Raw genomic sequence first — 55,954 nt, forward strand, 5'->3', positions numbered from 1 at the left:
CACGTGATCGTCGACCACCACATACAGTGCTGTCAGGAGGGTGTTCAGTTCTTTGGTCACACATCGATCTTGAACACCCTCCGCCCCACGTCTCCGCAGCCGCGCCGACCACACCCTTCAAGGAATCACTCATCTAGGCCTCACCGGCCGGTGCGCAGGAACAGTGCGGCTGCGGTGAGGGCGAGGCCGGCGACGGCGAGGTAGCTGCCGATGGTGGGGTCGCCGGGGGTGACGACGTTCGCGCCGGGCACGCCGGCGAGCAGGGTGCCGGCGACCGCGATCCCCGCGGCCGGCACCGTGTACCGCGGCCACCGGTCGAGCACGGCGATCGCCGCCCAGGTGACGCCGAGGCAGACCACGAGCACCACCGCGCCGGCGAGCGACAGGGCCGCGTACCGTTCGACGTCGCGCAGCCCGGCCGCGAGCACGTCGTCGCGCGGCTGGGCGTCCCGGCCCCACGGCAACAGCAGCGTGGCGGACGCGAGCGCGAGCCCCACGCAGGCCAGCGTCCGCAACGTGTCGCCGCCACGCTCGGCGCGGTCGAGCCGCTCGCTCAACACCGTGACTCTGGTGGCGGCCGCCGCCATCCGCTCAAGCAGCCCAGGCACCCGGGGATCGCTACTCATGCGTTCCTCCGCGACCGGTGCCCCTGGACGATGCCGGCGCCCTCGGCGCGAAACGTGGCCGCGACCGGCGTGCCTCTCATGCGTCCGCGTCCTCGGGCAGGGTGATGCGGACGATGCCGGCGCCGCCGGCGAGGAAGACGCGGTTGCCGCGGGTGGCCACGTCGACCGCACGGCCGATGCTGTCCGTGGCGGTGGTGGTCTTCCGCACCGGGCCGGCTGTGCCGTCGCCGGCGACGAGCTCGGTGCCGCCTTCCGCGCCGACGCGCAGCAGCAGGCCGGACAGGTCCCAGCGCGGCGCGGCGTACACCGCGCCGTCGGCGGCGACGGCGAAGCCGGTCACCCAGATGTCGGGTTGCTGGCCGGGGTCGCCGGTCAGCGCGGGCACCACCTCGCTCGGCGGCGCCGGCGGGTTGCTCTGCGCGGGCAGCACCGGCTCGGTGGCCCCGCCGGCGCCGAACCGCACCACACCGTCCGAGCCATGGGCGAGCCACCTGCCGTCCTGGCCGGGCGCCAGCCGCCGGTACGAGCCCTGCCACGGCAGCTCGACGAGCTCGCCGTCGAGCAGCTCGAACGTCGCGCCGCCCGACGCGACGACCGTCTGGTCCGTGGCCGGGTCGAAGCCGGCCGCGGTCACGCCCTCGCCGCGCAGCGGCAGTCCCTTCGCGTCCGCCTCGGTCGCGCTGCCGGTCACCAGCGGCTTCGCGGTGCCGTTCCGCCGCACCCGGTAGAGCACCGTGCCGTTCGCGTCGCCCCGGTAGTCGCACCACACGAGCAGCTGGTTGCCCGCGGGCGCGATGCCGACCACGCGCGCGCCCGGCTCGGCGCGGAACACCGGGCGCTTCCGGTCGAGCAGGTGCACCGTGTCGACGTCCGCGAACGCGGTGGGTTGCTGCTGGCCGGCGGGCAACGGGACGTACGCGATGTCGCCGGACGCCAACGCGGCCAGCTGGCTGGCCGGCTCCTTGCTGACCAGGGCGATCGACGTGACCTGGTTGGTTCGTACGAGCGGCCGGCACTCGCCGCTGGCCGGCTGGCCGCGTACGCCACCGGCGAGCCGGTAGATCTCGCCGGTGCCGGCTCTGGTCACGTACGTCGCGCCTGCCGGCCCGGCGGTGACGCGGCCGGCCGCGGGGAACCCCAGGTCGAGTTCGGCCAGCTGCCCGTCCGGGCCGAGCTCGCGCAGCCGCGCCTGCGCGTCGCCGATGCCCATGCGCTCCTGCGACGACCGCTCGGTGAACAGCAGCGAGCCGTCCCGCCGCACGGTCAGGTGCGCGATCGGTCCGACGTACGAACCGACGGCGTCGGCCGCGGTGCAGCCGGGGTCCACGCTGCCACCCGCGACGGTGCTGACCGCGCCGTCCGCGTCGATCTTGCGGATCCGGTGGTTGCCGGTATCCGCGACATAGACGGTGTTGTCCGGCGTGGCCGCGATCGCCGTGGGCGCGTCGAAGCGTGCCTTCCGCGCGGCTCGGCCGTCGCCGGCGAACCCGGGCCGGCTGCTGCCGGCGTACGGCCGGAGGTCGCGCTTGGCCAGCCGGCGCGAGCCGAGCTCGTCGCGTGCTACGGCGTAGACGCGGTGGTCGTCGCCGGCGAGCAGGTAGACGGTGTCGGCGGAGACGGCGAGGTCGGTGATCCCCAGCTGGTCGGGGGTGAGGAGTCGGTGTGGCTGCCCGCCGGAGCGCTCGATGCGGTACAGCGAACCGTCCGCGAGGAACAGCAAGGCGTGGGGGAGCGCGATGAGCTGGTCGACGGACATCCCGTCGGGAAAGCGGATCGGCGTGGTCCATACCTTGCCGCGCTTGTCGACCCGCAGTAGCCGGCTCGCTTGGTCCGTAGTCGTGCGCGGCGGCTGTACGAGCAGCAGGTCGCCGCCGGCGTCGACCGCGAGCGGGGTGTTCGGCTCCAGGTGCAGTTCCGTTGCATCGCTGCCGGGGCTGGCCTGTGGTGTCGGTGGGCGGTTCGGCAGGCCCGCGACCCGCGCGACGTCGGGCTGCTGGTCGTCGCCGGACATGATCGCGGGGGCGAACGCGGCCGTCGTCACGCCGACCCCTGCGCCGACGACCAGTGCGCAGCAGCAGGCGAGGACGGTACGCAGGCCGCTCATGGCGCCCGCGAGGTCCAGAGACCGACCTTCGCGCCGGCGAAGCCGGCGGCGGCGAGCAGGCAGGATGCGGCGAGCGCCGCGTACAGGCCGACGTCCACACCGGCGACGCCGTCGACATCCGCGCCGGCGAGCTGGATCCAGGTCCACCCGGTGGCTCCGGCGAGCGCGCCGCCGGCCGCGGTGACCAGCCAGCACGTCACCACGCCCGAGCTGAGGCCGGACAGCGCGATGGCCACGACGACCACCGTGACCAGGTAGAGCACCCGGAACGCGAGCGTGTGCTCGGTGTGCAGGCCGAACGCGACGGCAGCCAGCTCGCCGCCGCCGAACCTCGCCCACGGCAGCAGCAGGGTGAGCCCGGCGAACACGGTGGTGGCCAGCACGACCCACCACACCCAGGTGCGGCGCGGCAGCGCAGCGACCCGTTGCTCGAGTGTGGTGACCTCGCGCTCCACCTGCTCGACCAGCTGGGCAAGACGGGTGACGGTCGGCTCGTCCGCCATCGGGCCACTCCCTCCGTCGTCTCAGCGTAGCCGCGGAACGGCCGAGGCAGCGTCACGTCGCCCGTTCACCCCGCGACGGATGTGCACCGCGCACCCGCTCGTCCCCGTCGCGGGCGCGCTGGTGCTGTTGTCGCCCTGCGGGACGTGGCCCGTGTACGCCGCGGGACACCGGACCGTCCGACCGCGCCGCGGTCCGGTCGAGCGCGGCCCGGTTCTCCGCTGTGCACGTGATCGCGCCGGTCTCCGACGTCACGCGCAGCCGCTCGGCGGGGTCGGCGTGCGTAACGGTGATCCCGCCCGAGGTGGTTTGGAGGAAGGCGTTGCCGTCACGCCGTGCACGGTCAGCTGACCGCGGTCGGTGTGGGCGGAGAGGGAACCGGGCACGGTTGCGAACGTGAGGTCACCACGGTGTGAGCGGACGTTCCCGGTACGGAACGCGTGCGACGTCGTCACCGTGCCGGCATGGGTGTGGATGTCGAGGTGATCCAGCTCGCCGACCAGATCGACGTGGGCGTCGCGCAGGGCGACCTGCACCGACGAGAACGGTGGGATACGGACGGCGACGGTCAGGTCGTCGCGCGTGCTCTCGCCCGCCCACGGGGACGCGCTGTGGACGTGGACGTCGAGCGAGGGGTACTCGAGCCGCCCGGGGGCGAGCTTGGCCCGTGCGAGGTCCTCCTGCCGCTCGGCACGTATCGTCAGCTCCGTCGTGGTGAGCCGCGGGTCGGCCGTGACGAACACCCGGGCGTCGGCGGGCGACCCGTCCGGCGAGCCGATCGACAGCCGCAGCGGGTCCTGGTACTTGAGGCCGATCGTGAAGCCGGGCATCGTCAGCCGACCTGGCGGCGGCCGGCGGCCAGTGGTGCGCTGGCGGCGACGAGCAGCGTCGCGAAGCCGAGGAACGCGAACGGCACCGTCCAGCCGTTCGTCAGGTCGCGCAGGGCGCCGACGACGAGGGGGCCGAGCGCGGCGATCAGGTAGCCGATGGACTGCACTGCGCCGGAGAGGCTGCCGGCCACCTCGGGCGTCCTGGCCCGCAGCAGGATGAGGGTGAGCGCGATGCTTATGCACGCGCCCTGCGCGACGCCCGCCACCACCGCCCACGCCAGGTAGTAGCCGGGGGCGAAGTAGAGGCCGGCCAGCGCACTGCCCCACAGAGTGCAGGTGGCGATCACCATCGGGACCTGGTTCGGCAGCCGTACGGCGATCGGTGGTGCGGCCAGCGAGCCGACCACCCCGATCAGGTTGAACACGCCGAGCGCGACACCCGCGCTCGTCGCGGGGATGTCGAAGTCGCGGAGGTACGCGGGCAACCAGGTGAGCACCGCGTAGTACAGCACCGACTGCATGCCCATGTATACGGCGAGCGCCCAGGTGACCGGGTTGTTGATGACCCGCACCCGGCCGGCCGGCGGCAACCGGTGTGCCCGGCGCACCTGGGGCAGCCAGACCACGGCGGCGACCAACGCGGGGACGGCCATCACGAGCAGCGCGCCGCGCCAGCCCAGGTGCGCGCCGTGCGCGAGCGGGGCACTCGCCCCAGAGGCGGCCGCGGCCCCGCCGACCAGAGCAGCCGTGTAGACGCCGGTGACCGTCGCCGACCCGCGCGGGAAGTGGTATTTGACCACCCCGGGCAGCAGCACGTTGGCCGCGGTGATGGCGGTGCCCGCGACCACGGTGCCGGCAAGCAGCCAGGACACGTGCGGGAGGAAGCGCAGCAGGCTGCCGGCGGCGATGCCCAGCATGGCCAACAGCAGGGTGCGCTCTGCGCCGATCCGCTGGCCGGCCGCGGCGATGCCGGTGGACAGCAGGCCGAAGCAGAGTACGGGCAGCGCGGTGAGCAGGCTGACGGTGCCGCGGCTGAGGTCGAGCGCTGCCCTGATGTCCGGCACGAGCGGGCCGACGGCCGCGAGTGCCGCCCGCATGTTGATCGCGAGCAGCACGACCCCGACGAGTGCGACACCCGCCCGCCACCTCGGGCTGCGGCCGGCGTCCGGCATCGCCGGTGGCTGCTCCAGCTCCTGGCACTTCGACGAGCTGCGGGCCACGGATCGTTTACCGGGCCGTGCCCCCATACCAGCTCCTCATCGAGTTCTCGTCGCTGCCAACTCCGGCTACGTTGGCACATCCCTTGCATACCGCGCCAATCGAATGCCCGGTGTGGACGCTTGGTAGGTCTTTGTCGGTATCGGCCGGCGTACGAGTCTGCGGCAACCCGCGCGCGAACCGCGTCCCTCTGCCAGGATTGACGTTGCTGCGTACGGAGGTGCGGTGAGCGGTCTGACTGCCCCAGTTCCTGGGCTCGTATCGGTGACATATCGGCAGCTTCCTGCGGACGAGGTGGTGCGGCTCGCGGCCGCCGCCGGCCTGTCGGCCATCGAGTGGGGCGGTGACGTCCACGTACCGGCAGGCAAGTTCACCGAGGCCGAGCGCGTGGCCGATCTGTGTGCCGAAGCCGGCCTGGCCGTCTGCTCGTACGGCTCGTACTACTACGCGGGCCACGACGACCTGGAAGTGGCGGACAAGGTGCTGCGTACGGCGATCAGCCTGGGCGCGCCGAACATCCGGGTGTGGGCCGGCCGGGCCGGCTCGGCCGAGTGCACCGGCGAGCAGCGGCAGCGGGTCGCCGAGGACATCGGCGGGCTCGCCGCGCTCGCCGCGGAACACGACATCCAGGTCTCGGTGGAGTGCCACCCGGACACCCTCACCGACACCCTGCCGTCGACGCTGCGGCTGCTCGACGACATCAAGATGTCCGCCGGCGTGGTGCGGCCGTACTGGCAGCCGGTGCCCGGCCAGCGGGTCGGCGAGGCCGGCAAGCACATCGACGCGCTGCTGCCGCTGCTGCGTACGGTGCACGTCTTCGCCTGGTCGGCCGACGGCGGGCGGCAGCCGCTGCGGGTGGCCGCATCGCTGTGGCAGGACGTGCTCGGCCGGCTGGCCCGTGCGACGGCGGACGACGGCACCGTGCGTTACGCGCTGCTCGAGTTCGTGCCTGGCGACGACCCTGGGGCGCTCGACGCCGAGGCGGACACCTTGTGTGGTTGGCTGACCGAGGTGTCTTGACCCAACCGAGGAGGACGGTGCGATGGCGTTCGTGGTGGCGGCGACGTGGCAGGCGAAGCCGGGCGAGGAAGAGCGGATCCGTGAGGTCATCAGGACGATGACGCCGCTGTCGCGCGCGGAGGAGAAGAACCTCGTCTACCAGGCACACGTCTCCCCGGACGACCCGACGGTGTTCTTCCTGTACGAGCAGTACGTCGACGAGCAGGGCTACGAGGACCACAAGGCGGCGGAGTACTTCCAGCAGCACGTGTTCGGGTACGCCGTGGAGTACCTGGCGAACCGCGAGGTACGCACCTTCCACACCCTCGACGACTGAGCCCTAGGGCTTCTTGTCCTTGCCCTTGCCCTTGCCCTTGTCCTCGTTCTTGTCGCCCTTCCCGGGGTCGTCGCCCTCGTCGTCCGCCTCGTCATCGGTCGCGGGCAGGGCGTCGGTGAGCCGGTCGGTGGCCGCCCCGAGCTGCCGGTAGGTCGGGTCGTCGATCTTGCCCTCGCCGGCCAGCTCGTCCAGCCGGCTGCGCAGCTCGGCGGCGTGCTTCGAGGCGTCCTCGGTTTTGCCTTCCTGGTACTCCTCGTCGACCTTGTCGAGGTCCTTGCGGAGCTTGCGGCCGTCGCCGGACTCCAGGTCACCTGCGCGTTCCTTCGCCCCGATCAGCGTCCGCAGCTGGTCGATCCTGCTGGTCGGGTCGGTGGCCGGCGGCTGCTGGGTCGGCGTCCGCGAGGTCCGGTCCGCCGGCGTCGAGGACGCGGCCGGGGCGGTCGTCTCGGCCCGGGTGTCGGGGGAGTCGTCGCCGCCGAGCAGCCACGGCACGAGGAGCAGGGCAGCGAGTACGACCGCCGCGCCGGCGAGCACGGCGGCCCAGAGGCGCCGGCGGGGCCGCCGCTGGGCCGGGAGCACGGCCGTGTCGGCGATCGGCGTGGGCGCACCGACCAGCCGCACCGTGCGGTCGGTGTCGCCGGTCACGTCCGGCAGCGCCGCCTGCACGGCGGCTGCGGACGGCGGGCGCGCGGCCGGATCCTTGGCCAGCAGCGACCCGATCAGCCGGTCGAGCTCGGCCGGGACGTCCGGGCGCTGCTCCCGCACCGGCCGCGGGGTGGCGTGAATGTGCTGGTACAGCACGTTCATCGGGTTGTCGCCGGTGAACGGGGGCGCGCCGGTGAGCGTGGCGTACATCAGGCAGCCGAGCGCGTAGAGGTCGGTGCGTTCGTCGACCGTGCCGCCGCTGGCCTGCTCCGGCGCCATGTAGGTGCTGGTGCCGATCACCGTCGCCGTGCGGGTGAGGTCGGCGGAGAGGGCGTCCCTGACCCGGGCGACCCCGAAGTCGAGCACTTTCACCGTGCCGTCCGCGGCGATGATCACGTTGCTCGGCTTGATGTCGCGGTGGATCACGCCGGCGCGGTGGGCGGCGTCGAGTGCGGCGCAGGTCTGGCCCGCGATCCGCACTGCGTCCGCGACCGGCAGTGGCCCAGTGGCCAGCAGGTCCTGCAGCGACCGGCCGTCGACCAGCTCCATCACCAGGTACGGCTGGTCGTTCTCGGTGCCGTAGTCGTAGGTGGCCACGATGTTGGGGTGGCTGATCCTGGCGGCCGCGTGCGCCTCGCGCTCGAACCGCGCCGCCGCGTCCGCCTCGCCGGACGCGTGCCGGTCCAGGATCTTCACCGCGACGGCGCGGTCCAGGCGCAGGTCGCGTGCCCGCCACACCTGCGCCATCCCGCCGCGGCCGAGCACCTCGACCAGCTCGTAACGTTCGGCGATCAGGTGAGGCTGCATGGCCCCCATCCTGCCAACGGCGGCATCACGCCGGTTTGCGGGCGGCGAGCCGCTCCACGACGCCGAGCTTGAACCTGTCGGTGTCCTCGATGGTCAGCGAAATGTTGCGTACGTGGTCCATCGGTCGCCTGGTGTAGTGCTCCCCGCCGGTCCTGATGGTGACCAGCTCGACGAGCCGCTGCAGGACGCGTACGGGCCGTGAGGTGCTGACCACGTGGTCGGCGAGCAACACCAGACCGCCCGGCCGCAGCACCCGGACCATCTCGCGTACGGCGGCGCCGGCGTCCGGGATCGCGCACAGCGAGAAGGTGCAGACGACCGTGTCGAAGGACTCGTCCTCGAACCGCAGCTGCTGGGCGTCGCCGAGGCGCAGGTCGGCTGCGTGGTCGTCGGCGACCGCTCGCTGCCTGGCCTGCGCGAGCATGCCGGGGCTGAGCTCGACCCCGGTCAGCCGGACGTCCGCGGGATACCACGGCAGGTTGAGCCCGGTGCCGATCGCGACCTCGAGCACGTCTCCGGCGGCCCGCTGGCAGATCCACTGCCTGGTGTCGCCGAAGAACCTCCGGTCTGCGAAGCTCATCTGCCTGTCGTAGGATCTCGAGCTCTTGTCCCAGTGGCGACGCAGTCGTAACAGTTCCTCGCTGGACACGCGCCTCAGCGTACGCGGAACGTAGGGCGCGCACCATACGTTCGCCCGGGACGGGCGGCCGACCGCAGGAGAGGACGGGAAAGGATGCGCCGGGGGATAGCTGCCGTGTCGGCAGTCGTCGTGGGCGCCGTCGTGCTGGGCGGTTGCAGCGGCACGACGGACGAGCCGAAGACGGACCGCAGCACGCACCCCGCCTTCCCGATGACCGTGTCGGACTGCGGCCGCAAGGTGGTGTTGCAGGAGCGGCCGTCCCGGGTGCTCACCATCGGCTCCGGTGCGTCGACGTCGATGTGGGCGGCGGGTGCCGGCGACCGGATCGCGGTGCGGGCGGCGGAGCGGGACGTGCCGCTCGGCCTCGCGAAGCGCACCCTGCGCGGCATCCCGCAGGTCTCGCCGCGCGCCCAGCCGGCGAAGCGGACGATCGTCGACCAGAAGCCCGAGCTGGTGGTCAGCGACGGGCTCACCCGGACGACGGCGAAGGAGCTGGCCGCGGCCGGCATACCGTCGATCGTCAACACCGGCTCCTGTGCCGGCATGGGCAGCCCGGGGTCCACGGCCAGGCCGGTGGTTGCCGCGGCCACCGGACTCGACGACATCATCGTCGACGTCCGCAGGTACGGCCGGATCTTCGGCACCGAGGCGGCGGCGCGGGGGAAGAGCCAGGACCTGCGGCAGCGGATCGCCGCGGTGAAGAACACCTCCGGCTTCAGCCTCGACTCCGCCGCCGCGGTGACCGTACGCGGCGACCACGTGACCGCGTACGGACAGTCGAGCGTGCCGCACTCGCAGATCGAGGCGATGGGCATGACCAACGTCTTCGGCGAAATGGAGCCGCAGCGCACGAAGATCAGGGCCGACCAGCTCGTCGCTGCGGACCCTGAAGTGATCGTCGTGATGTCGACCGGGCCAGGTCCGCCCGGGCGCAGCGCGCAGCGGGCCGAGCGCGAGCTGCGCGCGTTGCCCGGTGCGGAGAAGCTCAGCGCCGTAGAGAACAACAGGATCATCACACTCGAGTTGCCGTTCATGTCGGCGTCGCCACTTGCCGTGGACGGTCTGGAGAAAATGGCCGCTCTGGTCGAAGCGATGCAGTGAGTTCGGAGGACCGGTGATCAGCGCCAGAGCCGTCTCGTTCGGTTACGACGACAACCTGGTCCTGGACGATGTCGACCTGCGGGTTCGGCACCGCCAGGTCGTCGGGCTTGTCGGTCCCAACGGCAGCGGCAAGTCGACGCTGCTGCGAACGCTGTACGGGCGGCTCGAGCCGCGGGCCGGCATGGTGACCATGGACGGCTCGCTGGTGCACGGGCTCGGCCCGCGCGACCTGGCCGGCCGGGTCGCGGTCGTCGCGCGCGACGGCGGCGCGGACCTGCCGCTGCGCTGCTTGCAGGTGGTGCTGCTCGGCCGGTCGCCGCACCGGCCCGCATGGGAGCCCTTCTCGGCGGACGACCACCAGCTCGCCGTGGACGCGCTGGCCCAGGTCGACGCCGCACACCTCGCCGACCGCGACTTCGCCACGTTGTCCAGCGGCGAGCAGCAGCGGGTGCTGATCGCCAGGACGCTGGCGCAGCAGGCCGAGCACCTGCTGCTCGACGAGCTCGCCACCCACCTCGACGTGCGGTACCAGCACGAGCTGCTGCAGCTGGTGCGTACGCTGCCGGTCACGACGGTGCTGGTGCTGCAGGACCTCAACCTCGCCGCGCGCTACTGCGACGAGCTCGTGCTGCTCGACCGCGGCCGCCTGGTGAGCGCAGGGACGCCGGGCGAGGTCCTCCGCGCCGAGGTGCTCGAGCCGGTCTACGGCCTCCGGGTGCGCCGGATCGACGACGACGGCATCGTGCAGCTGGTGTTCACGCCCAAGCGGTCTACGCGCCCGGTTGCGCCGCCGAGGCCGACGGCCGACACTGCATCTGGTTAGCCGACGCCAGGCCGGGCGGCGCGGCGGCGAGCGCGGTCTGGATCGCGTCGACCAACGCCAGCGCGGCTTCCTCGGTGAGCTCCACCGCGACCCGGGCGGACGGGCCACGGTCCGGCGCCGTGAAGTCGATGTTCACCGTGTGGTCGTACTGCGCGTGGACGGGGTGGTCGACGTAGACGACACCCTGGCTCAGGCCGAACCAGCCGGACGCTCCCTTGCCGCTGCCTTCGATCGCGAACTTCTCGGTGAGATACGTGCACATGACCGGTGTCCCTTCACCCCTGGAGGTAGCGGCCGAACCACTCGAAGACGCGCTGCCAGCCGTCGTTGGCGGCGTGCGGCCGGTAGCTGGGCCGGTCCACCGCGAAGAACGCGTGCCCGGCGTCGTCGTAGCAGACCTTCTCGAACGTCTTGCCGTGCTTGGTGAGCTCGCTCTCCAGCACCGCGACGTCGTCCGGTGACGGGTGCTGGTCGTCGTTGCCGAACAGGCCGAGCAGCGGGCACGACAGGTCGGGCGCCTTGTCGACGATCGGTCGCACGGGAATCGGGAAGTCGGCCGGCGGCTCGCCGACCACGAACCCGCCGTAGCAGTCCACGGCCGCGTCCAGCGGCAGCGAGCAGGCGGCGAGGAACGTCTGCCGGCCACCGGAGCAGTACCCGATCGCGCCGACCTTGCCGTTCGCCGAGGAGAGCGCCTTCAACGTGCTCATGCCGCCCGCGACGTCGCCGACGAGCCGCTCGTCCGGCACGCCACCGGTCGCCCGCGACGCCGCGGCCGCGTCGTCCGGGCTCGCGCCGGGTGCCTCCCGGTAGTGCAGGTTGGGGCAGATCGCCGCGTAGCCGTTCGCCGCGAACTTCCGCACGATCTCCTTGGTCGCCGCGTCGTACCCGGGCATGTGGTGGATTACCACGACGCCGCCATGTGGGCCGGCGTCGAGCGGGCGGGCGAGATACGCCTCGATCTCGTCGCCGTTGTGCCCGAGGATCTTCACCGTCTCAGCCATCATTGCGTCGTACATAGAGCTACTTTCTCATCCGGTTAGCATGCAAGTGATGTTGCCTCCCGACAATCATGTGCACTCGGAATGGTCCTACGACGCTGTGCGTACCGGCTCGATGGAACGCACCTGCGCACGCGCCGTGTCGCTCGGCCTGCCCGCCGTGGCGTTCACCGAGCACGTCGACTTCACCGACTGGGGTGAGGGCGACCACGTGCCGGCGGACGCGCCCGAGATCACCAGGGCGAACGTGCAGCCGTTCGACGTCGAGGGCTACCAGGCCAGCGTGCAGCGGTGCCGGGAGCGGTTCGCGCAGCTGCGGGTCGTCTCGGGCATCGAGACGGGGGAGCCGCACCTGTTCGCCGGCAGCGTGGCCAGGGTGCTGAAGGCCGGGACGTTCGAGCGGGTGCTCGGCTCACTGCACTCGGTGCGCCACGACGGCCGGCTGGCCGACGCGGGGTGGCTGCTGTACGCGCTGCCGCCCGCGGAGGCGATGCGCAGGTACTTCGACGAGCTGATCCGGCTGGTCGAGCGCAGCGACGTGTTCGAGGTGCTCGCCCACGTCGACTTCCCGCGCAGGTACTGGCCGGCGTCCGCGGGGCCGTACGACGAGCGCGAGTTCGAGGCCGAGTACCGCGCCGTGTTCCGTGCGCTCGCCGGCAGCGGCCGCGCGCTCGAGGTGAACACGAAGAGCCCGCTGGCCTCGGTCGACCTGGTCTCCTGGTGGCGCGAGGGGGGCGGCCGCGCGGTGTCGTTCGGCAGCGACACGCACGACCCGAGCCGGGTCGGCGACAAGTTCGAGCTGGCCACCGACGTCGTCGAGGCGGCCGGCTTCAAGCCCGGCAGCGACCGCTACGACTTCTGGCGCCGCTAAGCGGGCGAGACGGGCTAGCGGTTCTCCCGTGCCGTGCCCGGCGGTCGGCTGCGGGCGGGCCGGTCGCGCGGCCCGGCACGGCAGCCGAGCGCGAGCGCACTCCGTCGACAGTCCAGGGCGGTCTCGGGCGTGCGGGGGCGTCCGTTCACGCCGGTTCGACCTGTACGGTGACGCCGTTGAGCACGGCGTTGCCGGAGACGGCGTCCACGTCCGCGGGGTCGGTCAGGTCGTTCGGGCTGGCGCCGCCGATGGCGGCCGCCACCTCCAGCCGGGTGCCGTCGGGGGAGTGGCCGAACCCGTGCGGGATGCTCACCACGCCCGGCATGACGTCGGTGCTTGCGCTGGCCTCCAGCTCGATCGTGTCGACCCGCGACCGCACCCTTACCCGGTCGCCGTCGGCGAGGTCGCGCGCGGCCAGGTCGTCGGGGTGGATGAGCATCAGGTGCCTGGCCTTGCCCTTCGTCAGCCGTGGCGTGTTGTGCAGCCAGGAGTTGTTGCTGCGCAGGTGGCGCCGGCCGATCAGCAGCAGCTCGCCGGGTCGCGGTGACGTCGCCAGCTCAGCGGCCGCGCGGTCGACGTCGCGCAGCAGCACCTCGGGCGCGCAGTCGATGCGGTTGTCCGCAGTCTGCAGCCGGCCGGGCAGGCACGGCCGCAGCGGACCGAGGTCGACGCCCTGCGGGGCGCGCAGCAGCCGCTTCACCGACAGCCGGTAAGGCCCGGCGCGCAGCGCGAGGTCGACCAGCCGCCGTGGCGACATGCGGGTGGTCAGGTACGTGGTGCGGTCCCCACGCAGGCCGCGCCTGCGCGGTGCGACCTTGCGGTAGCGGCGGACCAGCTCGCGGTAGATCTCCCACTCGTGCATGCTGCCGTCCGGCTTCGCCAGCACCGGCGGTGAGAACCGTGCGGTGTTGCGTACCGCGAGTGCGTTGAAGACCAGGTCGTAGTGGTCGTTCTCGAGCGGGCCGGTCGGCGGCAGGACGATGTCGGCGTGCCTGGTGGTGTCGTTGAGGTACGGGTCGATCGCCACCATGAAGTCGAGCTCGCCGAGCGCGTCGTCCAGCGCCTTGCCGCCGGGCGTGGACAGCACCGGGTTGCCCGCGACGGTCAGCAGCCCGCGCATCTGTCTCTCGCCTGGGGTGCGGATCTCCTCGGCCAGGGTGGCCACCGGCAGCTCGCCGGCGAACTCCGCGAGACCGCGTACCCGGCTGTGCCACCTGCCGTGGTGGCCTGGCCCGATCTGCGGGGAGCCGACGACCTGGACGGCCGGGTGCGTGACCATGGTGCCGCCTGGCCGGTCCAGGTTCCCGGTAGCGATGTTGAGCACCTGGATGGCCCACTGGCACAGCGCGCCGAACCGCTGGGTGGACACCCCCATCCGGCCGTAGCACGCCGCTGCAGGTGCGGTCGCGAAGTCGACGGCGATGCGGCGGGTCGCCTCCGCGGGGATCCCGGTGCGCTCCGCGACCCGTTCCGGGGTGAACGGGTCGACCGCCTCGTGTACGGCGTCCAGCCCGTCTACGTACGGCGCCGGCGTCGCGAGGTCCTCGGCGAGAACCGTACGCAGCAGCGCCAGCAGGAACAGCGCGTCGCTGCCCGGCCGGACGAAGTGGTGCTCGTCGGCGTGGCGGGCCGTCTCCGTGCGGCGCGGGTCGACGACGACCAGCCGGCCGCCGCGCTCGCGCAGGCGGCGCAGCCTGGCGGGCATGCCTGGCGCGGTCATCATGCTGCCGTTGGACACCATCGGGTTGGCGCCGAGCACCAGGAAGTACTGGGTGCGGTCGATGTCGGGTACCGGCAGGAATAACTGGTGTCCGTACAGGTGGTACGCGGCCAGCTGGTGCGGCAGCTGGTCGACCGACGACGCGCTGTACCGACTGCGGGTGCGCAGCATGCCAACGAACGGCAACCCGTGCGTCAGGAAGCCCAGGTTGTGCACGTTGGGGTTGCCGAGGTAGACGGCGAGGCCGTCGTTGCCGTGGCGGCGCTGCACGTCGGCGAGGCCGGTCGCGACCGCGTCCAGCGCCTCGGGCCAGCCGATCGGCTGCCAACCGTCGGCGGTCCTGCGTACGGGCGTGCGCAGCCGGTCGGGGTCGTCGGGCAGGTCCTGGAGGGCGACGGCCTTGGGGCAGAGGTAGCCCTGCGACAGCGGGTCGTCCGTCGAGCCGCGGATCGAGGTGATGGTCTCGCCGTTCAGCTCGATCTGCAGGCCGCAGCTGGCCTCGCACAGCGGGCACGTGCCGTACCTGATCTCGGCCACTGGTCCTCCCCGACCCGTCACGACCATCGTGCGGAATAGTCTCACTGTCAGCTGGTGTGCGGACGAAAGGCATGGGTGATGGCCGAGACGGAGACTGCTGGCACGCGGCGCCTGGTCGTGCTGCGCCACGCCAAGTCGGACTGGCCGGTCGGCGTCGACGACCACGAACGCCCGCTCGGTGCCCGCGGCCGCAAGGACGCGCCGGCCGCCGGCAGGTGGCTGCGCGACACCGGGTGGCCGCTGGACCACGTGCGCTGCTCGACGGCCGTACGTGCCCGCGACACCTGGCAGCTGGCGGCCGCCGAGCTCCCCGTGCCGCCCGAGGCGGTGTTCGACGACCGCGTGTACGACGCGTCGGTGCCGGCACTCGTCGACGTGCTGCGCGCCGTGCCGCAGACGGCCGGCACGGCGGTGCTCATCGGGCACAACCCCGGCCTGCAGGAGCTCGTGCTGACCCTCGCCGGCGACCCCGGCGCGGCGGTCTTCCACCGGGTGCAGGTCAAGTTCCCCACCTCGGCCATCGCGGTGCTCACCCTGCCAGGCGAGTGGGCCGCCCTCGAGCCGGCCAACGCGACGTTGACTCAGCTGGCCGTGCCCCGGGGTTAGTCCTTCGCGTGGTGTGCGAGACGGGCGTGCGCGTCGCCGGCGGCCGGGCCGTGTGGGTTGACGTGCACGGTTGCCCGTGCCAGCCGGGGCAGCGCGTGTAGCAGCTGGTGTTCGGCCTCGTGGGCGATGTGGTGGGCCTCGGTGACGGTGATCTCCGGGTCGACGGAGACGTCGACCTCGGCGTGCAGCGAGTGTCCGACCCACCGCAGCCGCAGCTGCTCGATGCCGCACACCCCAGGTGTGTCGCGCAGTGCGTCCTCGGCCGCCGCGACCAGGGCCGGGTCGACGCCGTCGAGCAGCCGGCCGAACACCTCGCGGGAGGCGCCCCACAGCACGGCTAGGATCGCCGCCGCGATGGCCAGCCCGACCACCGGGTCGGCCCACCGCCAGCCGAGCGCCGCGCCCCCGGCCGACAGCAGCACGGCCAGGCTGGTGAACCCGTCGGTACGTGCGTGCAGGCCGTCGGCGACGAGCGCGGCCGAGCCGATCTGCCTGCCGACCCTTATCCGGTACTGCGCCACCAGCTCGTTGCCGACGAAGCCCACCACGCCGGCCGCCGCCAGCCAGCCCAGGTGGTCGATCGCCTGCGGCGCGAGCAGCCGGTCGACCGCCTGCCAGATGGCCAGCCCCGCCGACGCGGCGATGACAACCACGATGGCCAGCCCGGCGAGGTCCTCGGCGCGGCCCAGGCCGTACGTGAACCGCTTGCTGACCGCCCGCCGGCCGAGCAGGAACGCGATCGCCAGCGGTACGGCGGTGAGCGCGTCGGCGATGTTGTGCAACGTGTCGCTGAGCAGCGCCACCGAGCCGGTGAACGCGATCAGCACGCCCTGGATCGCTGCGGTCAGACCGAGCCCGGCGAACGACAGCCACAGCGCGCGCAGCCCCTTGCGGCTCGCTTCCACCTCACCGTCGATCGAGTCGGAGCTGTGATGCGAGTGCGGGACGAACACGTGCCGCAGCCGTGCCCACCAGGAGTGCGCATGCCCGTGCCCGTGTCCGTGTTCGCTTCCCACATCCACCATGTTCACACGCCGAGCCGGGCGCGTCACCGGTCAGGCGGCAGGGGCGGGTGGCCGAAACGGCAGGACCACTGCCCCGACGGCAAGGCACACCGCTGCCCACCCCCAGCCGTACGCGTAGTCGCCGGCCAGGTCGACGAGCAGGCCGAAGACCGGCGGGCTGACCAGCATGCCGGCGAAGAACGCGCCCTGCACGAGGCCGGACGCGCGCGCCGTGGCCTCCTTCTCCGTGGTGCGGATCACCACGAACATCATGATCCCGTTGAACGAGGCGACGCTGAGGCCGGTGATGGCGGCGCCGGCCCACAGCGCGGCGAGGCCCAGCCACGGCGCGGTCGCTATCAGTACCGTGGCGCCCACCGCGAGCACCGCCATCGCCCGCAGCATGTGGATGCCGGCGCGCTCCGGCGACCGGGTGCGCTCCACGACCTGGGTGAGCACGATCCGAGCCACGACCGCGACCAGGCCCATGACGGCCAGCAGCGCGCCGGCCAGCCGGATGTCCAGGTGCACGCGTTGGTGCGCGAAGAGCACGAGGTAGACGTTGCTCGCGGCCATCCCGCAGCCCATCAATGCGGCGAACACCCCGAGCCGGTGTACCTCGCGGGAGAGCCTGCCGGTGGTCTCGTGCGCCGGTTCCTCGGTACGCGGCGCCGCCGGCACGAGCATGATCACCGCGAGCCCGATGGCGAAGCCGACCGAACAGCCGAGCACCGCCGTACGCCAGCCGTAGCCGACGGCCACTGCGGGGAGCATCGCGCCGGCCAGCAGCGCCGCCGCCTGCACGCCGGATTGCTTGACGCCGACCAGCGCGGCGTGCGGGCGCGGCAGCGTCGAGATCACGACGTTGGTGGCTGGGTTCGCCATGGCCGTCGCGGCGCCGGCGACGAAGACGCTGACCAGCACTGCGGCCAGCGCCTGCGACCCGGCGAGGGCGAGCGACCCCACCCACCCGACGAGCACCGTGACGACCAGCGACCGGCGGGTGCCCAGCCGGTAGAGCCAGCGCGCCAGCAGCGGCGACAGAACGGCGGCGGCGAGGTAGTAGGTGCCTGTGACCAGGCCGAAGGTGCTCGGCGTCAGGTGGAACTCGCTGGTCAGCAGCGGCGCGAGCGAACCCAGCGCGAACTGGGTGAGGCTCGGGACGATCATGACCGTCGCGAGTGCAGCCGCGACGCCCATCCGTCGCGGTTCCACCCCGGTGAGCATCGGGGCCAGTATCGTCCTCGGCCCCGGGCCGGGGGCGTGACGAACGGGACACTCGATATGTGACCTAGGTCACATATCGGTCAGATCCACGTGGGCAGCCACATTCGCGCCGCCCAGCTGGCGTACGGGATCACCTGGGCGGTGAAGATCGGCAGGAAGTACAGGAAGTTCGCCGCGACCAGCAGCGTGTACGTGCCCACCGCGATCGTGCCGCCGATCCGCCGGTTGCTCGCCGGCATGCCGGGCGGCGGTTTCGGCCCGATCGCCCAGCCCGCGGCGATGGTGAGCGCCAGCACGATGAACGGCAGCATCGGCAGCGCGTAGAAGAAGAACATCGTGCGCTCCGGGTACTGCAGCCACGGCACCCAGCTCGCCGCGAGACCGACCACGACGGTCGCCGCGCGCCAGTCGCGGCGGATCAGCCACAGCCAGATCATCGCGAGCATCACCGGGATCGACACCCACCAGATCGCCGGCGTGCCGAGGCCGGTGATGGCGCTGGAGCAGCTCGCCTCGCCGCAGCCGCCGGGCGACTCGTAGAAGTACGCGACGGGGCGGGCGAGCACCATCCAGCCCCACGGCGACGACTCGTAGTCGTGGTTCGAGGTCAGCCCGGTATGGAAGTTGTAGATCTCGACGTGGTAGTGCCACCAGTTGCGGACCACCGCGGGCACGCCGAACTTCGACTCGTCCGTCCAGTCCCTGTCCCAGCCGCCTGGCGTGGCGAACCAGCTCCACCAGGACGCCACGTAGACGAACGCCGCCAGCACCACGATGGAAGCGAACGCCGGCGCGGAGTCGAGCTTGAGCGCTCCGAGGAACGGCCGCTTGACCCCGGCTGCGCGGCGCGCGCCGACGTCCCAGAAGAACGTCAGCAGCCCGAACGCGGCGACGGTCCACAGCCCGGACCACTTCGTGCCCACCGCCAGGCCGAGGCAGACGCCGGCGGCGATGCGCCAGCCGCGGATGCCGAGCCAGGGCCCGAAGTCCCCGGCGCCGTGTCTCTCCACCAGTCTGGCCAGCCGGCGTCTCGCGTGATCTCGGTCGGCAACCAGGCAGGCGAAGGCGGCGAGGATCCAGAACATCAGGAAGATGTCGAGCAGCGCCACCCGGCTCTGCACGAACTCCAGGCCGTCGAAGGTGAGCAGCAGCGCGGCCAGGCAGCCGAGCATGGTCGAGCGGGTCATCCGCCGTGCGACGCGCGCCATCACCAGGATGGCGAGGGTGCCGACGATCGCCGCGGAGATACGCCAGCCGACCGGCGTCACGCCGGCCTCCAAGTCGAACGGCTGGCCGCCGAACGCCGACTTCCCCCAGGCCACCAGCAGGTAGCCGAGCGCGATCATCCACTTGCCGACCTGCGGGTGGACGATGAACGACGCGTTGTCCTTGTAGATGTCTGTGCTGCCGCCGAGCAGCAGCTTGTCGACGACCTTCGCCTCGTCGGCGTACTCGTGCTCGACGCCGAACTTGAGCAACGACAGCGAGTCCTTGGCGTAGTACGTCTCGTCGAACACCACCGCGTGCGGGTTGCCGAGATCCCAGAGCCTGAGCACGCCGGCGAGCACGGCGATCCCGAGCGGGGCGAGCCATCCGATGAGCCGGCTGCCAGGGATCACCGGGGCGAGCCTGGCGACCAACTCACCGGGGGACCAGCGCGGGTCGTCGTCAGCTTGCTGGCTGGGGCGGGTGTCCGTCGTTGCCACCCGGCCAATCGTAGGTGCGTGCACCTGGTCGCGGTGGGGTAGGGCAGCATGACGGGGTGACCGAGCAGGCGGACGGCGACCGGCGGGCGGGCCTGCTGGTGCTCGCCGGCACCCCGCTCGGCGACCCTGCGGACGCCCCGCCGCGGCTGACCGCGCAGCTCGCAACGGCCGACGTGGTCGCCGCCGAGGACACCAGGCGGCTACGCAGGCTTGCCGGGACGCTCGGCGTCACGCTGCCCCGCGTCGTGTCGTACTGGGAGGGCAACGAGCGCAGCCGTACCGGCGAGCTGGTCGACGAGCTGCGCGGCGGCGCGCGGGTGGTCCTGGTCACCGACGCGGGCATGCCCAGCGTCTCCGACCCCGGGTACCGGCTGGTGGTCGCGGCGGTGGAGGCGGGCGTCGCCGTGACGGCGGTGCCCGGTCCGTCCGCCGTGACGACCGCGCTCGCGCTCAGCGGCCTGCCGGTGGACCGGTTCTGCTTCGAGGGGTTCCTGCCGCGCAAGCCGGGGCAGCGGGCCGCGCGGCTGGCCGAGCTCGCCGGCGAGCCCCGCACCATGGTGTTCTTCGAGTCGCCGCGGCGGGTGGCACAGACGCTGGGCGCCATGACGGAGGCCTTCGGCGCGGACCGCGCCGCCGCCGTCTGCCGCGAGCTCACCAAGACCTACGAGGAGGTCGAGCGCGGCACCCTCGCCCACCTGGCTGACTGGGCCGCCGCCGGCGTACGCGGCGAGGTCACCCTGGTGGTCGCCGGCGCCGAGCCGGCCACGGCCAGCGCCGAGCCGGCCGACCTGGCGGCCGAGGTGGCCGCCAGGGTAGCGGCGGGAATCACGCGCAAGGACGCGATCGCCGAGGTGGCACGCACGGCCGGGGTGCCCAAACGAGACGTCTATGACGCGGTCGTCCACGCGCCCCGGTAGGTCAGTAGAGCTGGTCGAGGCCGATGGTGACCGCGAACGGCTCGGTAGCGGTGAACGTGTGCGTCGCGTGCTGGCTCTCGACGTAGCCGAGCTCGTCGTGCCGCCGGCAGGCCAGCAGCGTCACCGGGTCGTCCAGGTCGACGATCCAGTAGTGCGGGATGCCGGCGTCGGCGTACTCCAGGCGCTTGATCACATTGTCCGTACGGCGCGAGCCCGGCGAGGTGACCTCCACTGCGAGCACCACGTCGGATGCTCGCAGCGAGCCACCCTCGGCGTGCACCCGCGGCCGCGCCGCCTTGTGCACCACGGCCACGTCGGGGCGCCGGCAGGTGCCCGGGCCGTCCGCCGGCGCCAGCAGCAGGTCGACGTCGATGTCCAGGATCGGTTCCAGGTGGTCGGGCAGCTGCTGGTCGAGCGCTGCGGCCAGCCGGTACGCCGCGACGTTGTGGTTGGGTATCGGGCTCGGGGACATCACCAGGCTGCCCTCCTGGAGCTCGGACCGCCCGTACTCGTCCTCGCCCAGGCTGAGGTACTCCCTGACGGTCAGCAGGTGCGTCGGCGGCAGCGGGATCGCGGTCATCGGCTGCTCCTCGTCATCGGGCATCAGCGTGCCACCTCCCGACACCGAGGATACGACCGCGCTGGCGATCTGTGGATGAGGAGAGGTCGCGTCACCAGCGTCGACGGGGCTTGAGAAGATGCGGGCATGGCAGTCGAAACCAGCGCGTTCTACGTCACCACGCCGATCTACTACGTCAACGACGTGCCGCACCTCGGGCACGCGTACACCACGGTCGCCGCGGATATGATCGCGCGCTGGCACCGGCAGCGCGGGGAGCCGGTGCACTTCCTCACCGGCACCGACGAGCACGGGCAGAAGGTCATGCGCACCGCCGAGGCGAACGGGGTCGCGCCGAAGGAGTGGTGCGACCGGCTGGTGGAGAGCGAGTGGAAGCCGGTCCTCGAGGTGCTCGACATCAGCAACGACGACTTCATCCGCACCACCGAGCGCCGGCACATCGACCGGGTGCGCACCTTCTGGCAGACGCTGTACGACGTCGGGCACGTCTACCAGGGCAGGTACGAGGGCCCGTACTGCGTGTCGTGCGAGGAGTTCAAGCTGGAGAGCGAGCTCGAGGACGGCGAGGACGGCGCGAAGCTCTGCCCGATCCACGGCCGGCCGGTCGAGATGCTCGCCGAGACGAACTACTTCTTCCGGCTGTCCGAGTTCGCCGACCGGCTGCTCGCCCTCTACGAGGAGCGCCCGGAGTTCGTCCAGCCGGAGAGCACCCGCAACGAGCTGATCTCGTTCATCCGGCAGGGCCTGCAGGACCTCTCCATCACCAGGTCCACGTTCGACTGGGGCATCCCCGTGCCGTGGGACGAGGAGCACGTCCTCTACGTGTGGATCGAGGCGCTGCTCAACTACGTCACCGCGGCCGGGTACAGCGCAGACGAGGACGCGTTCGCCCGTATCTGGCCGGCGAACCTGCACCTGGTGGGCAAGGACATCGCGAGGTTCCACGCGGTGATCTGGCCGGCGATGCTGATGGCCGCCGGCATCGACGTGCCGCGGTCGGTGTTCGCGCACGGCTGGCTGCTGGTCGGCGGGCAGAAGATGAGCAAGACCAAGCTCACCGGCATCCACCCGCGCGACATCGTCGACCACTTCGGCTCCGACGCGTTCAGGTACTACTTCATGCGGGCCATCCACTTCGGCTCCGACGGCTCGTTCTCCTGGGAGAACATGTCCGCCGTCTACACCTCGGAGCTGGCCAACGGGCTCGGCAACCTCGCGTCGCGGGTCGCCGCGATGGTGGGCAAGTACTTCGGCGGGGTGCTGCCGAAGCCGACCGACCACGGGCCGGCCGAGGAGGCGCTCACGGCCAAGCTGTCCGCGGCCGTCACGACCGCGGACCAGGCGATCGACCGGTTCGCGCTGCACGAGGCGGTGACCGCGACCAACGAGTTCGTCGGCGCGGTGAACGTCTACGTCACCGAGCAGGAGCCGTGGAAAGTCGCGAAGTCCGACACCGAGGAGAGTCGGGCGCGGCTGGCCACCATCCTCTACACCGCGGCCGAGTCGCTGCGGGCGATCGCCGTGCTGCACAACCCGGTGCTGCCGAAGGCATGCGCGCAGCTGTGGGAGCTGCTCGGCGCGGAAGCCCACCTGGGTGCGCTCGCCGACCAGCGGGTGCAGCAGGCAGGCGACTGGGGACAGCTGCCAGAGGGCGCGCAGATCACAAAGGGGCCGGCCCTGTTCCCCCGGCTGCCAGACGACGCGTGAGCAAGCGCCGCGAGGGATCGTCGCCCCCGGCGCCCGAGCCGCTGCGGGTGGCGACGGTCGACAGCCACACCCACCTGGACGCGTTGGAGACCGACGTCGCCGACGTCGTCGCGCAGGCGCGTGCCGTCGGCGTCACCGCCATGGTGACCACCGGCGACACCGTCGAGTCGTCGCGGTGGTGCGCCGCGACGGCCGCGTCGTACGACGAGGTGTACGCCGCCGTGGCGATCCACCCCAACGAGGTCGGTTCCGCGGGCGAGGAGACGTACGCGGAGATCGCCAGGCTCGCCGCGCTGCCCGAGGTGTCCGCCGTGGGGGAGACCGGGCTGGACTACTACTGGGAGCGGGTCGACCCGCAGCTGCAGCGGCAGGCGTTCCGCCGCCACATCGACATCGCGAAGCACACCGGCAAGGCGCTGGTGATCCACGACCGCGACGCGCACGCCGACGTGCTCGACGTGCTGGCCGCCGACGGTGCGCCCGAGCACACGGTCATGCACTGCTTCTCCGGTGACGCGGAACTGGCCAGGACCTGCGCCGAACGCGGCTACCTGATGAGCTTCGCCGGCACCGTCACGTTCAAGAACGCCGCGGACCTGCGGGCCGCTGCCGAGGTGGCGCCGCCCGACCTGGTCGTGGTGGAGACCGACGCGCCGTACCTCACGCCGATGCCGTACCGCGGCCGGCCGAACGCGCCGTACCTGATGCCGTTGACCGTGCGCTGCCTGGCCGAGGTGCGCGGCGTAGGCGAGGACGAGCTGGCCGCCACCGCAGCCGCGAACGCCGCCCGCGTGTTCGGCCTCGGCGTGCCTCCGTCCTGACCCGCCCCGGCGGCTCAGACCTCCATCCGCGACCTGCGCTGCAGCTCGTACATGTTCGTGTGGCTGCGGACGTAGACGCTGCTGCCGTCGAGGTACGGGCAGAAGTCCCAGTCGGTGCGGATGCCGCGGGTCAGCGCCGGTGCGACGACCAGCCGGTCCAGCTGGCTGCCGCGCACCCTGTTGTCGAGCTCACCCAGGTCCCAGCGGCTCTCCACCTCCGCGCCGAGCGTGTCCAGGGTGCCTGCGTACGCACAGCTGCCGGCCAGGTTGTCGAGCTCGTCCGGGTCGGTCGCGAGGTCGTAGAGCAGGTCGGGGTCGCCGGGACAGCGGATCAGCTTGAACCGCTCGTTGCGGACCATCACCGCAGGGGCGGTCACGCCCTCGGCGAGGTACTCCGCGACGACAGGGGCGCCGCGATCCGCGCGTCTCCCGTCGACCAGCGGTGCCAACGTCATGCCGTCGACGTCGAGCCGGTCGGGGGTGACGCCGGACAGGTCGACGACCGTCGGCGCCAGGTCGAGCAGTGACACCGGTGCCTCGACCCGCCGCGGGGTGCGTCCTGGCACGCGGATCATCAGCGGCACCCGGGCCGAGTGCTCGTAGAACGACATCTTGTACCAGAGACCGCGCTCGCCGAGCATCTCGCCGTGGTCGGAGGTGAGCACGACGATGGTGTCGTCGGCGAGCCCGCTGTCGTCGAGGGCGTCGAGCAGCTCGCCGATGCGCGCGTCGACGTAGCTCACCGCGGCGTAGTAGCCGTGCCGTGCCTTACGTACCTGCTCGTCGCCGAGCTGCACCTCGTCGGCGCCGAACATCTCCCTGAGCCTGCGACTGTGCGCATCGGCGTCGTCCAGCGGGATCCGCGGCACCGTCGGGTCCGGGATATCCGCGAGGTCGTAGCGGTCCCAGTACTCCGACCGCAGCTCCCAGGGGTCGTGCGGGTGGGTGAACGACGCGGTGAGGAAGAACGGTGTGTTGTCAGGATCGCGGGCGAAGTCGTAGATCTTCCTGACCGCCTGGAACGCCACCTCGTCGTCGTAGTCCATCGGCATCGACGCTCGACATCGTGCCGGATATTGCACACTGTCCATTGTGTGGTACCAGGAGTACCTGTCCTTCATCGGCAGCCGCCAGTCCGGCGTCCAGTCGAGATCGCCGGGGTAGATGTCGGTGGTCAGCCGTTCTTCGAAGCCGTGTAGTTGGTCGGGCCCGACGAAGTGCATCTTGCCGGACAGGCAGGTGCGGTAACCGGCGGCGCGCAGGTGATGTGCCAGCGTCGGTAGGGACGGGCGCATATCTGCCGCGTTGTCGTATACGCCCGTGCGGGACGGTAGTCGTCCGGTCAGCATCGACGCGCGCGACGGAGCGCACAGCGGCGAAGGGCAGTAGGCGTTCTCGAACACCACGGCGTCAGCGGCGAGTCGATCCACCGCCGGGCTGCTGACCACGGTGTGGCCGTAGCTGGGCAGCCAGCTTGCCGAGAGTTGATCAGCCATCAGTAGTAGCACGTTGGGGCGGTGCGCGGCGTCGGTCATGCGACGGGGGTATCCCATGATCACTGTCCCCGTCAATACTCGGCTCGTTGTGCCGGTGCCGTCCGGGCGAACGGCGGCCGGGAGCTACGCTCGGCAGCTATGCCGACCTCCGGCCAACTGCGGCGCGCGCTCGTCGAGACGTTGACGAGCAGCGGTCAGCTGCGTTCGACCCCGGTGCTGCGGGCCTTCGCCGCCGTGCGGCGGGAGCTGTTCGTGCCGGAGATCGCGGCGAGCAGGGGGCTCGCCGCCGTGTACGCCGACGCCGCGCTAGTCACCAGGGAGTGCGACGGCCACCCGACCAGCTCGTCCAGCCAGCCAGGGGTGATGGCGGCGATGCTCGAGGCGCTCGCGGTGCGGCCCGGTCAGCGCGTGCTCGAGATCGGCCTCGGCACCGGCTACAACGCCGCGTTGCTCGCCCGGCTGGTCGGCCGGCACGGACAGGTGACCTCGGTGGACATCGACGCGGCGCTGGTCGCGAAGGCGGGCGGCGCACTGCGTGCCTGCGGCGCCGCGGTGACCACGGTCGTCGGCGACGGCCGGGCCGGCTCGGCCGACGGCGGGCCGTACGACCGGATCATCGTCACGGCCTCGAGCGACGTGGTACCGCTGGCGTGGTGGGAGCAGCTGGCGCCTGGCGGTGTGCTCGTGCTGCCGCTGCGGCTGGACGCCGTCCAGGCGGTGGTGGCGCTCGTCCGCACCGAGCAGGGGTTCCGGGCCACCGCGGTGATACCCGGCGGGTTCATGCCGTTGCGTGACGAGGTCGACGCGGCAGGTGGTGGTACGCCGAGTCTGTCGGTGTCGGTGGCGGTCGACGGAACGTCGGCGCAGACGTACGTTGCGTATGGCTCGGTACTCGGCCGGCTGCCCGCACGGGCGCGTGCCGCCGTCGCCGGCCTGCTGCTCGACCGGCCGCGCGTCAGCAGGATCGACGCGACGCCGGGGTTCCCCGTGCACTGGCACCTGGCGCTCGTCCACGACCCGCGGCTGCTGGTCTCGGTCTTCGGGCCGCCGCCCGGGCCCAGGATCGGCCTGGTCGACCCGGGTTCGGGCGCGTTCGGTGCCCTGGTCATGGACACCGCCGACGCGTCCTGGCCGCTGGCGGCGGTGGAGCGGTACGGGGACGCGGTGCAGCAGCGCCGCGAGCTGCTCGAGTGCGTACGGGACTGGCGGGCAGCCGGCTCACCCGGCCTCGACCGGTTGGCGGTGGAGGTCAGTTATGCCAGGTCAACGGCGCCGCGGCTACGCAGCAGGCGCACCTGGCGCCGCCCCGACCACCGCATCCACGTCGGCTGGCGCTAGGCGGTTCCAGCAAGTCAGGAACCGATCTGTTTGCGGCTGACGCGGCGGAGCCGCCTGCGCTGGCTGGGGTCGAGCATGAAGTACCCGACCACCGGGGCCGCGACGATGGCCACGAAGATCAGTCCCGCGATGATGTTGGGGAGTATCGCGAACGCCAGGATCGTGGCCCCGATGCCCCCGACGGCGTACCAGCCCAAGGCCTTCTTCGTCATCTGCTGCTCCCTTGCCCGGTACGAGTGGCGATTTGCGTACTTCCACCGTACCCGGCGGCGCTGGCTACCGACGGTCCCACCAACCCTGACTCCACCCTGGTTTTGCGTAGTCTCGCGGGGCCGGTCGTTACGGACGGTGAGTGTGGGTCCGTGGGGATTTACCCGCTTCCGGTGGGTCGGTTTGCTCCCGACGTGACCGTCTCGTTATAGTCCAACACTTGTTAGCCGAGGTCTGGGGAAGGCCTCGGGTGGCGTTCGGGGGACGTGCCACGAACCGTCAAGTCCCAGGCGGTCGTGTGTAGGTAGCCGTCCCGTTTCCATCCCTGCGGCCTCGTACCCGTTGCCCCAGGGAGCATTGTGCGCAAGACACCGGCAGCAATTGCCGCCGGCGTGACAGCTGTTGCTGTCATGACCGGAGGTGGCGTCGCCTACGCGGCGATGGACAATTCAGTGCAGCTCACGGTCGATGGCAAGACGCAGACCGTGCACACCTTCTCCGACGACGTGTCGAGCGTGTTGGAGAAGGCCGACGTCGACACCGGCAAGCGTGACCTCGTCGCCCCGAAGTTGTCCTCGTCGATCGGTGATGGTGACCGGATCGTCGTGAAACACGCTCGCAAGGTCACGATCAGCGTCGACGGCAAAGAGCAGAAGCGTTGGGTCACCGCGTTGAGCGTGTCCGAGGCGCTGAAGCAGTTCGGCCTCCGTGACAAGAACATGCGAGTGTCCGCGGACCGGTCCACCCGGATCCCGCTGTCCGGCATGGAGATCGAGGTCAGCCTGCCCAAGCGCGTCAGCGTCACGGCCGACGACGAGACCGAGAAGTTGCTGTCCTTCGGTACGACGGTCGGCGACGCGGTCGCCGACGCCGGCGTGTCGACGGACTCCAACGACGTGGTCAAGCCGAAGCAGAGCAAGAAGCTCGAAGAAGGCGAGAAGATCCGCGTCTACCGGGTGAGTATCAAGAAGACCAAGAAGACGGTCGCGATCGCGCCGCCGGTCAAGAAGGAGAAGACCGACGACCTCGAGCGCGGCGAGACCAAGGTCGAGGACCCCGGCAAGGCGGGCAAGAAGGTCGTCTACTACAAGACCCGGATCGTCGACGGCAAGAAGGGCGAGCCGAAGAAGATCCGCGAGAAGGTGCTGAAGAAGCCGGAGACCAAGACCGTGCTCGTCGGCACCGCCGCGCCGAGCAGCGGCATGGACGGCACGTTCTGGACCCTCGGTGGCTGGGACTGGAAGTACCTGGCCGAGTGCGAGTCCGGCATGAACCCGGACGCGTCGAACGGCACGCACTTCGGTCTGTACCAGTTCAGCCAGTCCACCTGGGAGTCTGTGGGCGGTACCGGTGACCCGCGCGACGCGTCGCCGGAGGAGCAGACCAGGCGGGCTTACAAGCTGATCGAGAGCGCTGGGCCCAGCCAATGGACGTGTCCGACTAGACGCGTATAGTCAGTGCGTGACTGACGCATCGGCCGGGTCCGGGTTACTGGGCCCGGCCGATGTGCGTCTGCTTGCCGAACAGCTCGGCATCCGGCCGACGAAGACCCGCGGCCAGAACTTCATGGTCGACGTCGGGACGGTGCGGCGGATCGTCCGTACGTCCGGCGTCACCGCCGACGACGTCGTGCTCGAGGTCGGCCCCGGCCTCGGCTCGCTGACCCTCGGCCTGCTCCCGGCGGCGCGGCACGTGCTCGCGGTGGAGGTCGACCGGTCGCTGGCCGCCGCCCTGCCGCGCACCGTCGCCGCGTACGCCCCCGCGCACGCGGCCGGGCTCACCGTGGTCGAGCGCGACGCCATGCGGGTGACGCCCGACGACCTGGCCGGGTGGCAGCCGACGGCGCTGGTGGCGAACCTGCCGTACAACGTCGCCGTGCCGGTGCTCGTCCACCTGCTGTCGACGTTCCCAACGCTTGCCGGCGGGCTGGTGCTGGTGCAGGCGGAGGTGGCGCAGCGGCTCGCCGCCGGCCCCGGCAGCCGGGTGTACGGCGTGCCGAGCGTGAAGGCCGCCTGGTTCGCGCACGTACGCAAGGCCGGCGCCGTCAACAGGGGCGTGTTCTGGCCGCGGCCGAACGTCGACTCCGAGCTCGTCGCGTTCGCTCGGCGGGAGCCGCCTGCGACGTCGGCGACCCGTGCTCAGGTGTTCGCGGCGGTCGACGCTGCGTTCGGGCAGCGCAGGAAGACGCTGCGGGTCGCGCTCGCCGACTGGGCCGGCGGTGCCGACCGCGCCGAGTCGATGCTCGTCGCTGCCGGTGTCGACCCGCGCGCCCGGGGTGAGACCCTCGACGTGGCCGCGTTCGCACGCCTCGCGGAGCAGGCCGCCAGGGCGGACCCTTACGATGCAAGACCGTGAGAGGAGTCGGACGTCGGTGACATCGGTGATCGTGCGTACACCCGCCAAGGTGAACCTGCACCTCGGTGTCGGCAGTGCGCGCTCGGACGGCTTCCACGAGCTGGTGAACGTCTTCCAGGCGGTGTCGCTGACCGACGACCTGACGGCCCGTCCCGCGGACGAGCCCGGGGTCACGTTGAGCGTGCTGGGCGAACACATCCGCGGCGTGCCGACCGACAGGCGCAACCTCGCGGTGCGGGCCGTGCACGCGCTCGCGAAGCACGCGGGCGTACCGGCCGACGTTTCGCTGCAGCTACGTAAGCAGATCCCGGTCGCCGGCGGCATGGCCGGCGGCAGCGCGGACGCCGCGGCGGCGCTCGTCGCCTGCGACGCGCTGTGGGGCACCAGGGCGGCCAGGTACGACCTGCACGAGGTGGCCGCCTCGCTGGGTGCCGACGTGCCGTTCGCGCTGGTCGGCGGCACCGCGGTCGGCCGCGGGATGGGTGAGCGGCTGACGCCCGCGCTGGTACGCGGCGAGTTCCACTGGGTGTTCGCCGTCGCCGGCAGCGGGCTGTCCACCGTGAAGGTGTACGGCGAGTGGGACCGGATGGTGGACGGCACGGCGCCGGTGCACCCGCCGGAGCCCGAGGCGCTGATGTCCGCGCTGGCCGCCGGCGACGAGGTGGCGCTCGGCCGTGCGCTGCACAACGACCTGCAGCCCGCGGCGATCTCGCTGCGGCCTACCCTGCGCCGTACGCTCGCCGCGGGCAAGGAGCTCGGCGCGATCGGCGCGCTGGTCTCGGGTTCCGGCCCGACCTGCGCGTTCCTCGCGCACTCCGCCGACCACGCGGTCGACCTCGCCGTCGAGCTCGCGTCCGCTGGGGTCTGCAAGGTGGTCCGCCGGGCCCGCGGCCCGGTGCCAGGCGCCCGCGTCGTCGACGCCGCCGCGGCCTGACCGACCGTCCCGGCCGTCGGTGGCAGCCCGATGGCAACCGTCCGGCAACGGGTCCCGCCTAGCGTCTGCGGCGTCATGGACACGGCGGGACGGGACACGGCGATGCACGACAACTACTGCCACTGAGGGAGCCGCTCAGCCGACGGCGGTCTCGACGGTCGCGGCCAGGTCGTCGCGCACCTGGGTGGCTTCGGGGGCCCGCATCCGGGTGTACGCGGCCAGCGCGGCGGTGAGGTGCGGCTCGGCCAGCTCGGGAGCGCCGTCGGCGAGCAGGACGCGGCCGAGGCCGTGCCTGGCCCGGCCGACGAGCATTGCGTCGCCGAGCCGGTCGGCCAGGGCCAGCGCCTGCTCGTGGTGCGCCACCGCGGCCGTCGCGTCGCCGGCGGCATGGTGCGCCTCGCCGAGCCCGTTGAGTGCGTCCGCCTCCAGGGACGGCTGCCCGATCTGGCGGCTGAGGGCGAGCGCACGGGCGTGGTGGTCCCGTGCCGTGCCGTGCTCTCCGCGCCGGGTGGCGAGCACGCCGAGCAGGTTGTGCGTGTCGGCCAGGTCGTCGTGGTCACCGATCTGCTCGGTGGTGGCGCGGGCCTCCTCGGCGCACGCGAGGGCACGGTCGTAGTACCCCAGCTGGACGTAGACGACGCCGAGGTTGACCAGCGTGCTCGCCGCGCTCCTGGTGCGGCCGAGCTGCCGGTGCTGCCTGAGCGCGTGCCGCAGCTGGAGCAGCGCCTCGTCGGCACGGCCCAGATGGATGAAGCACTTGCCGAGGTTGTTGCGGGTGATGGCCTCCCCGCGTTCGTCGCCGAGGGACTGGCGCAGCTCGAGTGCCAGCTCGAAACAGCGCCGGCTCTCGTCCCGCTGGCCGGTGAACATGTACGCGGCACCGAGGTTGTTCGTCGCGGCCGCCTCGCCGAACCGGTCGCCGAGGTCGCGGTAGAGCGGCAGCGCCTGTTCGAGGCACTCGATAGCAGCCTGCGCGCGTCCCGAGCGCCCGTAGGCGGCGCTGAGGTGGGTCAGCGTCTCGGCTTCGGCGAACGTGTCGCCGAGGTGGCGCGCGGCCGCCAGCGCCGCGTGGTGGGTGGTGACCCAGTCGCCGATGTGGCTGCGCAGGTAGTGGTAGTAGTGCGTGCAGTGCGCGAGCTGCCAGGCATGCACGTGCCACCCGGCGGCGGCCGCGTGGTGCACCGCGGCGACCAGGTTCTGGTTCTCTGCGGTGTACCAGGCGGCGGCGTCGTCGAGCCCGGTGAACGTCGGCTGCGCCACCTGCTGTGCCGGTTCGAGTACGGACACCTGCCGGCGGCCGGGGTCGAGCCGTTCGTTGGCCGCGTTCGCCGCGTGCAGGTACCAGTCGAGCAATCTGGTCACCGCCGCCCGCCGCTGTGCCTCCGGCTCCTCCGCGCGGGCGCAGTCGGCCGCGTACCCGCGGAGCAGGTCGTGGAACTGGTACCTGTCGGGTGTCTGTTGCTCGAGCAGGTGCATGTCGAGCAGGTCGTCGAGCAGCGGGCCGACCTCGGCCACGCTGCTGCCGAGGAGTGCCGCCGCCGCGCCAGTGTCGAAGTCCGTGCCAGGCACCAGCCCGGCGAGCCGGAACAGCCGCTGCTGGTCGGGTTCGAGCTGCCGGTACGAGAGGTGGAACGCGCCCGCGACGCTGCGCTCGCCGACGCGCAGCTCGGCCAGCCTGCGGTGCTCGTCGCGCAGCCGGTCGAGCAGGTGGCCGACCGACCAGGCCGGCCTGGAGTGCAGCCGCGCCGCGGCGATGCGCAGTGCGAGCGGCAGCCGGCCGCAGTGCTCGACGACCTGGTCGAGCCGGTCGTCGGGCTCCGCCGCGAGCCGTTCCTCGGTGCAGACCCTGGTGAACAACGTGCCGGCCTCGGCGTGCGACAGCTGGGTGAGCGAGACGTGCTTCGCCTGGTCGATGTCGGCGAGCCGCTGCCTGCTGGTGACGATCGTGCCGCAGCTCGGCGTGCCCGGCAGCAGCGGCAGCACCTGGTCGGCGGACGCCGCGTTGTCGAGCAGTACGAGGACGCGGCGGTCGGCGAGCACGCTGCGGTACAGCGCGGCGCGCTCCGCGACACCCGCGGGCAGCCGCGCGCCGGTGACGCCCAGCGAGCTCAGCAGCCGCTCCAGCGCGTCGGCGGCGGTCACCGGTTCCACGCCAGCGGTGAAGCCGTGCAGGTCGAGGTGCAGCTGGCCGTCGGGGAAGTCGTCGCAGAGCCGGTGTGCCGCGTGTACTGCGAGGGCCGTCTTCCCGCTGCCGGCCATGCCGTCGAGGGCGACGACGGAGTAGCCGCGCGCGCTCGTGCACGCCGCGACGATCTCGGCGAGCTCGGCCTGCCTGGCGGTGAACGACGGCAGGTCCGCGGGCAGCTCGGCGGGCCGGATCGGTGGCGGCGCCGGTGCCGCAGTGTGCGACACCGCCAGGTCGGGGTCGTCGCGCAGGATCGCCGTGTGCAGGTCGCGCAGCTGCGGGCCGGGGTCGAGGCCGACCTCGTCCACCAGCTGGCGCGCCGCGTCCTCGTACTCCTGCAGCGCCTCCGCCTTGCGGCCCGCCCGGTACAGCGCGAGCAGGCGGGCGCGTGCGAGCCGGTCCCTGCCGGGGTGTTCGGCGCGCAGCGCGGCGAGCTCGGGCAACAGTTCGTGGTGGTGGCCGGCGGCGAGGTCGGCTTCGACCCGCTGCTCCAGCGCGTCGACGCGCATCTCCTCCAACCGGGCGCGGATCGGTCGGCTGCCGAGGGTGGTCAGCTCAGGCAGCACCGGCCCCCGCCACAGGTGCAGCGCGTCGCGCAGCAGCTCGGCACGCTCGGCCGGCTCCGGGCAGCGCCGGGCGCGCTCCACCAGCGCGGTGAACCGGTGTACGCCCACCGCGTCGCGGTCGACCTGGACGACGTACCCGCCCGCCGCGCTGGTCAGCTGTACGCCGGCGGGCAGCGCGCGCCGCAGCCGGGACGCGTGGATCTGCAGTGCCTTGCGCGGGTCCGCAGGCGGCTCGTCCCAGAGCAGCTCGATCAGCCGCTCGCTCGGCACCGGCTTGCCCGCGTCGAGCAGCAGCACCGCGAGCAGGCACCGTTCCCTGCGCCGGCCCAGCTCGACCGGTCGGCCGTCGACGATCACCTCGATCGCACCGAGCAGCAGGAACTCCATCGGACCACTGTGCCGGGTCGCCCGGTTGTTCGGTAGCCCTTCGCGGTGCCGAACAACCCGTGCCGCATACGGACGAGATCGCCGGCCTGGTGGTCTACTTCGCCGCCGGGCGTCACGAGGCGCGGCGTACCTCGTAGGGGAGCTGCATCACGTCGCGCTGGTGCTGTGGGTCGAACATCGAGTAGGGGTGCACCGCCGGCGGGCGGCCGGCGCGTTCCAGCCGGTCGAGCTGCTCGGCGGTGAGCTCGACGTCCAGCGCCCCCAGATTCTCCGCCAGCTGTGCAGGTGTACGTGCGCCGACGATCGGTGCGGTGACGCCAGGCTGCCGCAGCAGCCAGCCGAGAGTGACCTGCGCGGGCGTCCGCCCGACCTCCTCGGCCACCTCGCGCAGTACGTCGAGCACTCCCACCGCTGCTCACTCACCGCGGAGAGCATCGGCGACTCGCGGAACGCCTGCAGCCGCCCGTCGCCGACCGGCCCGTCCGCGCCGCGGGTGTACTTCCCGGTGAGCAGGCCGCTGGCCAGCGGGCCCCACGGCACCAGCCCAATGCCGAGGTCGCGGGCGGCAGGTACGTGCTCGCGTTCGATGTTGCGCTCGACGAGTGAGTACTCCAGCTGCAGCGCCGCCACCGGTTCCCAGCCGCGGCGGTCGGCGAGTAGCTGTGCCTTCGTCGCGTACCAGGCCGGTACGTCGGACAGGCCGACGGCGCGCACCTTCCCGCTGCGGACAAGCACGTCGAACGTCGCCATCACCTCCTCGACGGGGGTCAGGGTGTCCCACATGTGCAGTCAGTACAGGTCGACGTAGTCGGTGCCGAGCCGCCGCAACGAGGCGTCGAGCGACCGCATGATGTTCTTCCGCCCGTTGCCGGCCGCGTTCGGGTCGCTCAGGTCGGTGGGGCCGGTGAACTTCGTCGCAAGCACGACGCGGTCGCGCACACCCGCGTCCGCGACGAACCGGCCGAGCAGCTCCTCGCTCTGCCCGCCGGTGTACAGGTTCGCGGTGTCGACGAAGTTGCCGCCCGCGTCCAGGTAGCTGTGGAAGACGGCGCGCGACGTCGCCTCGTCCGCGCCCCAGTCGTGCTGGCCGAACGACTGGTCGCCGAAAGTCATGGTGCCGAGTGCCAGCGGGAAGATCCGCAGCCCGGTGTGGCCCAGCAGGTGGTACGGAATCGGAATATCCATTCCGGTAATCATGCGGAATCGGGATTCCGGTTGTCCATGGCCCCATGCGAGGATGGCTCCGTGGTAGTCGAGCAGGACGCGAACCGGCCGCTGCGGGCCGACGCGCAGCGCAACCGGGCCAGGGTGCTCGAGACGGCCGAGCAGGTCTTCGTCGCGGAGGGGCTGTCGGTGCGCGTCGACGAGATCGCCAGGCGTGCCGGCGTGGGCGTCGGCACCGTCTACCGGCACTTCCCGACGAAGGACGCCCTGTTCGAGGCGATCGTGACCGACCGCGTGCAGTGGCTGGTCGACGAGGCCCGCTCGCTCGGCGCCGGCGACGACCCCGGCGGCGCGTTCTTCCGCTACCTGCACGACGTCGTCGAGCTCGCCGCGGTCAACAAGTGGATCTTCGACGCGCTCACCGGGACCGGCCGCGACGCCCGCAAGCTGGTCGAGCTCGGCGGGCAGTTCAGGGAGGCGCTGGGCGAGCTGCTCGCGCGTGCCCAGGCGGCCGGGGCCGTCCGCGACGACGTGTCGGTGACCGACCTGAAGGGACTGCTCACCGGTGCCCAGGTGGCGGTCAGGGACGGTGCCGTCGGCGGTGTGGTGGCGGACGTGCTGTGCACGGGACTGCGCTCCCCGCCGGGGTGAACCGAGCCGGCCGTCGCGGCACACGTACGGCATCATGGCGGCAGTGGCTGCGAACCTGATCAACCTGGAGACCGTGCGCAAGGCGTACGGCGAGCGCGTGCTCCTCGACGGGGTCTCGCTCGGCGTCGCGGCCGGCGAGCGGATCGGCGTGGTCGGCCCCAACGGTGCCGGCAAGACGACGCTGGTGTCCGTGCTCGCCGGGGCGGAGCCGCCGGACACCGGGCGGGTCACGCACGTGCGCGGCCTCCGCATCGGGGTGCTCGAGCAGCGCGACGCCACGCCGACCGGGGACGTGCGGACGGCCGTCGTCGGTGACGCGCGGGAGCACGAGTGGGCGTCCGACCCGCGGATCCGGGCGATCCTCGACGGGCTCGGGCTGGCCAACGTGGGACTTGACGCGCCGCTCGCCAAGCTGTCAGGCGGTGAGCGCCGCCGGGTCGCGCTCGCTGCGGTGCTCGTCCGCGAGCTGGACGTCGTCGTGCTCGACGAGCCCACCAACCACCTCGACGTGGAAGCGGTGGCGTGGCTCGCCGAGCACCTACGCAACCGCCGCTCCGCGCTCGTCGTCGTGACACACGACCGCTGGTTCCTCGACGCTGTGTGTCAGCAGACCTGGGAGGTCGCCGACGGGCGCGTGCACGCGTACGACGGCGGGTATGCGGCGTACGTGCTCGCGCGGGCGGAGCGCGACCGGATCGCCGCGGCCACCGAGGAGCGCCGGCGCAACCTCGTCCGCAAGGAGCTCGCCTGGCTGCGGCGCGGCCCGCAGGCACGCACGAGCAAGCCGAAGTTCCGGGTGGAGGCGGCGAACGAGCTGATCGCCGACGAGCCGCCGCCGCGCGACAGCGTCGAGCTCACCAAGTTCGCGTCCGCGCGGCTGGGCAAGACCGTCTACGAGCTGCACGACGTCACGCTGTGCGTGGGTGAAGAGCCCACCAGCACGCTGGTCGTCGACCGCCTCACCTGGCACGTCGGACCGGGTGACCGGATCGGCCTGGTCGGGGTGAACGGGGCCGGCAAGACGTCGCTGCTTCGGCTGCTCGCGGAACAGCTTGGCCCCACGGCCGGCAAGCTGGTCGTCGGCCGCACCGTGCAACGCGGCTACCTCTCCCAGGACGTGGAGGAGCTGGCCGGCGACCAGCGGGTGGTCGAGGCGGTGGAACGGATCCGGCGGGTCATCCAGGTGGGCAAGCGGGAGCTCACCGCCAGCCAGGTCTGCGAGATGCTCGGCTTCCGCGACGGCCGGCAGTGGACGCCGGTCGGGGAGCTGTCCGGCGGCGAGCGCAGGCGGCTGCAGCTGGTGCGCCTGTTGATGGCCGAGCCGAACGTGCTGCTCCTCGACGAGCCCACCAACGACCTCGACATCGACACGCTGACCGCGGTCGAGGACCTGCTGGACGGCTGGCCGGGCACGCTGATCGTGGTCAGCCACGACAGGTACTTCCTGGAGCGGGTCACCGACCAGGTGCACGCGCTGATGGGCGACGGCACGCTTGCACACCTGCCTGGCGGTGTCACGGAGTACCTCGACCGTCGGCAGGCACAGCGTGCGCCGTCCGCAGTGCAAACAGAGCAGGCGGCGCCGAGTGCGGCCGCGCAGAGCAGGCAGGCGAAGAAGGACCTGGCGAGGGTCGAGCGGCAGATCCAGAAGCTGACCGCCCGTGAGGCGGAGCTGCACGAGCAGCTCGCGGGCAGCGCTTCCGACTACCAGCGCGCAGCGGAGCTCGACCAGACGTTACGCGCCGTCCGGGCCGGGCGCGAGGAGGCCGAGGAGCGCTGGCTCGAGCTGGCCGAACTGGCGGGCTGACACCGCGAACGGGCACTCCTCCGATGCTTTGCCGTGCCGTGACGTAGGTGACCCGAAGGGGTGACACAGTTGGCGTCAATGGCACGTAAAGTTTGAGCATGCCCTTCGACACCGAGGACTACGCGAAGAACTCGAAGCCCGTCAAATACGACGATCTCGACTTCGACGCGTTCGACCGGCAGCCGCTGTCGCCGGAGACCCTGCGTGCCGTTCAGTACATGTGCGACGTCGAGTACCACACCGTCTGCTACCTGCGTGACATGCTCGTCACGCCGTCCAACCGCGAGCCGGATGTCACCACCTTCATGACGATGTGGAACATGGAGGAGTTCTGGCACGGGGCCGCCCTCGCGGAGGTCCTGAAGCGGCACGGGGTCCCGGCCGACTACGGCCACATCAGGTTCGTCCGCAAGCGGGTCGGCTGGAAGGACAAGCTCGACCCGATCAAGCACACGCTGCTGGCCAACTTCACCGGGCAGGACTACGTCGCCGTGCACATGGCGTGGGGTGCGGTGAACGAGTGGTCGGCCATCGCCGCGTACACCCGGCTGGCCGAGGTCGCCAACCACTCAGTTCTCACGCAACTGCTCAGGCGCATCGCGAAGCAGGAGACCAGGCACGTCGCGTTCTACGCCACGCAGGCGCGGAAGAAGCTCGCGCTCGGCAGCAGGGCGCAGCGGCTGGCCAGGTTCGCGCTGGACAAGTTCTGGGGTCCGGTCGGCTCCGGGCTGATGCCGGAGTCCGAGGTGCGGCACGTGCTGCGGTACGTGATGAACGGCGAGGCGGGTTACGTCGCGGCGCGCAAGATCGACGAGAGCATCCAGCGGCTGCCCGGCCTCACCGGCCTGCAGATCGTCGAGCGGTCGCTGCTCAACCGCGGTGTCTCCGTCGGCTGACCGGCCGACGTGGCCGGCTAGCCTCACCTTGTGATCGCTATCGCGCTGGCGTTGGTGTGCGCGTGCGCGTACGGCTCGTCGGACTTCCTGGCCGGGGTGATCTCGCGCCGTGCGCACTACGCCTGGGTCGGGCTGTTCGCGCAGGGCACCGCCGCCGTCCTCGTGCTCGTCGCGGCGCTGCTCGTCGGCGGTGACCTGTCTGCGTCGGCGGTCGGCTGGGGTGCGTTGAGCGGCGTCGGTGGCGGCGTCGGCTCGGTTGCGCTGTACCGCGGGTTCGCCCGCGGTCAGATGAGCGTCGCCGGGCCGATCTCCGGTGCGGGGTCGGCCGCCATACCCGCGGCCGCCGGGCTGCTGCTCGGCGAACGGCCGTCCGCCGTGACGCTCGTCGGCGTCGCGCTCGCCCTGCCTGCGGTCTGGCTGATCGCCAGCGCGGGCGACTTCCGCAGCGGCCAGCTGGTCGAGGGCTCGGTCGACGGCCTGCTCGCCGGCGGCGGCTTCGGCCTGCTGTTCCTCGCCCTCTCCCGCGCGGACGCCGACAGCGGGCTGTGGCCGACGGTGTTCGGTCAGCTCGTCGCACTGCTCGCGATCGCGGTGTTCCTCGCGGTCGCGGTGCGCGGTGCCACGGCCGGCCTACGCAGCCGCGCCACCGTCCTCGGTGCGGCCGCCGCCGGCACGCTCGGTGGGCTGGCCACGGTCGCGTTCCTGCTCGCGTCCAGGCAGGGGCTGCTCGTGGTGGTGTCGGTGCTCGCGGCGCTGTACCCGGGCGTCACGGTGCTGCTCGCGCGCGTCCTGTTGCGGGAACGCAGCACCCGCAGGCAGCTGGCCGGGCTCGTGCTTGCCGCGGTCGCCGTCACGGTGATCACCGTGGGCTAGGGCTCCGGTCAGCCCCACAGCCGTCGGCTGGCCAGCTCCGCGCCCTGCGCGAGCGACTCCAGCTTCGCCCACGCGAGCTGCGGGTGCACCCGCCCACCGAGGCCGCAGTCGGTGGACGCGATGACGTTCTCCCTGCCCACCGCCTGGGCGAACCGTTCGAGCCGGTCCGCGACCAGCTCGGGGTGCTCCACCACGTTGGTCGCATGGCTGACGATGCCGGGCAGGATGACCTTGTCGGCGGGCAGCGTGACGTCGTGCCAGACCTTCCACTCGTGCTCGTGCCTGACGTTGGCCGCCTCGAACGAGTAGCCGCCCGCGTCGACCTGCAGCATGACGTCGACGATGTCGCGCATGGGGATGTCCGTCACGTGCGGGCCGTGCCAGCTGCCCCAGCACAGGTGGAACCTGATGCGGTCCTTCGGCAGGTCCCTGATCGCGTGGTTCAGCGCCTCGACCCGCACCATGGTGAACCGCTGGTAGTCCTCGACGGCCGGCTCCGGGTTGACCTGGTCCCAGTTCTCCGCGATGCAGGGGTCGTCGAGCTGCAGGATCAGCCCGGCGTCGACGATCGCCTGGTACTCCTCGCGCATCACGTCCGCGGCGGCGAACAGGAACTCCTCGTCGGTCGCGTAGTACTCGTTCGCGAACCGCGCGCAGCTGCCGGGCGCCACCGCGTTCAGGTAGCCCTCTTCGACGCCGGCGGCCGCCATGGCCGCCCTGACGTTCGCGATGTCGCGCTGTACAGCGTCGTGCCCGGTATACGTGAGCGGGCCGCGGCAGACGGGGAAACCAGCGCGACGTGCCGCCGGTGGTGATGCCGGCGCTCGGGTCGCTGTACGCGTCCGCGAAGAGGGCGCGGTCGCGCCGGTCGCCGAAGCTGGTGAGCACGATGTTGCCGGGCTCCGAGCGCCTGGCCGGCGCCTCCCACAGGCCGGTGTCGCTGAGCTCGAGGCCGCCGAGGCGCTGGAACACGTAGCCCCACCAGGCGCCGTAGTCGACCGCGTCGCCCGTCTCGTGGCCGTACTCGCCGTCGTTGGGTACGTCGACGCCGATGTCCCGCTGCCGGCGGACGACCTCCGCCACGCCGTCGCGCAGGCCGGCCTGCAGCTCGGCCTCGTCCAGCGAACCGCCGGTCAGCTTCGCGCGGTTCAGCCCGATCAGCTCGGGCGTCCGCGGCAGGCTGCCGGCGTGGCTGGTCAGGATGCGGTCGCTGCTGTTCCTCATGTGGTCCTCCTCGACCTGTTGCCGGAGGACCGACACTAGTTGTCGAACGGGAGGAGCAGGCTGCGCAACAGCCCGGCGAGCACGGTGCGTTGCTCTGCCGACAGCGACGCGAGCAGCTCACGCTCCTCGGCCAGCAGGTCGGCGAGCACGGCGTCGGCGGTCGCCCGGCCGCGGTCGGTGAGCCGGATCCGCGCGCCGCGACCGTCCCGCGGGTCCGGGTGCCGGGAGACCAGCCCGGAGGCAGCCAGCCGCTGGATCCGGTTGGTCATGGTGCCCGAGGTCACCAGGGTGGCCTTCAGCAACGCGGTCGGGCTCAGCTCGTACGGTGGGCCGGTGCGGCGCAACGTGGTGAGGACGTCGAACTCCCAGGCCTCCAGGTCGTGCCCGTCGAGCACCTTGCGCCTGGCCAGGTCCAGGTGCCTGGCCAGCCTGGACACCCGGCTGAGCACCTCGAGCGGCGCGACGTCGAGGTCCGGGCGCTCCCTGCGCCAGGCCTCGACCAGCCGATCCACTTCGTCCTGCACACAACCATCTTGACATCAAGAGACCACCGACTGACGACACCGGGCCGATTGCCGGCTCAGCCGCGTCTGCGGGTGCGTAGGTAGTCGCTGATCACCGCGGGGCCCAGGCCGTCCAGGTCGGGGGAAACGACGCGGCCGGCGCCGCGTCTGGCGAGGACGTCCACTATCGCCTCCAGGCGGGCCTCGTCGCCCAGCCGGAAGACGGTGAGGGTGGCGCCCGCGCGGGCGAGGTCGTCGACGGCCGCGAGGGTGCGGCCGAGGGTCTCGGCCAGCGGCGGGTAGCTGAACACCGCCTCGCCGTCCGGTTCCAGGTGAGCGGTGGGCTCGCCGTCGGTCACCACGAGCACCACCGGCTGCGCGCCCGGGTGCCTGCGTACGTGCTGCCTGGCGAGCAGCAGCGCGTGGTGCAGGTTGGTGCCCTGCTCGTACGCGCCCTCCAGGCCGACCAGCTCGCCGAGCCGCAGCTCCTGCGCGTGCCTGCCGAAGCCGATCAGGCTCAGCGCGTCGCCGCGGAAGCGGGTGCTGACCACGTGGTGCAGCGCCAGTGCGGTGCGCTTCATCGGCGCCCAGCGGCCTTCCGCCACCATCGACCACGACGTGTCCACGCACAGTGCTACGGCCGTCTGGGTACGCGACTCGGTCTCCACCACCTCGATGTCCGCGGCGCTCAGCTCGACCCGGCCGGTGAGCGGCTGGCCGTCGGACGCCGTACGCAGCATGGCGTTGCGCACGGTCGCGGTGGTGGCGAACGGCTGCGCGTCCCCGAACTGCCACGGCCTGGTCTCCCCGGTCGCCTCGCCGGCGGCACCGGCGGACGTGTCTACGTGCTCGCCGCGCCTGGCGATCTCGCTCACCAGGTCGCGGAACGCGGTCTCGCCCAGCTGGCGCAGCGCCTTGGGCGACAGCAGCAGCGACCCGTCGGGCGCCCGGTCGACCAGGCCGCGCGCGGCCAGCTCGCGGGCCAGCTCGCGCAACCGCTGTACGTCCACCGCGGCCTCGTCGCCGACCAGGTCGCGTAGCGAGTCGATGTCGATGTCGTCGAGGTTGGCGCCCGGGTACATCTGGCCGAGCTGCTCGAGCAGCGCGTCCAGGTCGCTGAGCTCCTGCATCATGTCGGTCGCCTCGCCCATGCCGAGCGGGTCCTGACCCTGGAAGCGCTCGCCGGAGTACCAGTCCTCGCCCGGCCTGGCCTGCTGCAGCCTGGCGTCCAGCTCGGCCAGGCTGGCGGCCAGCCGCTGGTCGCCGAACGCCTGCGCGGCCAGCTCACCCAGCTCGGCGCGCTGCTGCTCGGACAGCGAGTTCATCATCCGCTGCGCGGCGGCCGCGCGGGCGGCGAGCGAGTCGATGAGCTCCTCGACGTCGCGCGGCTGCTCGGGGAAGAACGAGCCGTGCTGCTCCATGAACTGCTCGAACTTCTGCTGCGTGTCGGGGTCGCCCCTGGCATGCGCGGCGAGCAGGTCGTTCAGGTCGGCGAGCATCTCGCGGACGCGCTCGACGTCCTCGGGCGTGACGCTCTGCATCGCCTGCTTCATGCCCTCGAACCGCGAGTCGAGCAGGTCGCGGCCGAGCAGCTGCTGGATCTGCTCGTACGCCTCGCGCGCCTCCGGCGACCGCCAGTCGTACTCGGCGAGCTCGCGGACGGCCTGACCGGTGGAGTCTGGCAGCGCGTCCAGCTGGAGCTGCCGGAACATGGCGTCTTCGGAGTCGTCGCCGGCCAGCGCCGACCGCTCCGCCTGCACCGCCTGGTCGAGCAGCCGCCGCACTTCCTGCAGCGTGCCGTCGAGCCGGTTCTCTCTGGTCAGCTCCGACCGACGTCGCCACGCCTTCGCGGCGACGTCGTCCAGGCCGCGCTGGCCGCTGACGCCGCGGCGCAGCAGCTCGCGCATCGCGTTGCGCACCGACGACCCGTCGAGCACGTCGCGGCCGATCGCCTCGATCGCCTCCCGCAGGTTGCGCGGGCGGGCCAACGGGTCCGGCCCACCGTGCCAACGGCCGTAGGTGAATCGGCGGTTGCTCACCCTTTGGACGCTACGTCGCGGATCGCGGTACCGGTAGGGTGCGCGACGAGAGCGTGTTCGGGGTCGAGGGAGTCCATCGATGGCAAAGCGTTCCCGTGGTTTCGGCGTCGACATCGGGGGGACCGGCATGAAGGGCGCGCCGGTCGACCTGGAGGCCGGCGAGTTCGCGAAGGAACGGGTCAGGATCCCCACCCCGGACCCGTCCACGCCGCAGGCCGTGGCGGCAGTCGTCGCCGAGATCGTCGGCGAGTTCGGCACCGACGTGGACGGCTGCCCGATCGGCGTGACGGTGCCTGCCGTGGTGAAGGACAACGTCGTACGTACGGCCGCCAACATCGACCCGTCCTGGGTCGGTACCGACGCCGACACGCTGTTCGACAAGGTGCTCGAGCGGGACGTGTTCGTGGTCAACGACGCCGACGCCGCGGGGGTGGCCGAGGCGAGGTACGGCGCCGCGCGTGACGCCAGCGGCCTGGTGCTGATGACCACCCTCGGCACCGGCATCGGCACGGCGTTGCTGTACAACGGCGAGCTGATCCCGAACAGCGAGCTCGGCCACATCGAGATCGACGGGCACGACGCCGAGGACGCCGCTGCTGCCAGGCAGCGCGAGGAGGAGGACCTGTCCTGGGCGGACTGGGCGGCCCGGTTGCAGCGCTACTACGCGACCATCGAGGACCTGCTGTGGCCGGACCTGATCGTGGTCGGCGGCGGCGTCAGCAAGAAGGCGGAGCACTTCCTGCCGCTGCTGCACCTGCGCGCCCCCATCGTGGCGGCGCAGCTGCAGAACACCGCAGGGGTGATCGGCGCCGCCGTAGTCGCCGCCGAGCGCGCCCGCTAGCCGAACTCGGGCTCCTCGCTGGTGAAGACGGTACGGTCGTCGTCGTCGGTGTCCTTGGCGAGGCGTCGGGCCAGGTAGAGGGCCTCGCAGGCGAGCTCGATGGCGGCGGCTGCGCGGCCGACAGGGTCGCCTTCGCCGACGCCGAGCCGGTGCAGCACCTCGGTGGCCGCGGCGCTGCCGGCGAGTGCCTGCGCGACGTCCGCGGCGGGCACGTCAGGGCCGGTCACCACGCGGTGGCCACCCGCGACCGCCTCGGCCAGCGGCGCCAGGTCCACACCGGCCAGCCGGGTGCGGGCGGTGTCCGCGATCGAGCGGCGCAGCAGGTGGGTGAGCAGCTCGTCCACGTCCGCGTCGTCGGACGCCGCGAGCCCGGTCTCGAACTCCAGCTTGCCGCGCAGCACCGCGGGTACGGCGTTCAGGTCGACCGGACGGGCCACCGGCTGGTCCTCGCCCGCGACCGCCCCGCGCCGCAGCGCGGCCGCGCTGACCGTCTCGACCGCGGCGATCGCGAACCTGGCGGAGACGCCGGACCGCTGGTCGACCTCGGGTGCCTCGCGCAGGTGCCTGGCGAACCGCGCCGCCACCTCCACCAGGTGGTCGGGCACGTCGGCGACGGTCGCCGCCTCCTGACCGATAAGCGCGACCTCGTCGTCGACGGCCAGCGGGTAGTGCGTACGGATCTCCGCGCCGAACCGGTCCTTCAGCGGCGTGATGATGCGGCCCCTGTTGGTGTAGTCCTCCGGGTTCGCCGACGCCACGAGCAGCACGTCGAGCGGCAGCCGCAGCAGGTAGCCGCGTACCTGGATGTCGCGCTCCTCCATTACGTTCAGCAGCGCCACCTGGATGCGCTCGGCGAGGTCGGGCAGCTCGTTGACGGTGACGATGCCGCGGTGGGCGCGGGGGACGAGGCCGTAGTGGATGGTCTCCGGGTCGCCGAGGCTGCGGCCCTCGGCCACCTTCACCGGGTCGACGTCGCCGACCAGGTCGCCGACGGACGTGTCCGGCGTGGCCAGCTTCTCCGCGTACCGCTGCGACCGGTGCCGCCACGCGATCGGCAGGTCGTCGCCAAGCTCCTGCGCGCGGCGGATCGACCGCGGCGTGATCGGCTGCAGCGGGTGCTCGCCCAGCTCGGCGCCTTCGATCACCGGGCTCCACTCGTCGAGCAGCCCGATCAGCGAACGCAGCAGCCGGGTCTTGCCCTGCCCGCGCTCGCCGAGTAGCACGACGTCGTGGCCGGCGAGCAGCGCGCGCTCCAGCTGGGGGAGCACGGTCTCGCCGAAGCCGACGATGCCCGGCCACGGGTCCCGGCCGGCGCGCAGCGCGGCGAGCAGGTTGTCGCGGATCTCGGTACGCACACTGCGCGCTTCCTGCCCGGCGGCGCGCAGGCCACCGACAGTGCGCGGCAGGTCGGATGGAGGGGTGAGTACGTCAGTCACGTCACCGAAACTACGTCGGAAACCCGACGGGTGCGAACTAGCGTTCGGCCAGCCACGCCAGCGTCACGGCCGCCGTCCACGACTGCGCGCGGCTGCCGAGCGGCTCGCCGGTGAACGGCTCGTAGTACTCGGCGAAACTGCCGTCGTCGAGCTGGTGCAGGGCCTCCTCGCGGAACCTGCCGGCCAGCTCGTCATCGCCGCGGCGGCTCGCCGCCCAGCAGAACAGCCAGGTGAGCACCGGCCACTGCGGCCCGCGCCAGTACGCGCGGCGGTGGAACTCCGGCGCGAGCGGTGACGTTGTCGGCGGCAACGCGTGCCGCAGCCGCGGGTACCCGCACCACCGCGGGCCGATCAGGAGCGCGCGCTGGCGCTCTACGAGAGCGTCGTCGGCGCCGCACAGCAGCGGCGCGAAGCCGCCGACCGTCTCGCCGGCGAGCCACTCGCCGGTGCGGACGTCGCGGTCGCGGGCCAGCCCACTGCCGTCGTCGACGGTGCCAGACACCCCGGCGCGGAACCGGTCGGCCAGCTGTCGAAGCTCGGTGCCGGCAGCGTCGCGCCCGAGGTCGTCGGCGAGCTCGGCGAGCACCTCGCTGCTCACCGCGAACACCGCGGACATGAACACGTCCGCGACCCGGAAGTCGCAGCCCCGCGCCGCGTCGTCGGCGTACCGGACGCCGGCGAGCTGGTCGACCAGCCAGACGTAGCGGCGGTAGTCGAGGTCAGACGGGCGCTCGCTCGGGTCGCGCACGTGGGCGGTGTCACGGCGTTCGAACGGCTCCATGGCACCCGGGTGCACGCGCGCGTACGGCGCGTCCCACCGCGGCGAGTTGTCCATGCCGGACTCCCAGCCGTGGTTGATCTCCAGCAGGCCGGCGCGGCCGGGGTCGCGGGCGGTGGCGAGCCAGCGGTGCCAGGCCAGCCAGCTGTCGAAGCTGGCGGCGAGGAAGTCCTCGGCCGTGCGGCGGTCGGCCTGGCCGTTGCGGCGGGCGACCGCCACCAGGTGCGCGAGCGCCAGGCTGTGTACGGGCGGCTGGCAGATGCCGGACGTCGCGACGCCGCGCGGTGCGTACGGCGACTCCTGGCTGCGCCACCGCTGCGGGCCGGGGAAGTAGCCGGACGCGTCGCCGAACACGATGTGCGGGATCATCCCCGTGCTCCACTGGCCGGCGAGCAGGCTGGTCAGCTCGGTGATCGCCCGCGGCACACAGAGGTGGGCCAGGCCGATCGCGATGAACGCGGCGTCCCAGCTCCACTGGTGCGGGTACAGCCGCGGGGCGGCGGCCGTCATCCGGCCGCGGTCGTTGCCGCGCAGCACGGCCGCGGCACCGGCGGCGAGCTCACTGTGGTGCACGGCGCCCAGTCTGCCGAGGATGTATCTTGATATCAAGCTACCCGGGAAGGTGCCTGGCATGTGGGATGCGAAACAGTACGACCGGTTCGCCGACGACCGGATCAGGCCGTTCTACGACCTGGTGCGGCGGGTCGGTGCCGAGCGGCCGCACCAGGTGGTCGACCTCGGCTGCGGCACCGGCGCGGCGACCGCCTCGCTCGCGCAGCGGTGGCCGCACGCGCGGGTGACCGGCATCGACAACTCGACGCAGATGCTCGACCAGGCCGCGCAGCACGAGCTGCCCGGCCGGCTGACCTTCGAGCAGGCCGACCTGGCGAAGTGGACGCCGGCCGAGCCGGTGGACGTGCTGGTGTCGAACGCCGCGCTGCAGTGGGTGCCTGGGCACCGGGAGCTGCTGCCCGCGTTCGTGTCGTGGCTAGCGCCCGGTGGCTGGTTGGCGTTCCAGGTGCCTGGCAACTTCCGCGCGCCCGCCCACCGGCTGCTCACCGAGCTGCGGCAGTCACCGCGCTGGCGGGACCTGGTCGGCGCGGGCGCGGACCGACACCTGGTCGTCGCGGAGCCGGCCGAGTACCTGGCCGAGCTCGCCGGCCTCGGGTGCCTGGTGGACGCCTGGGAGACGACGTACCTGCACGTCCTGCCTGGCGAGGACGCCGTGCTCGACTGGATGAAGGGCACCGGCCTGCGACCGGTGCTCGACGCCCTGGCGGAGCCGCAGCAGGCGGAGTTCCTCGCCGAGTACGGCGCCCTGCTGCGCGAGGAGTTCCCGCGTCGGCCCTGGGGCACCGTGCTCGAGTTCCGGCGCATCTTCGTGGTGGCGCACCTCGACCGCGACTAGTCGCTGCGGATCTCTGCGTCGTTGCCCGGGTGGAGTTGCTCGCCGAGTTTGGTGCCCTGCTCAGGCATGGGTTCCGGTGTGGGTGGTGTCCCTCGAGCACGTGTGATGCTCTAGTCGCTGCGGATGTCTGCGTCGTTGCCCGGGTGGAGTTGCTCGCCGAGTTTGGTGCCCTGCGCGGGCATGGGTTCCGGTGTGGGTGGTGTCCCTCGAGCACGTGTGATGCTCTAGTCGCTGCGGATGTCTGCGTCGTTGCCCGGGTGGAGTTGCTCGCCGAGTTTGGTGCCCTGCGCGGGCATGGGTTCCGGTGTGGGTGGCGTCCCTCGAGCACGTGTGATGCTCTAGTCGCCGCGGATCTCTACGTCGTCGCCGACGGTGGCGCCGAGCGCGTGCGCGGCGCTGCCCTCGTTCACCGCAAGCTCCAGCGCCCCGGCGGAGTCGACGTACAGCACCAGGGTGCCAGGCGGCACCTCGCCGTACGACTTCGTGCGCAGCGCCCGGGTCACCGCGCCGTTGGTCGTCACCTTCACCTCGCTGGCACCCGCGAGGCCGACCTGCTCCAGGTGGTGCAGCCGGGTGGCCAGCTGCACGTTGCCGTACGTGTCGACGTCCACGATCTCCGCGGTGAGGCAGCCGTTGGCGGTCGCGATCCGCGGCGTCGGCAGCCGCACGAGGGTCGCCGGGTCGATCGGCTCGCCGAGGTCGGTGAGCGCGCAGCCGCTGGCCAGCTGTCCCGCGCTCGGCGCGAACACGTCCCTGCCGTGGAAGGTGGCGGACACCGGCATGAGGAACCGGTCGGTGTTGGTGAGCGCCACCGCCTCCCGCGGCGCGCCGAGCGCGTCCGCCGCCGCGATCAGCAGGCCGTTGTCCGGCCCGACGAGCACGCTGTCGCCGGCCCGGACGGCCACCGCCCTGCGGTCGGTGCCCACCCCAGGGTCGACGATGGCCAGGTGGACGGCGCCGGTGAACCACGGCACCGTCCGCGCCAGCACCAGGGCGGCATGGCGGATGTCCTGCGCCGGCACGGTGTGCGTCACGTCGACGACGTCCGCGTGCGGGGCGAACCGGCGCAGCACGCCCTTGCAGATCGCCACGTACGAGTCGTCGATGCCGAAGTCACTGGTGAACGTGACCAAGTCGAAGCGGTCGGCGGCAGCCGTCATCGGCGTCTCCTGTCCGGCTGTACACCTTCAAGTTTGCCGCGTACGACGGCGAAGTACCTAGTATCGATCGCCGCGGAAAGGGCGGACGGTACTGTGGGCCATGATCCGGTCCCGGGTGGTGTAATCGGCAACACCCATGGTTTTGGTCCATGTGTTAGGGGTTCGAGTCCTCTCCCGGGAGCTGACGCACACCGATGAGCAGCGCACGCGCCGCCCCCGACAATGGGTGTGTGGCCGGTCACGTCCTCGAACCCAGCCCTGGCGCGTCGCGTACCCGCCGGTATTCTCGGCAGGTGTCGGGTACGTCGTGGCCACCTTCCCCGTGCGTCGCGCCCGGCAGCAGCTCTGACCGCACGACTCGCCCGTTCCCCACTCGCCGAGGAGTATGCGCGTGAGCGCTCGCCCGCCGGTCGTCGTGGTCCTCGCCGCAGGTGAGGGCAAGCGGATGCGTTCGGCAACCCCAAAGGTCCTGCACGAACTGGCCGGTCGCAGCATGCTCGGGCATGTGCTCGCCGCCACCGAAGGCCTGCGGCCCGCGCGTACGGCCGTCGTCGTCGGGCACGGGCGCGACCAGGTGACACCGCACCTCGCACAGCTCGACGCCGAGGCGCTGCCGGTCGTCCAGGCCGAACAGCACGGCACCGGTCACGCCGCGCGGCTGGCGCTCGAGGCACTGGGGGACACCGACGGCACCGTCCTCGTGGTGCCTGGCGACGCGCCGCTGCTGACCACGCAGACCCTGGCGCGGCTGGTCGAGCGCAGGGAGGAGTCCGGCGCGGCGGTCGTGCTGCTCACCACGGTGCTGCCCGACCCGACCGGCTACGGGCGGGTGGTACGCGGCCCGGACACCGGCGAGGTGGACCGGATCGTCGAGCACAAGGACGCCACCGAGGAGGAGCGCGGCATCGCCGAGTGCGCGGTGTCCGTGTATGCCTTCGACGCCGGCTACCTGGCCGCAGCGCTGACCAAGCTCACCACAGACAACGCCCAGGGCGAGGAGTACCTCACCGACGTCGTGGCGATGGCCCGCGCGGACGGGCACGGCATGCAGGCGGTCGTCGCCCCGGACCACGCGGAGACGCTCGGCGTCAACGACCGGGTGCAGCTGGCCGCGGCCGGCCGGGTGCTGAACGACCGGCTGCTCGAGGGCTGGATGCGCGCCGGCGTCACAGTGGTCGACCCGGCCACCACCTGGGTCGACGCGGACGTCACCTGCGAGGAGGACGTCACCATCCAGCCGTTCACCCTGCTGCGCGGCAGCACGCACCTGGCGCGGGACGCCGAGGTCGGGCCGTCCTGCACGCTGGTCGACACGTCCGTCGGTGCCGGCGCGCGGGTGCTCAACACGCACGCCAAGGGCGCGCAGATCGGCCCACGCGCGAACGTCGGCCCGTGGACGTACCTGCGGCCGGGCGCCGACCTCGCCGAGGCGGCGAAGGCCGGTGCGTACGTGGAGATCAAGAACTCCACCGTCGGCCCGGGTGCGAAGGTGCCGCACCTGTCGTACATCGGTGACGCCGAGATCGGCGAGCACTCGAACATCGGGGCAGCCACCGTCGTGGTGAACTACGACGGGGTGCGGAAGCACGTGACGAGGGTCGGTGCGTACGTACGCATCGGCAGCGACACCATGCTCGTCGCGCCGGTCGAGGTGGGCGACGGCGCCTACACCGCGGCCGGCTCGGTGATCACCGGTGACGTGCCGCCTGGTGCCATGGCGGTGGCGCGTGGCAAGCAACGCAATGTCGAGGGCTGGGTGGAGCGCCGACGCTCCGATACTCCGTCCGCGGAAGCAGCACGCAAGGCCAGGGAGCGTGCGGCAAGCCGGGAAGCCGAAGGGGAGACTGGAGAAGGATGAGCCAGGGCGTGCTGACCAGGACGGGTGTAGCCGTATGACCGCACAAGGGGGGCGGCCGATGACGGGGATCAAGAAGACCGGACAGAAGCAACTCATGGTCTTCTCCGGGCGTTCGAACCGGGAGCTCGCCCAGGAGGTGGTCGAGCATCTAGGCATCGAGCTCACCCCGACGGAGGTGTACGACTTCCCCAACGGTGAGATCTACACCAGGGTGCGGGAGTCGGTCCGCGGCTGCGACGCGTTCGTGCTGCAGAGCCACTACGAGCCGATCAACGAACGCATCATGGAGCAGCTGATCATGGTCGACGCGCTGAAGCGCGCCTCGGCCAAGCGGATCACCGTGGTCGCTCCGTTCTACGGCTACGCCAGGCAGGACAAGAAGTCCCGCGGCCGGGAGCCGATCACCGCGCGGCTGATGGCCGACCTGTTCAAGACCGCGGGCGCCGACCGGCTGATCGCCGTCGACCTGCACACCTCGCAGATCATGGGGTTCTTCGACGGCCCCGTCGACCATCTGTGGGCGATGCCGATACTGGCCGACTACCTCTCGGACCGGCTGGACCCCGCCGACTCCACCGTCGTCTCGCCGGACGCCGGCAGGGTGCGGGTCGCGGACATGTGGTCGGACCGGCTGGGCATGCAGCTGGCGATCATCCACAAGCGGCGCGACCCGTACGGCAAGGAGCGCGACGTCTCGGTGCACGAGGTGGTCGGCGAGGTCGAGGGCCGCACCTGCGTGATCGTGGACGACATCATCGCGACCGGCGGCACCATCGTGAAGGCCGCCGAGGCGTTGATGGAGAACGGCGCACGCGACGTGGTCGCCGCGGCGACGCACGCGCAGCTGTCCGGTCCCGCGGTCGACCGGCTGAAGAACTCACCGGTGTCGGAGATCGTGCTCACCAACACGCTGCCGATCCCCGAGGAGAAGCGGTTCGACAAGCTGACCGTGCTGTCCATCGCCCCGCTGATCGCCCGGGCGATCCGCGAGGTCTTCGACGACGGCTCGGTCACCAGCCTCTTCGAGGCCCAGGACTGACCCGGCTCAGCCGAGCGCGGCCGTCACGTAGTAGCCGGCCGCGGCGGCGCCGAAGCCGACCGTCAGGCTGACGGCCACGTTCAGCACCGCCTGCCGCACGGCGCCCTGCTCGACCAGCCGGAGCGTCTCGAAGCTGAACGTGGAGAACGTGGTGAGCGCGCCGCAGACGCCGGTGCCGAGGAACGCGACGGCGGCGGGGGAGAGCATTCCTCCGCCGGCGAGCGCGAGCACCACGCCGAGCACGAGCGAGCCGACCACGTTCACGGTAAGCGTGCCCCAGGGGAAGACCTGGTCGACCCTGCGCTGCAGCAGCCGGTCGGTGAGGTAACGCAGCGGCGCACCGACCGCGCCGCCGAGCGCGACGAACAACAGGGTCACGTCGCGGCCGCCTCGGCGTCGCCGACGTAGCGGATGACCTCGACCTCGTCGATCATGACCAGGCCGCCCTGTACGACGTCGTCGAGCTGGGGCAGGAAGTTCCTCACCCGTTCCTCGGTGTCGACGATCACGACGGCGACCGGCAGGTCGTCGCTGAGGCTGAGGATGCGGCTGGTGTGGATGTGGTTGTTCTTGCCGTAGCCCTCCACGCCGCGCAGGACGGTCGCGCCGGCGAGCCCGGCGCGGTGTGCCCGGTGCACGATCTCCGTGTACACCGGGTGGTGGTGGTACTGGTCGCTCTCGCCGACGATCGCGGTGAGGCGGCAGGCGGGCCCGGAGAGTCTCATCGGTTCGCTCTCCTCTGCTGGGCGGACCGGATCACGGTGCGCGCGAGTGTGACACCGAGCCAGGCCGCGAGCAAGCCGACGAGCGCGCTGCCGGCCAGGTACCCGAAGGCGACCGGCCAGGCGCCGGCCCGTACCAGGTCGAGGGCCTCCACGGTCACCGCGGAGAACGTCGTGTACCCGCCGAGCACCCCGACGCCGAGGAACGGCCGCAGATACCGGGTCGGCCGCCAGAGGTCGAGGACGAACACCAGCAGCGCGCCGAGCGCGAGGCAGCCGGTCACGTTCGCAAGCAGCGTGCCCCACGGCACGCCGGCGGCCGGGGTGGGCAGCGCGAGCCCGACCAGGTAGCGACCGGTGCTGCCGAGCGCGCCCCCGACGGCGACGACCGCGAGCACGTCCAGGTGGCCGACCAGCCGCCGCCAGGTCCGGCGGGACGGGGCGGGATCGCGGAAGACGTCAGCAGTGGTCGCGGGGTCCGGCCGGGTGGTCATGAGGAGACCTTTCGCGTGAGCATCGCAGCGAGAACGGTAGCCGGGACGCGTGCACGCACCGCAGCTGAGCGAGGAGCGGAGCGCGAAAGGTCGACGGGGTATACGGTCATGCGTCGCCTCCCTGATGCGTGTTCGTACGCAGGGACCGTTGGCGACGCAGTCGCGGTTGACGGCGAGCCCCACCGCCGTTGGCCCAGTCTAGGGCGTCAGGCGATGGGGCAGTGTGGCGCTCACCGGGTCTCGTCGTCGGCGTCGTCGGGCGACGCGTCCTCGTCGTCGGCGAGGATCCGGTAGAGGTCCCGCCGTGCGTCGACGAGGATCTGCTTCGCGCGGTCCAGCTGCGCGTCGTTGCCGGCCTGGACGACCTGCATCACCGCGCCGCCGAGCTGGCCGGCGAGGCTCGCCAGCTCCTGCGCCCGTTCGTCGACGTCGCCGGCGAGGGCGTCCCACGGTGCGGTGAACTCGCCCGGGCGTGCCTCGACGTACTCGCGGCCCGCGTCGGTGAGCTCGTACGCCTTCCGGCCGTCGATCTCCGTGGTGCGGACCAGGCCCTCGTCCTCGAGCTGCTGCAGGGCCGGGTAGACGGAGCCGGGGCTCGGTCGCCAGTACCCGTTGCTGCGCTCGGTGAGCTCCTGGATGATCTGGTAGCCGTTCCGCGCCTGCTCGCTGAGCAGGGCGAGGATCCCGGCCCGGACATCGCCGCGCCTGGCGCGCCGGCCGCGACCGCGGTGCCTGGGGCCGAAGCCACGGCCGAACATCCGCGGGTCGAAGCCGAACGGGCCCGGGCCACCGCGGGGTCCGTGCCCGCCACCCGGGCGTCCGCGTCCGCGCCGGCCGCGGCCTTCCTCGGCGGCGGCCATTGGGTTGAAGGCGGGCCACCACGGCCCGCGCATCGATGCATCTGCGTGCATGGGTTCTCCTTTCAAGAGAGCTGTTCGCGACAGTCCCTAATGAGACTGTCTGCGATAGTTAACGATATATCGATATAGCTCGAACGGCAAGAGCCGGTTCCTGGGGTGGATGCGCTTATCGGCTCCGCGCGTGCAGCCGATAGACTCAGGAGCTCATGTGCGTCACCGGCGCGGCACTGGCCGAACTCGGTGGTGCCCGACCAACGTTCGGTGCATTCCGACACCCGACGGAAGCGCCCGCCGGTCATCCGGCAACGAGCATGCAACGACCACGCAACGAGGAGTACCGCCGTGTCCGAGGTCCGTATCCAGGCCGAACCGCGTACCGAGTTCGGCAAGGGTGCCGCGCGTCGTGTCCGCCGCGCCGCCAAGGTGCCGGTGGTGCTCTATGGTCACGGCACCGACCCCCGGCATCTGTCCATGCCTGGCCACGACCTGATGCTCGCCTTGAAGTCGCCGAACGTGCTGCTGCGTATCGAGGGGCTGGACAAGTCCGAGCTGGCGATCCCCAAGGCGGTACAGCGCAACCCGATCAAGGGTGAGCTGGAGCACGTCGACCTGCTGCTGGTGCGGCGCGGCGAGAAGGTCAGCGTCGACATCCCGCTGAACGTCGACGGCGAGGTCGCTGTCGACGGCATGCTCGCGGTGCAGCTGACCAGCCTCACCGTGCTCGCCGAGGCGACCCACATCCCGAACGAGATCGAGGTCAGCGTCGAGGGCATGGAGATCGGCGACCAGCTGACCGCCGCCGACGTCAAGCTGCCCGACGGGGTCGAGCTGGACGCGGACGGCGAGCTGCTCGTCCTGCACGTCGTCCACACGCCGACGGCCGAGGAGCTGGCCGGCGAAGAGGGCGAGGCCGAGGGCGGGGAAGCCGAGGGCGAGGCCGAGGGCGAAGCCGCTGCCGACGAGTCGACCGAGTCGGCGGAGGCCTCCAGCTGATCCGGATCGGCGGGCAGGATGGACGCTACGTCCGACACCCCGTGGTTGCTCGTCGGTCTCGGCAACCCGGGCCCGCGGTACGCGGGTAACCGGCACAACGCCGGGTTCCTCGTCGTCGACGTGCTGGCGAGCCGGTGTGCCGCGAGTTTCAAGCGGCACTGCTCGCGCGCGGACGTGGCCGAGGACCGGGTGGCCGGCACGCGGTGCGTGCTGGCGAAACCGCAGACCTACATGAACGAGTCCGGCGCCGCGGTCGCCGGCCTCAGCGGGTTCTACAAGGTCCCGCCGGAACGGCTCGTCGTCGTGCACGACGAGCTGGACCTCGACTACGGCCAGCTGCGGGTGAAGTTCGCCGGTGGCGACAACGGGCACAACGGGCTGAAGTCGATCCGCCGCTCGCTCGGGCACGGCGACTACTACCGGATGCGGTTCGGCGTCGGCCGCCCGCCCGGCCGGCAGGACCCGATCGACTTCCTGCTCCGCGACTTCAGCGCCGCGGAACGCAAGGATCTCGACTACCTGGTGGACAGGACCGCTGACGCGGTGGAGTCGTTGCTCGTCGCCGGTCTCGAACAGACACAGACCAGCTACAACACCAGGGGGGCGCTGTCGTAGTCCGGTCCCGGCGCCGGTCCTGCCGGCGTGCCTCGGCCCGCGGCCACGGCCGTGAGGCGAGGTGGAACAATACCCCGATGACGCGCATCGGCGGTTCGCCGCTACTTGGAAGTTGGTGTCCATGACCGCGTGGACCAGAGACGATGACCACGCCCTCGCCCGATCCGCCGCGCAGCGGACGGGCGAGTTGCTCGTCGAGGTACGTCGCAGCCACGCCGACGCCGACCCGGCGACCCGGCGCAAGGAGGGCGACCGCCAGGCGCAGGACCTGCTCGCCGGGCTGTTCGCCGAGGCGCGCCCGGACGACCTGGTGTTCTCCGAGGAGGCGCCGGATGACGAGCGCCGGCTGGCCGCGGACCGGGTGTGGATCATCGACCCGCTGGACGGCACCCGTGAGTTCAGCGAACCGGACAGATCGGACTGGGCGGTCCACGTCGCGCTGTGGGAGCGGGGTGAGCTGGTGGCCGGTGCGGTAGCGCTGCCCGCGCTCGAGCAGGTGCTCACCGCCGACCAGCCGCTGCCGCTGGCGCCGGCGCAGTCCCCGCCACGTATCCTGGTCAGCCGTACGCGTCCTCCCGCGGAGGCCGTACGCCTGGCGGAGGTCCTTCCCGGCGAGCTGGTCCCGATGGGGTCGGCGGGCGCGAAGGTCGCGGCGGTGGTGCGCGGTGTCGCCGAGGCGTACGTACACTCGGGTGGGCAGTACCAGTGGGATTCCGCCGCGCCGGTCGCCGTTGCACGTGCTGCGGGACTGCACGCGTCCCGACTCGACGGGTCCCCGTTGGTGTACAACACAGCCGAGCGTTCACTGCCCGATCTCGTCGTCTGCCGCGAGGAGATCGCGGACGACCTGTTGAACGCTCTGCGCAACTGACTTTGACGGCCCGCGTCCCACGCGGCGCGGCAGGAAGTGATCGGTGAGGTAGAGCGTTGGCAATGAGGGCCCGACGCAACGGTCCACGTCGCCTTGAAGGAGCGCCCGATTGATGGCCACGACCACACATGACTACCGGCTGTCCCAGCTGGATGCCCTCGAAGCCGAGGGCATCCACGTGATCAGGGAGGCGGCAGCCGAGCGGGAGCGTCCCGCGCTGCTCTTCTCCGGCGGCAAGGACTCCTGCGTGCTGCTGCACCTGGCGGTGAAGGCATTCTGGCCGGCCAAGGTGCCTTTCCCCGTGTTGCACGTCGACACCGGGCACAACTTCCCCGAGGTGATCGAGTTCCGCGACCGGCTGGTCGAGCAGTTCGGGTTGCGCCTCGAGGTCGGCTCCGTGGAGCAGGCGATCGCCGACGGCCGGGTGCACGAGCGGCCAGGGCAGGGCAGGAACCGCCTGCAGACGCAGGTGCTGCTCGACTCGATCCAGAAGGGCAACTTCGACGCCCTGTTCGGCGGTGCCCGCAGGGACGAGGAGAAGGCCAGGGCGAAGGAGCGGGTGTTCTCGTTCCGCGACGAGTTCAGCCAGTGGGACCCCAAGGGCCAGCGGCCCGAGCTGTGGAACCTGTACAACACGCGGGTGCACCCCGGCGAGCACATGCGGGTCTTCCCACTGTCCAACTGGACCGAGCTGGATATCTGGGACTACGTGGCCAGGGAGAAGATCGAGCTGCCGTCGATCTACTTCGCGCACGTGCGCAAGGTGTTCGAGCGTGACGGCATGCTGCTGGCCGACTCCGACGTGATCGACCGGCGGGAAGAGGAGACGGTCTTCGAGGAGACCGTCCGTTACCGCACGGTGGGCGACATGTCGTGTACCGGTGCGGTCGAGTCCTCCGCGGCGAGCGTGGAGGACGTCATCG

The 55,954-nt window shown here is 71.8% G+C and carries 52 protein-coding genes, 1 tRNA gene and 2 pseudogenes (1 of these 55 cut by a window edge); 26 read left to right on the forward strand and 29 right to left on the reverse strand.

The window, feature by feature from the left end; genetic code table 11:
- Nucleotides 1-140: 140 nt before the first annotated feature.
- From GEV07_09665 to GEV07_09685, 5 genes are all read right to left on the reverse strand, one after another.
- Nucleotides 141-626 (reverse strand): hypothetical protein, encoded by a 486-nt coding sequence (locus GEV07_09665; protein ID MQA02966.1) that lies wholly within the window; start codon nt 624-626, stop codon nt 141-143.
- A gap of 76 nt (nt 627-702) precedes the next feature.
- Entirely contained in the window at nt 703-2,730 is a 2,028-nt protein-coding gene (locus GEV07_09670; GenBank protein MQA02967.1) for a hypothetical protein, read from the reverse strand.
- The gene (locus GEV07_09675) at nt 2,727-3,233 is read right to left on the reverse strand and encodes a hypothetical protein (GenBank protein MQA02968.1); all 507 of its coding nucleotides are present in this window, start codon (nt 3,231-3,233) and stop codon (nt 2,727-2,729) included. The genes GEV07_09670 and GEV07_09675 overlap by 4 nt, the downstream gene beginning before the upstream one ends.
- A gap of 249 nt (nt 3,234-3,482) precedes the next feature.
- The gene (locus GEV07_09680) at nt 3,483-4,061 is read right to left on the reverse strand and encodes a hypothetical protein (protein ID MQA02969.1); all 579 of its coding nucleotides are present in this window, start codon (nt 4,059-4,061) and stop codon (nt 3,483-3,485) included.
- 2 nt (nt 4,062-4,063) lie between these two features.
- The gene (locus GEV07_09685) at nt 4,064-5,308 is read right to left on the reverse strand and encodes an MFS transporter (protein ID MQA02970.1); all 1,245 of its coding nucleotides are present in this window, start codon (nt 5,306-5,308) and stop codon (nt 4,064-4,066) included.
- Between the two features lie 205 nt (nt 5,309-5,513).
- Between GEV07_09685 and GEV07_09690 the strand changes: the two genes are divergently transcribed.
- Together GEV07_09690 and GEV07_09695 are read left to right on the forward strand one after the other, a co-directional pair.
- Nucleotides 5,514-6,299, forward strand: a complete 786-nt coding sequence (locus GEV07_09690; protein MQA02971.1) for a TIM barrel protein — start codon at nt 5,514-5,516, stop codon at nt 6,297-6,299.
- A 22-nt stretch (nt 6,300-6,321) separates the two neighbouring features.
- A complete protein-coding gene (locus GEV07_09695) occupies nt 6,322-6,615 on the forward strand; it encodes an antibiotic biosynthesis monooxygenase (GenBank protein MQA02972.1) in 294 nt (97 codons plus the stop codon).
- 3 nt (nt 6,616-6,618) lie between these two features.
- Here the strand turns inward: GEV07_09695 and GEV07_09700 are convergent, their stop codons facing one another.
- Nucleotides 6,619-8,076 carry a protein kinase gene (locus GEV07_09700; GenBank protein ID MQA02973.1) on the reverse strand — a complete coding sequence of 486 codons (1,458 nt, stop codon included), beginning with the start codon at nt 8,074-8,076 and terminating at the stop codon, nt 6,619-6,621.
- Between the two features lie 16 nt (nt 8,077-8,092).
- A complete protein-coding gene (locus tag GEV07_09705; protein ID MQA02974.1) occupies nt 8,093-8,647 on the reverse strand; it encodes a methyltransferase domain-containing protein in 555 nt (184 codons plus the stop codon).
- 153 nt (nt 8,648-8,800) lie between these two features.
- Between GEV07_09705 and GEV07_09710 the strand changes: the two genes are divergently transcribed.
- Nucleotides 8,801-9,808 carry an ABC transporter substrate-binding protein gene (locus GEV07_09710; GenBank protein ID MQA02975.1) on the forward strand — a complete coding sequence of 336 codons (1,008 nt, stop codon included), beginning with the start codon at nt 8,801-8,803 and terminating at the stop codon, nt 9,806-9,808.
- Nucleotides 9,809-9,821: 13 nt separating this feature from the next.
- Nucleotides 9,822-10,631, forward strand: coding sequence for an ATP-binding cassette domain-containing protein (locus GEV07_09715; GenBank protein ID MQA02976.1), 810 nt, complete (start codon nt 9,822-9,824; stop codon nt 10,629-10,631).
- On the opposite strand, the gene GEV07_09720 is transcribed toward GEV07_09715, so the two are convergent.
- Together GEV07_09720 and GEV07_09725 are read right to left on the reverse strand one after the other, a co-directional pair.
- The gene (locus GEV07_09720; protein ID MQA02977.1) at nt 10,579-10,893 is read right to left on the reverse strand and encodes a hypothetical protein; all 315 of its coding nucleotides are present in this window, start codon (nt 10,891-10,893) and stop codon (nt 10,579-10,581) included. The genes GEV07_09715 and GEV07_09720 overlap by 53 nt on opposite strands.
- Nucleotides 10,894-10,906: 13 nt before the next feature.
- Nucleotides 10,907-11,650, reverse strand: a complete 744-nt coding sequence (locus GEV07_09725; protein ID MQA02978.1) for a dienelactone hydrolase family protein — start codon at nt 11,648-11,650, stop codon at nt 10,907-10,909.
- Nucleotides 11,651-11,681: 31 nt separating this feature from the next.
- Between GEV07_09725 and GEV07_09730 the strand changes: the two genes are divergently transcribed.
- Nucleotides 11,682-12,503, forward strand: coding sequence for a PHP domain-containing protein (locus GEV07_09730; GenBank protein ID MQA02979.1), 822 nt, complete (start codon nt 11,682-11,684; stop codon nt 12,501-12,503).
- A 145-nt stretch (nt 12,504-12,648) separates the two neighbouring features.
- Here GEV07_09730 and GEV07_09735 read toward each other — a convergent pair whose 3' ends face one another.
- Nucleotides 12,649-14,787: a molybdopterin-dependent oxidoreductase gene (locus GEV07_09735; protein MQA02980.1), complete on the reverse strand. Its 2,139-nt coding sequence runs from the start codon at nt 14,785-14,787 to the stop codon at nt 12,649-12,651.
- A gap of 51 nt (nt 14,788-14,838) precedes the next feature.
- Between GEV07_09735 and GEV07_09740 the strand changes: the two genes are divergently transcribed.
- Complete coding sequence (locus GEV07_09740; GenBank protein ID MQA02981.1) at nt 14,839-15,366, forward strand: histidine phosphatase family protein; 528 nt, start codon at nt 14,839-14,841, stop codon at nt 15,364-15,366.
- Here the strand turns inward: GEV07_09740 and GEV07_09745 are convergent.
- The 3 genes from GEV07_09745 to GEV07_09755 form a co-directional block, all read right to left on the reverse strand.
- Nucleotides 15,363-16,391: a cation diffusion facilitator family transporter gene (locus tag GEV07_09745; GenBank protein ID MQA02982.1), complete on the reverse strand. Its 1,029-nt coding sequence runs from the start codon at nt 16,389-16,391 to the stop codon at nt 15,363-15,365. The two genes, GEV07_09740 and GEV07_09745, sit on opposite strands and share 4 nt — an antisense overlap.
- 30 nt (nt 16,392-16,421) lie before the next feature.
- Nucleotides 16,422-17,597 carry an MFS transporter gene (locus GEV07_09750; GenBank protein MQA02983.1) on the reverse strand — a complete coding sequence of 392 codons (1,176 nt, stop codon included), beginning with the start codon at nt 17,595-17,597 and terminating at the stop codon, nt 16,422-16,424.
- Between the two features lie 80 nt (nt 17,598-17,677).
- Nucleotides 17,678-19,303, reverse strand: coding sequence for a phospholipid carrier-dependent glycosyltransferase (locus GEV07_09755; GenBank protein ID MQA02984.1), 1,626 nt, complete (start codon nt 19,301-19,303; stop codon nt 17,678-17,680).
- A 56-nt stretch (nt 19,304-19,359) separates the two neighbouring features.
- On the opposite strand from GEV07_09755, the gene rsmI reads away from it, so the two are divergent.
- Nucleotides 19,360-20,220, forward strand: coding sequence for a 16S rRNA (cytidine(1402)-2'-O)-methyltransferase (gene rsmI / locus GEV07_09760; GenBank protein ID MQA02985.1), 861 nt, complete (start codon nt 19,360-19,362; stop codon nt 20,218-20,220).
- Between the two features lies 1 nt (nt 20,221).
- Here the strand turns inward: rsmI and GEV07_09765 are convergent, their stop codons facing one another.
- On the reverse strand, nt 20,222-20,800 hold the full coding sequence (locus GEV07_09765) for a Uma2 family endonuclease (GenBank protein ID MQA02986.1): 579 nt from the start codon (nt 20,798-20,800) through the stop codon (nt 20,222-20,224).
- A 126-nt stretch (nt 20,801-20,926) separates the two neighbouring features.
- On the opposite strand from GEV07_09765, the gene GEV07_09770 reads away from it, so the two are divergent.
- The gene (locus tag GEV07_09770) at nt 20,927-22,507 is read left to right on the forward strand and encodes a methionine--tRNA ligase (GenBank protein ID MQA02987.1); all 1,581 of its coding nucleotides are present in this window, start codon (nt 20,927-20,929) and stop codon (nt 22,505-22,507) included.
- On the forward strand, nt 22,504-23,328 hold the full coding sequence (locus GEV07_09775; GenBank protein MQA02988.1) for a YchF/TatD family DNA exonuclease: 825 nt from the start codon (nt 22,504-22,506) through the stop codon (nt 23,326-23,328). The genes GEV07_09770 and GEV07_09775 overlap by 4 nt, the downstream gene beginning before the upstream one ends.
- A gap of 14 nt (nt 23,329-23,342) precedes the next feature.
- On the opposite strand, the gene betC is transcribed toward GEV07_09775, so the two are convergent.
- Entirely contained in the window at nt 23,343-24,863 is a 1,521-nt protein-coding gene (betC, locus tag GEV07_09780) for a choline-sulfatase (protein ID MQA02989.1), read from the reverse strand.
- Between the two features lie 99 nt (nt 24,864-24,962).
- Between betC and GEV07_09785 the strand changes: the two are divergent.
- Nucleotides 24,963-25,619, forward strand: a pseudogene (locus GEV07_09785) (methyltransferase domain-containing protein).
- A 557-nt stretch (nt 25,620-26,176) separates the two neighbouring features.
- Here GEV07_09785 and GEV07_09790 read toward each other — a convergent pair.
- Entirely contained in the window at nt 26,177-26,374 is a 198-nt protein-coding gene (locus tag GEV07_09790) for a hypothetical protein (GenBank protein ID MQA02990.1), read from the reverse strand.
- A 408-nt stretch (nt 26,375-26,782) separates the two neighbouring features.
- Here GEV07_09790 and GEV07_09795 point away from each other — a divergent pair, with 408 nt between their 5' ends.
- From GEV07_09795 to GEV07_09805, 3 genes are read left to right on the forward strand one after another with little or no spacing between them, the layout of a single operon-like run.
- Entirely contained in the window at nt 26,783-27,826 is a 1,044-nt protein-coding gene (locus GEV07_09795; protein ID MQA02991.1) for a DUF348 domain-containing protein, read from the forward strand.
- A gap of 7 nt (nt 27,827-27,833) precedes the next feature.
- The gene (gene rsmA / locus GEV07_09800; protein ID MQA02992.1) at nt 27,834-28,727 is read left to right on the forward strand and encodes a 16S rRNA (adenine(1518)-N(6)/adenine(1519)-N(6))-dimethyltransferase RsmA; all 894 of its coding nucleotides are present in this window, start codon (nt 27,834-27,836) and stop codon (nt 28,725-28,727) included.
- Nucleotides 28,714-29,661, forward strand: coding sequence for a 4-(cytidine 5'-diphospho)-2-C-methyl-D-erythritol kinase (locus GEV07_09805; GenBank protein MQA02993.1), 948 nt, complete (start codon nt 28,714-28,716; stop codon nt 29,659-29,661). Before rsmA ends, GEV07_09805 begins: the two co-directional genes overlap by 14 nt.
- A 135-nt stretch (nt 29,662-29,796) precedes the next feature.
- Here the strand turns inward: GEV07_09805 and GEV07_09810 are convergent, their stop codons facing one another.
- The 3 genes from GEV07_09810 to GEV07_09820 all read right to left on the reverse strand — a co-directional run bounded on the left by GEV07_09810 (nt 29,797) and on the right by GEV07_09820 (nt 33,996).
- Complete coding sequence (locus tag GEV07_09810; GenBank protein ID MQA02994.1) at nt 29,797-32,799, reverse strand: tetratricopeptide repeat protein; 3,003 nt, start codon at nt 32,797-32,799, stop codon at nt 29,797-29,799.
- A gap of 147 nt (nt 32,800-32,946) precedes the next feature.
- Complete coding sequence (locus tag GEV07_09815) at nt 32,947-33,582, reverse strand: hypothetical protein (GenBank protein ID MQA02995.1); 636 nt, start codon at nt 33,580-33,582, stop codon at nt 32,947-32,949.
- A 6-nt stretch (nt 33,583-33,588) separates the two neighbouring features.
- Entirely contained in the window at nt 33,589-33,996 is a 408-nt protein-coding gene (locus GEV07_09820) for a hypothetical protein (GenBank protein ID MQA02996.1), read from the reverse strand.
- 24 nt (nt 33,997-34,020) lie between these two features.
- On the opposite strand from GEV07_09820, the gene GEV07_09825 reads away from it, so the two are divergent.
- The 4 genes from GEV07_09825 (at nt 34,021) to GEV07_09840 (ending at nt 38,190) form a co-directional block, all read left to right on the forward strand.
- Nucleotides 34,021-34,614 (forward strand): TetR family transcriptional regulator, encoded by a 594-nt coding sequence (locus tag GEV07_09825; protein MQA02997.1) that lies wholly within the window; start codon nt 34,021-34,023, stop codon nt 34,612-34,614.
- A gap of 34 nt (nt 34,615-34,648) precedes the next feature.
- Nucleotides 34,649-36,421 carry an ATP-binding cassette domain-containing protein gene (locus tag GEV07_09830; protein ID MQA02998.1) on the forward strand — a complete coding sequence of 591 codons (1,773 nt, stop codon included), beginning with the start codon at nt 34,649-34,651 and terminating at the stop codon, nt 36,419-36,421.
- Nucleotides 36,422-36,519: 98 nt separating this feature from the next.
- Nucleotides 36,520-37,317, forward strand: a complete 798-nt coding sequence (locus GEV07_09835) for a ferritin-like domain-containing protein (GenBank protein MQA02999.1) — start codon at nt 36,520-36,522, stop codon at nt 37,315-37,317.
- Between the two features lie 33 nt (nt 37,318-37,350).
- Nucleotides 37,351-38,190 (forward strand): EamA family transporter, encoded by an 840-nt coding sequence (locus GEV07_09840; GenBank protein MQA03000.1) that lies wholly within the window; start codon nt 37,351-37,353, stop codon nt 38,188-38,190.
- Between the two features lie 8 nt (nt 38,191-38,198).
- Here GEV07_09840 and GEV07_09845 read toward each other — a convergent pair.
- From GEV07_09845 to GEV07_09855, 3 genes and pseudogenes are all read right to left on the reverse strand, one after another.
- Nucleotides 38,199-39,414, reverse strand: a pseudogene (locus GEV07_09845) (epoxyalkane--coenzyme M transferase).
- A 35-nt stretch (nt 39,415-39,449) separates the two neighbouring features.
- Entirely contained in the window at nt 39,450-39,938 is a 489-nt protein-coding gene (locus GEV07_09850; GenBank protein ID MQA03001.1) for a MarR family transcriptional regulator, read from the reverse strand.
- Nucleotides 39,939-39,994: 56 nt separating this feature from the next.
- A complete protein-coding gene (locus GEV07_09855; protein ID MQA03002.1) occupies nt 39,995-41,956 on the reverse strand; it encodes a hypothetical protein in 1,962 nt (653 codons plus the stop codon).
- A gap of 79 nt (nt 41,957-42,035) precedes the next feature.
- Here GEV07_09855 and GEV07_09860 point away from each other — a divergent pair, with 79 nt between their 5' ends.
- Nucleotides 42,036-42,797, forward strand: coding sequence for an ROK family protein (locus tag GEV07_09860; protein ID MQA03003.1), 762 nt, complete (start codon nt 42,036-42,038; stop codon nt 42,795-42,797).
- Here GEV07_09860 and GEV07_09865 read toward each other — a convergent pair.
- Together GEV07_09865 and GEV07_09870 are read right to left on the reverse strand one after the other, a co-directional pair.
- On the reverse strand, nt 42,794-44,233 hold the full coding sequence (locus GEV07_09865) for a magnesium chelatase (protein MQA03004.1): 1,440 nt from the start codon (nt 44,231-44,233) through the stop codon (nt 42,794-42,796). The genes GEV07_09860 and GEV07_09865 overlap by 4 nt on opposite strands.
- A gap of 37 nt (nt 44,234-44,270) precedes the next feature.
- Nucleotides 44,271-45,644, reverse strand: a complete 1,374-nt coding sequence (locus GEV07_09870; GenBank protein ID MQA03005.1) for a glycogen debranching protein — start codon at nt 45,642-45,644, stop codon at nt 44,271-44,273.
- On the opposite strand from GEV07_09870, the gene GEV07_09875 reads away from it, so the two are divergent.
- Complete coding sequence (locus GEV07_09875) at nt 45,643-46,419, forward strand: trans-aconitate 2-methyltransferase (protein ID MQA03006.1); 777 nt, start codon at nt 45,643-45,645, stop codon at nt 46,417-46,419. The two genes, GEV07_09870 and GEV07_09875, sit on opposite strands and share 2 nt — an antisense overlap.
- Nucleotides 46,420-46,757: 338 nt before the next feature.
- Here GEV07_09875 and GEV07_09880 read toward each other — a convergent pair whose 3' ends face one another.
- Nucleotides 46,758-47,579 (reverse strand): hypothetical protein, encoded by an 822-nt coding sequence (locus GEV07_09880; protein MQA03007.1) that lies wholly within the window; start codon nt 47,577-47,579, stop codon nt 46,758-46,760.
- Between the two features lie 109 nt (nt 47,580-47,688).
- On the opposite strand from GEV07_09880, the gene GEV07_09885 reads away from it, so the two are divergent.
- The 3 genes from GEV07_09885 to GEV07_09895 all read left to right on the forward strand — a co-directional run bounded on the left by GEV07_09885 (nt 47,689) and on the right by GEV07_09895 (nt 50,476).
- A tRNA-Gln gene (locus GEV07_09885) sits at nt 47,689-47,760 on the forward strand.
- A 204-nt stretch (nt 47,761-47,964) separates the two neighbouring features.
- A complete protein-coding gene (glmU, locus tag GEV07_09890) occupies nt 47,965-49,437 on the forward strand; it encodes a bifunctional UDP-N-acetylglucosamine diphosphorylase/glucosamine-1-phosphate N-acetyltransferase GlmU (protein ID MQA03008.1) in 1,473 nt (490 codons plus the stop codon).
- A 58-nt stretch (nt 49,438-49,495) separates the two neighbouring features.
- Nucleotides 49,496-50,476: a ribose-phosphate diphosphokinase gene (locus tag GEV07_09895; GenBank protein MQA03009.1), complete on the forward strand. Its 981-nt coding sequence runs from the start codon at nt 49,496-49,498 to the stop codon at nt 50,474-50,476.
- Between the two features lie 6 nt (nt 50,477-50,482).
- Here GEV07_09895 and crcB read toward each other — a convergent pair whose 3' ends face one another.
- From crcB to GEV07_09915, 4 genes are all read right to left on the reverse strand, one after another.
- Nucleotides 50,483-50,854: a fluoride efflux transporter CrcB gene (gene crcB / locus GEV07_09900; GenBank protein MQA03010.1), complete on the reverse strand. Its 372-nt coding sequence runs from the start codon at nt 50,852-50,854 to the stop codon at nt 50,483-50,485.
- Entirely contained in the window at nt 50,851-51,201 is a 351-nt protein-coding gene (locus GEV07_09905) for a DUF190 domain-containing protein (GenBank protein ID MQA03011.1), read from the reverse strand. Before GEV07_09905 ends, crcB begins: the two co-directional genes overlap by 4 nt.
- Entirely contained in the window at nt 51,198-51,692 is a 495-nt protein-coding gene (locus tag GEV07_09910; GenBank protein ID MQA03012.1) for a hypothetical protein, read from the reverse strand. The genes GEV07_09905 and GEV07_09910 overlap by 4 nt, the downstream gene beginning before the upstream one ends.
- 230 nt (nt 51,693-51,922) lie before the next feature.
- Nucleotides 51,923-52,603: a PadR family transcriptional regulator gene (locus GEV07_09915; protein ID MQA03013.1), complete on the reverse strand. Its 681-nt coding sequence runs from the start codon at nt 52,601-52,603 to the stop codon at nt 51,923-51,925.
- Nucleotides 52,604-52,894: 291 nt separating this feature from the next.
- On the opposite strand from GEV07_09915, the gene GEV07_09920 reads away from it, so the two are divergent.
- From GEV07_09920 to cysD, 4 genes are all read left to right on the forward strand, one after another.
- A complete protein-coding gene (locus GEV07_09920; protein ID MQA03014.1) occupies nt 52,895-53,545 on the forward strand; it encodes a 50S ribosomal protein L25/general stress protein Ctc in 651 nt (216 codons plus the stop codon).
- An 18-nt stretch (nt 53,546-53,563) separates the two neighbouring features.
- A complete protein-coding gene (locus GEV07_09925; GenBank protein ID MQA03015.1) occupies nt 53,564-54,160 on the forward strand; it encodes an aminoacyl-tRNA hydrolase in 597 nt (198 codons plus the stop codon).
- A 121-nt stretch (nt 54,161-54,281) separates the two neighbouring features.
- Nucleotides 54,282-55,031, forward strand: coding sequence for a 3'(2'),5'-bisphosphate nucleotidase CysQ (locus tag GEV07_09930; protein MQA03016.1), 750 nt, complete (start codon nt 54,282-54,284; stop codon nt 55,029-55,031).
- Between the two features lie 112 nt (nt 55,032-55,143).
- Nucleotides 55,144-55,954 carry the 5' portion of a sulfate adenylyltransferase subunit CysD gene (gene cysD / locus GEV07_09935; GenBank protein MQA03017.1) on the forward strand. Its footprint extends 104 nt past the window's final position, so 811 of the gene's 915 nt are visible here — the first part of the coding sequence; its start codon is at nt 55,144-55,146; its stop codon lies beyond the right edge, outside the window.

It is taken from the genome of Streptosporangiales bacterium (genome assembly GCA_009379825.1).
Lineage (GTDB): Bacteria > Actinomycetota > Actinomycetes > Streptosporangiales > WHST01 > WHST01.

What these genes read in the sequence shown, in the direction of transcription:
- GEV07_09750 (MQA02983.1), bottom strand. Translation starts at nt 17,597, where the DNA reads ATGCTCACCGGGGTGGAACCGCGACGGATGGGCGTCGCGGCTGCACTC.
- GEV07_09915 (MQA03013.1), bottom strand. Translation starts at nt 52,603, where the DNA reads ATGCACGCAGATGCATCGATGCGCGGGCCGTGGTGGCCCGCCTTCAAC.
- GEV07_09735 (MQA02980.1), bottom strand. Translation starts at nt 14,787, where the DNA reads ATGGTCGTGACGGGTCGGGGAGGACCAGTGGCCGAGATCAGGTACGGC.
- GEV07_09895 (MQA03009.1), top strand. Translation starts at nt 49,496, where the DNA reads ATGACGGGGATCAAGAAGACCGGACAGAAGCAACTCATGGTCTTCTCC.
- GEV07_09685 (MQA02970.1), bottom strand. Translation starts at nt 5,308, where the DNA reads ATGGGGGCACGGCCCGGTAAACGATCCGTGGCCCGCAGCTCGTCGAAG.
- GEV07_09770 (MQA02987.1), top strand. Translation starts at nt 20,927, where the DNA reads ATGGCAGTCGAAACCAGCGCGTTCTACGTCACCACGCCGATCTACTAC.
- GEV07_09880 (MQA03007.1), bottom strand. Translation starts at nt 47,579, where the DNA reads ATGACGGCTGCCGCCGACCGCTTCGACTTGGTCACGTTCACCAGTGAC.
- GEV07_09820 (MQA02996.1), bottom strand. Translation starts at nt 33,996, where the DNA reads ATGATTACCGGAATGGATATTCCGATTCCGTACCACCTGCTGGGCCAC.
- GEV07_09705 (MQA02974.1), bottom strand. Translation starts at nt 8,647, where the DNA reads ATGAGCTTCGCAGACCGGAGGTTCTTCGGCGACACCAGGCAGTGGATC.
- GEV07_09700 (MQA02973.1), bottom strand. Translation starts at nt 8,076, where the DNA reads ATGGGGGCCATGCAGCCTCACCTGATCGCCGAACGTTACGAGCTGGTC.
- GEV07_09795 (MQA02991.1), top strand. Translation starts at nt 26,783, where the DNA reads ATGACCGGAGGTGGCGTCGCCTACGCGGCGATGGACAATTCAGTGCAG.
- GEV07_09925 (MQA03015.1), top strand. Translation starts at nt 53,564, where the DNA reads ATGGACGCTACGTCCGACACCCCGTGGTTGCTCGTCGGTCTCGGCAAC.
- GEV07_09860 (MQA03003.1), top strand. Translation starts at nt 42,036, where the DNA reads ATGGCAAAGCGTTCCCGTGGTTTCGGCGTCGACATCGGGGGGACCGGC.
- glmU (MQA03008.1), top strand. Translation starts at nt 47,965, where the DNA reads ATGCGCGTGAGCGCTCGCCCGCCGGTCGTCGTGGTCCTCGCCGCAGGT.
- betC (MQA02989.1), bottom strand. Translation starts at nt 24,863, where the DNA reads ATGACCGACGCCGCGCACCGCCCCAACGTGCTACTACTGATGGCTGAT.
- GEV07_09710 (MQA02975.1), top strand. Translation starts at nt 8,801, where the DNA reads ATGCGCCGGGGGATAGCTGCCGTGTCGGCAGTCGTCGTGGGCGCCGTC.
- GEV07_09825 (MQA02997.1), top strand. Translation starts at nt 34,021, where the DNA reads ATGGCCCCATGCGAGGATGGCTCCGTGGTAGTCGAGCAGGACGCGAAC.
- GEV07_09740 (MQA02981.1), top strand. Translation starts at nt 14,839, where the DNA reads ATGGCCGAGACGGAGACTGCTGGCACGCGGCGCCTGGTCGTGCTGCGC.
- GEV07_09675 (MQA02968.1), bottom strand. Translation starts at nt 3,233, where the DNA reads ATGGCGGACGAGCCGACCGTCACCCGTCTTGCCCAGCTGGTCGAGCAG.
- GEV07_09815 (MQA02995.1), bottom strand. Translation starts at nt 33,582, where the DNA reads ATGTGGGACACCCTGACCCCCGTCGAGGAGGTGATGGCGACGTTCGAC.
- GEV07_09870 (MQA03005.1), bottom strand. Translation starts at nt 45,644, where the DNA reads ATGCCAGGCACCTTCCCGGGTAGCTTGATATCAAGATACATCCTCGGC.
- GEV07_09905 (MQA03011.1), bottom strand. Translation starts at nt 51,201, where the DNA reads ATGAGACTCTCCGGGCCCGCCTGCCGCCTCACCGCGATCGTCGGCGAG.
- GEV07_09670 (MQA02967.1), bottom strand. Translation starts at nt 2,730, where the DNA reads ATGAGCGGCCTGCGTACCGTCCTCGCCTGCTGCTGCGCACTGGTCGTC.
- GEV07_09725 (MQA02978.1), bottom strand. Translation starts at nt 11,650, where the DNA reads ATGTACGACGCAATGATGGCTGAGACGGTGAAGATCCTCGGGCACAAC.
- GEV07_09930 (MQA03016.1), top strand. Translation starts at nt 54,282, where the DNA reads ATGACCGCGTGGACCAGAGACGATGACCACGCCCTCGCCCGATCCGCC.
- GEV07_09875 (MQA03006.1), top strand. Translation starts at nt 45,643, where the DNA reads ATGTGGGATGCGAAACAGTACGACCGGTTCGCCGACGACCGGATCAGG.
- GEV07_09745 (MQA02982.1), bottom strand. Translation starts at nt 16,391, where the DNA reads ATGGTGGATGTGGGAAGCGAACACGGACACGGGCACGGGCATGCGCAC.
- GEV07_09830 (MQA02998.1), top strand. Translation starts at nt 34,649, where the DNA reads ATGGCGGCAGTGGCTGCGAACCTGATCAACCTGGAGACCGTGCGCAAG.
- GEV07_09665 (MQA02966.1), bottom strand. Translation starts at nt 626, where the DNA reads ATGAGTAGCGATCCCCGGGTGCCTGGGCTGCTTGAGCGGATGGCGGCG.
- GEV07_09835 (MQA02999.1), top strand. Translation starts at nt 36,520, where the DNA reads ATGCCCTTCGACACCGAGGACTACGCGAAGAACTCGAAGCCCGTCAAA.
- GEV07_09910 (MQA03012.1), bottom strand. Translation starts at nt 51,692, where the DNA reads ATGACCACCCGGCCGGACCCCGCGACCACTGCTGACGTCTTCCGCGAT.
- GEV07_09695 (MQA02972.1), top strand. Translation starts at nt 6,322, where the DNA reads ATGGCGTTCGTGGTGGCGGCGACGTGGCAGGCGAAGCCGGGCGAGGAA.
- GEV07_09790 (MQA02990.1), bottom strand. Translation starts at nt 26,374, where the DNA reads ATGACGAAGAAGGCCTTGGGCTGGTACGCCGTCGGGGGCATCGGGGCC.
- GEV07_09810 (MQA02994.1), bottom strand. Translation starts at nt 32,799, where the DNA reads ATGGAGTTCCTGCTGCTCGGTGCGATCGAGGTGATCGTCGACGGCCGA.
- GEV07_09720 (MQA02977.1), bottom strand. Translation starts at nt 10,893, where the DNA reads ATGTGCACGTATCTCACCGAGAAGTTCGCGATCGAAGGCAGCGGCAAG.
- GEV07_09765 (MQA02986.1), bottom strand. Translation starts at nt 20,800, where the DNA reads ATGACCGCGATCCCGCTGCCGCCGACGCACCTGCTGACCGTCAGGGAG.
- GEV07_09805 (MQA02993.1), top strand. Translation starts at nt 28,714, where the DNA reads ATGCAAGACCGTGAGAGGAGTCGGACGTCGGTGACATCGGTGATCGTG.
- GEV07_09680 (MQA02969.1), bottom strand. Translation starts at nt 4,061, where the DNA reads ATGCCCGGCTTCACGATCGGCCTCAAGTACCAGGACCCGCTGCGGCTG.